General features: G+C 46.8%; 51 protein-coding genes, 1 tRNA gene and 1 pseudogene (1 of these 53 cut by a window edge). 15 read left to right on the top strand and 38 right to left on the bottom strand.

Translation table 11 applies throughout. The features are described from left to right. The 8 genes from AC0YNT_RS14415 to AC0YNT_RS14450 form a co-directional block, all read right to left on the bottom strand. Window positions 1-1,392, bottom strand: partial view of an alpha-mannosidase gene (locus AC0YNT_RS14415; protein WP_475805222.1) — the 5' end (the start) only. It extends 1,752 nt beyond the left edge of the window; the window shows 1,392 of its 3,144 coding nt (coding positions 1-1,392); its start codon is at window positions 1,390-1,392; its stop codon lies beyond the left edge, outside the window. Then, window positions 1,310-3,706 (bottom strand): glycoside hydrolase family 3 N-terminal domain-containing protein, encoded by a 2,397-nt coding sequence (locus AC0YNT_RS14420; protein WP_475805323.1) that lies wholly within the window; start codon window positions 3,704-3,706, stop codon window positions 1,310-1,312. Before AC0YNT_RS14420 ends, AC0YNT_RS14415 begins: the two co-directional genes overlap by 83 nt. An 80-nt stretch (window positions 3,707-3,786) precedes the next feature. Continuing rightward, complete coding sequence (locus AC0YNT_RS14425; RefSeq protein ID WP_475805223.1) at window positions 3,787-5,451, bottom strand: type 2 periplasmic-binding domain-containing protein; 1,665 nt, start codon at window positions 5,449-5,451, stop codon at window positions 3,787-3,789. A gap of 149 nt (window positions 5,452-5,600) precedes the next feature. Continuing rightward, window positions 5,601-6,500, bottom strand: a complete 900-nt coding sequence (locus tag AC0YNT_RS14430) for a carbohydrate ABC transporter permease (protein ID WP_475805224.1) — start codon at window positions 6,498-6,500, stop codon at window positions 5,601-5,603. 14 nt (window positions 6,501-6,514) lie between these two features. Then, window positions 6,515-7,423: an ABC transporter permease gene (locus tag AC0YNT_RS14435; protein ID WP_243865413.1), complete on the bottom strand. Its 909-nt coding sequence runs from the start codon at window positions 7,421-7,423 to the stop codon at window positions 6,515-6,517. A gap of 302 nt (window positions 7,424-7,725) precedes the next feature. Further along, complete coding sequence (locus AC0YNT_RS14440; RefSeq protein WP_475805225.1) at window positions 7,726-9,939, bottom strand: helix-turn-helix domain-containing protein; 2,214 nt, start codon at window positions 9,937-9,939, stop codon at window positions 7,726-7,728. Window positions 9,940-10,047: 108 nt separating this feature from the next. After that, window positions 10,048-11,439, bottom strand: coding sequence for an alpha-L-fucosidase (locus AC0YNT_RS14445; RefSeq protein ID WP_475805226.1), 1,392 nt, complete (start codon window positions 11,437-11,439; stop codon window positions 10,048-10,050). Window positions 11,440-11,441: 2 nt separating this feature from the next. Next, window positions 11,442-13,226, bottom strand: coding sequence for a glycoside hydrolase family 35 protein (locus AC0YNT_RS14450; RefSeq protein ID WP_475805227.1), 1,785 nt, complete (start codon window positions 13,224-13,226; stop codon window positions 11,442-11,444). 464 nt (window positions 13,227-13,690) lie between these two features. Between AC0YNT_RS14450 and AC0YNT_RS14455 the strand changes: the two genes are divergently transcribed. Both AC0YNT_RS14455 and AC0YNT_RS14460 read left to right on the top strand, forming a co-directional pair. Beyond that, window positions 13,691-14,275, top strand: a complete 585-nt coding sequence (locus AC0YNT_RS14455; RefSeq protein ID WP_475805228.1) for a YjgB family protein — start codon at window positions 13,691-13,693, stop codon at window positions 14,273-14,275. Window positions 14,276-14,641: 366 nt separating this feature from the next. Then, window positions 14,642-15,310: an S-layer homology domain-containing protein gene (locus AC0YNT_RS14460; RefSeq protein WP_475805229.1), complete on the top strand. Its 669-nt coding sequence runs from the start codon at window positions 14,642-14,644 to the stop codon at window positions 15,308-15,310. A gap of 575 nt (window positions 15,311-15,885) precedes the next feature. Here the strand turns inward: AC0YNT_RS14460 and AC0YNT_RS14465 are convergent. Next, entirely contained in the window at window positions 15,886-16,719 is an 834-nt protein-coding gene (locus AC0YNT_RS14465; RefSeq protein ID WP_475805230.1) for an SDR family oxidoreductase, read from the bottom strand. 96 nt (window positions 16,720-16,815) lie between these two features. Here AC0YNT_RS14465 and AC0YNT_RS14470 point away from each other — a divergent pair, with 96 nt between their 5' ends. Next, window positions 16,816-17,229, top strand: coding sequence for a MerR family transcriptional regulator (locus AC0YNT_RS14470; RefSeq protein WP_167279712.1), 414 nt, complete (start codon window positions 16,816-16,818; stop codon window positions 17,227-17,229). Between the two features lie 35 nt (window positions 17,230-17,264). Here AC0YNT_RS14470 and AC0YNT_RS14475 read toward each other — a convergent pair whose 3' ends face one another. Further along, a complete protein-coding gene (locus AC0YNT_RS14475) occupies window positions 17,265-17,849 on the bottom strand; it encodes a TMEM175 family protein (protein WP_475805324.1) in 585 nt (194 codons plus the stop codon). Between the two features lie 304 nt (window positions 17,850-18,153). Continuing rightward, window positions 18,154-18,537: a cupredoxin domain-containing protein gene (locus AC0YNT_RS14480; protein ID WP_475805231.1), complete on the bottom strand. Its 384-nt coding sequence runs from the start codon at window positions 18,535-18,537 to the stop codon at window positions 18,154-18,156. Between the two features lie 253 nt (window positions 18,538-18,790). On the opposite strand from AC0YNT_RS14480, the gene katA reads away from it, so the two are divergent. Next, entirely contained in the window at window positions 18,791-20,242 is a 1,452-nt protein-coding gene (gene katA / locus AC0YNT_RS14485) for a catalase KatA (protein WP_475805325.1), read from the top strand. A 92-nt stretch (window positions 20,243-20,334) separates the two neighbouring features. Here katA and AC0YNT_RS14490 read toward each other — a convergent pair whose 3' ends face one another. The 3 genes from AC0YNT_RS14490 to AC0YNT_RS14500 all read right to left on the bottom strand — a co-directional run bounded on the left by AC0YNT_RS14490 (window position 20,335) and on the right by AC0YNT_RS14500 (window position 22,910). Then, window positions 20,335-21,333 (bottom strand): type I glyceraldehyde-3-phosphate dehydrogenase, encoded by a 999-nt coding sequence (locus AC0YNT_RS14490; RefSeq protein WP_475805232.1) that lies wholly within the window; start codon window positions 21,331-21,333, stop codon window positions 20,335-20,337. A 36-nt stretch (window positions 21,334-21,369) separates the two neighbouring features. Beyond that, entirely contained in the window at window positions 21,370-22,326 is a 957-nt protein-coding gene (locus AC0YNT_RS14495) for a ring-cleaving dioxygenase (protein WP_475805233.1), read from the bottom strand. A 146-nt stretch (window positions 22,327-22,472) separates the two neighbouring features. Then, window positions 22,473-22,910: a Dps family protein gene (locus tag AC0YNT_RS14500; RefSeq protein ID WP_475805234.1), complete on the bottom strand. Its 438-nt coding sequence runs from the start codon at window positions 22,908-22,910 to the stop codon at window positions 22,473-22,475. 183 nt (window positions 22,911-23,093) lie between these two features. Between AC0YNT_RS14500 and AC0YNT_RS14505 the strand changes: the two genes are divergently transcribed. From AC0YNT_RS14505 to purF, 5 genes are all read left to right on the top strand, one after another. Beyond that, a complete protein-coding gene (locus AC0YNT_RS14505; protein WP_475805235.1) occupies window positions 23,094-23,519 on the top strand; it encodes a hypothetical protein in 426 nt (141 codons plus the stop codon). After that, on the top strand, window positions 23,516-24,742 hold the full coding sequence (locus AC0YNT_RS14510; protein ID WP_475805236.1) for an MFS transporter: 1,227 nt from the start codon (window positions 23,516-23,518) through the stop codon (window positions 24,740-24,742). The genes AC0YNT_RS14505 and AC0YNT_RS14510 overlap by 4 nt, the downstream gene beginning before the upstream one ends. Window positions 24,743-25,206: 464 nt before the next feature. Then, a complete protein-coding gene (locus tag AC0YNT_RS14515) occupies window positions 25,207-26,154 on the top strand; it encodes a ring-cleaving dioxygenase (RefSeq protein WP_475805237.1) in 948 nt (315 codons plus the stop codon). Further along, complete coding sequence (locus AC0YNT_RS14520; RefSeq protein ID WP_475805326.1) at window positions 26,151-26,765, top strand: alpha/beta hydrolase; 615 nt, start codon at window positions 26,151-26,153, stop codon at window positions 26,763-26,765. The genes AC0YNT_RS14515 and AC0YNT_RS14520 overlap by 4 nt, the downstream gene beginning before the upstream one ends. Window positions 26,766-26,886: 121 nt before the next feature. Beyond that, window positions 26,887-28,365: an amidophosphoribosyltransferase gene (purF, locus tag AC0YNT_RS14525; protein ID WP_475805238.1), complete on the top strand. Its 1,479-nt coding sequence runs from the start codon at window positions 26,887-26,889 to the stop codon at window positions 28,363-28,365. Between the two features lie 104 nt (window positions 28,366-28,469). Here the strand turns inward: purF and AC0YNT_RS14530 are convergent, their stop codons facing one another. The 3 genes from AC0YNT_RS14530 to AC0YNT_RS14540 are packed head-to-tail and all read right to left on the bottom strand — an operon-like array spanning window position 28,470 to window position 30,733. Then, window positions 28,470-28,664 carry a CDGSH iron-sulfur domain-containing protein gene (locus AC0YNT_RS14530; RefSeq protein ID WP_475805239.1) on the bottom strand — a complete coding sequence of 65 codons (195 nt, stop codon included), beginning with the start codon at window positions 28,662-28,664 and terminating at the stop codon, window positions 28,470-28,472. A 26-nt stretch (window positions 28,665-28,690) separates the two neighbouring features. Further along, window positions 28,691-30,520 carry an amidohydrolase gene (locus AC0YNT_RS14535; RefSeq protein WP_475805240.1) on the bottom strand — a complete coding sequence of 610 codons (1,830 nt, stop codon included), beginning with the start codon at window positions 30,518-30,520 and terminating at the stop codon, window positions 28,691-28,693. A gap of 24 nt (window positions 30,521-30,544) precedes the next feature. Continuing rightward, window positions 30,545-30,733 (bottom strand): XapX domain-containing protein, encoded by a 189-nt coding sequence (locus tag AC0YNT_RS14540; protein ID WP_475805241.1) that lies wholly within the window; start codon window positions 30,731-30,733, stop codon window positions 30,545-30,547. A gap of 288 nt (window positions 30,734-31,021) precedes the next feature. Here AC0YNT_RS14540 and AC0YNT_RS14545 point away from each other — a divergent pair, with 288 nt between their 5' ends. Together AC0YNT_RS14545 and AC0YNT_RS14550 are read left to right on the top strand one after the other, a co-directional pair. Continuing rightward, on the top strand, window positions 31,022-31,660 hold the full coding sequence (locus AC0YNT_RS14545) for a hydrolase (RefSeq protein ID WP_475805242.1): 639 nt from the start codon (window positions 31,022-31,024) through the stop codon (window positions 31,658-31,660). A gap of 75 nt (window positions 31,661-31,735) precedes the next feature. Next, entirely contained in the window at window positions 31,736-32,575 is an 840-nt protein-coding gene (locus AC0YNT_RS14550; RefSeq protein WP_475805243.1) for an alpha/beta fold hydrolase, read from the top strand. Between the two features lie 143 nt (window positions 32,576-32,718). On the opposite strand, the gene AC0YNT_RS14555 is transcribed toward AC0YNT_RS14550, so the two are convergent. The 12 genes from AC0YNT_RS14555 to AC0YNT_RS14610 form a co-directional block, all read right to left on the bottom strand. Continuing rightward, complete coding sequence (locus tag AC0YNT_RS14555; protein ID WP_475805244.1) at window positions 32,719-34,275, bottom strand: response regulator; 1,557 nt, start codon at window positions 34,273-34,275, stop codon at window positions 32,719-32,721. 9 nt (window positions 34,276-34,284) lie between these two features. Then, complete coding sequence (locus AC0YNT_RS14560) at window positions 34,285-36,186, bottom strand: sensor histidine kinase (protein ID WP_475805245.1); 1,902 nt, start codon at window positions 36,184-36,186, stop codon at window positions 34,285-34,287. 23 nt (window positions 36,187-36,209) lie between these two features. Beyond that, a complete protein-coding gene (locus AC0YNT_RS14565; protein WP_475805246.1) occupies window positions 36,210-37,880 on the bottom strand; it encodes a type 2 periplasmic-binding domain-containing protein in 1,671 nt (556 codons plus the stop codon). 276 nt (window positions 37,881-38,156) lie between these two features. After that, on the bottom strand, window positions 38,157-39,017 hold the full coding sequence (locus AC0YNT_RS14570; protein WP_475805247.1) for a LysR family transcriptional regulator: 861 nt from the start codon (window positions 39,015-39,017) through the stop codon (window positions 38,157-38,159). After that, the gene (locus AC0YNT_RS14575) at window positions 39,002-39,901 is read right to left on the bottom strand and encodes a LysR family transcriptional regulator (protein WP_475805248.1); all 900 of its coding nucleotides are present in this window, start codon (window positions 39,899-39,901) and stop codon (window positions 39,002-39,004) included. Before AC0YNT_RS14575 ends, AC0YNT_RS14570 begins: the two co-directional genes overlap by 16 nt. Before the next feature lie 212 nt (window positions 39,902-40,113). Then, window positions 40,114-40,293 carry a hypothetical protein gene (locus AC0YNT_RS14580; protein WP_475805249.1) on the bottom strand — a complete coding sequence of 60 codons (180 nt, stop codon included), beginning with the start codon at window positions 40,291-40,293 and terminating at the stop codon, window positions 40,114-40,116. A gap of 3 nt (window positions 40,294-40,296) precedes the next feature. After that, the gene (locus AC0YNT_RS14585) at window positions 40,297-40,482 is read right to left on the bottom strand and encodes a hypothetical protein (protein WP_475805250.1); all 186 of its coding nucleotides are present in this window, start codon (window positions 40,480-40,482) and stop codon (window positions 40,297-40,299) included. 396 nt (window positions 40,483-40,878) lie between these two features. Beyond that, window positions 40,879-41,073 carry a hypothetical protein gene (locus tag AC0YNT_RS14590; protein WP_475805251.1) on the bottom strand — a complete coding sequence of 65 codons (195 nt, stop codon included), beginning with the start codon at window positions 41,071-41,073 and terminating at the stop codon, window positions 40,879-40,881. Between the two features lie 73 nt (window positions 41,074-41,146). Next, window positions 41,147-41,737: a hydrolase gene (locus AC0YNT_RS14595; protein ID WP_475805327.1), complete on the bottom strand. Its 591-nt coding sequence runs from the start codon at window positions 41,735-41,737 to the stop codon at window positions 41,147-41,149. A gap of 636 nt (window positions 41,738-42,373) precedes the next feature. Then, window positions 42,374-42,772 carry a DoxX family protein gene (locus AC0YNT_RS14600; protein WP_475805252.1) on the bottom strand — a complete coding sequence of 133 codons (399 nt, stop codon included), beginning with the start codon at window positions 42,770-42,772 and terminating at the stop codon, window positions 42,374-42,376. An 82-nt stretch (window positions 42,773-42,854) separates the two neighbouring features. Further along, the gene (locus AC0YNT_RS14605) at window positions 42,855-43,088 is read right to left on the bottom strand and encodes a DUF896 domain-containing protein (protein ID WP_475805253.1); all 234 of its coding nucleotides are present in this window, start codon (window positions 43,086-43,088) and stop codon (window positions 42,855-42,857) included. A gap of 318 nt (window positions 43,089-43,406) precedes the next feature. Then, window positions 43,407-44,525, bottom strand: coding sequence for a GNAT family N-acetyltransferase (locus AC0YNT_RS14610; RefSeq protein ID WP_475805254.1), 1,119 nt, complete (start codon window positions 44,523-44,525; stop codon window positions 43,407-43,409). Between the two features lie 214 nt (window positions 44,526-44,739). On the opposite strand from AC0YNT_RS14610, the gene AC0YNT_RS14615 reads away from it, so the two are divergent. After that, entirely contained in the window at window positions 44,740-45,354 is a 615-nt protein-coding gene (locus AC0YNT_RS14615) for a hypothetical protein (RefSeq protein WP_475805255.1), read from the top strand. Between the two features lie 120 nt (window positions 45,355-45,474). Then, entirely contained in the window at window positions 45,475-48,675 is a 3,201-nt protein-coding gene (locus AC0YNT_RS14620; protein ID WP_475805256.1) for an S-layer homology domain-containing protein, read from the top strand. Between the two features lie 386 nt (window positions 48,676-49,061). Here AC0YNT_RS14620 and AC0YNT_RS14625 read toward each other — a convergent pair whose 3' ends face one another. The 3 genes and pseudogenes from AC0YNT_RS14625 to AC0YNT_RS14635 all read right to left on the bottom strand — a co-directional run bounded on the left by AC0YNT_RS14625 (window position 49,062) and on the right by AC0YNT_RS14635 (window position 50,954). Further along, window positions 49,062-49,607: an OsmC family protein gene (locus AC0YNT_RS14625; RefSeq protein ID WP_475805257.1), complete on the bottom strand. Its 546-nt coding sequence runs from the start codon at window positions 49,605-49,607 to the stop codon at window positions 49,062-49,064. A gap of 127 nt (window positions 49,608-49,734) precedes the next feature. Next, a pseudogene (locus tag AC0YNT_RS14630) lies at window positions 49,735-50,610 on the bottom strand (MetQ/NlpA family ABC transporter substrate-binding protein). Further along, window positions 50,577-50,954 carry an ATP-binding cassette domain-containing protein gene (locus AC0YNT_RS14635; protein WP_475805328.1) on the bottom strand — a complete coding sequence of 126 codons (378 nt, stop codon included), beginning with the start codon at window positions 50,952-50,954 and terminating at the stop codon, window positions 50,577-50,579. The pseudogene AC0YNT_RS14630 and the gene AC0YNT_RS14635 overlap by 34 nt, the downstream one beginning before the upstream one ends. 240 nt (window positions 50,955-51,194) lie before the next feature. Here AC0YNT_RS14635 and AC0YNT_RS14640 point away from each other — a divergent pair, with 240 nt between their 5' ends. Beyond that, a complete protein-coding gene (locus AC0YNT_RS14640) occupies window positions 51,195-52,526 on the top strand; it encodes an LLM class flavin-dependent oxidoreductase (protein WP_475805258.1) in 1,332 nt (443 codons plus the stop codon). A 769-nt stretch (window positions 52,527-53,295) separates the two neighbouring features. Here the strand turns inward: AC0YNT_RS14640 and AC0YNT_RS14645 are convergent. The 4 genes from AC0YNT_RS14645 to nrdR form a co-directional block, all read right to left on the bottom strand. Next, window positions 53,296-53,371: transfer RNA gene (locus AC0YNT_RS14645), tRNA-Ala, on the bottom strand. A 64-nt stretch (window positions 53,372-53,435) separates the two neighbouring features. Beyond that, complete coding sequence (locus AC0YNT_RS14650; protein ID WP_475805259.1) at window positions 53,436-55,178, bottom strand: SGNH/GDSL hydrolase family protein; 1,743 nt, start codon at window positions 55,176-55,178, stop codon at window positions 53,436-53,438. 99 nt (window positions 55,179-55,277) lie between these two features. Then, complete coding sequence (locus AC0YNT_RS14655) at window positions 55,278-55,559, bottom strand: VOC family protein (protein WP_475805260.1); 282 nt, start codon at window positions 55,557-55,559, stop codon at window positions 55,278-55,280. Window positions 55,560-55,599: 40 nt separating this feature from the next. Continuing rightward, the gene (gene nrdR, locus AC0YNT_RS14660) at window positions 55,600-56,079 is read right to left on the bottom strand and encodes a transcriptional regulator NrdR (RefSeq protein WP_475805261.1); all 480 of its coding nucleotides are present in this window, start codon (window positions 56,077-56,079) and stop codon (window positions 55,600-55,602) included. Between the two features lie 119 nt (window positions 56,080-56,198). Between nrdR and AC0YNT_RS14665 the strand changes: the two genes are divergently transcribed. Beyond that, complete coding sequence (locus AC0YNT_RS14665) at window positions 56,199-56,411, top strand: alpha/beta-type small acid-soluble spore protein (RefSeq protein WP_167279665.1); 213 nt, start codon at window positions 56,199-56,201, stop codon at window positions 56,409-56,411. 82 nt (window positions 56,412-56,493) lie between these two features. Here the strand turns inward: AC0YNT_RS14665 and AC0YNT_RS14670 are convergent, their stop codons facing one another. Both AC0YNT_RS14670 and coaE read right to left on the bottom strand, forming a co-directional pair. Then, the gene (locus tag AC0YNT_RS14670) at window positions 56,494-57,060 is read right to left on the bottom strand and encodes a lytic transglycosylase domain-containing protein (RefSeq protein ID WP_167280052.1); all 567 of its coding nucleotides are present in this window, start codon (window positions 57,058-57,060) and stop codon (window positions 56,494-56,496) included. Beyond that, window positions 57,057-57,653 (bottom strand): dephospho-CoA kinase, encoded by a 597-nt coding sequence (coaE, locus tag AC0YNT_RS14675; protein WP_475805262.1) that lies wholly within the window; start codon window positions 57,651-57,653, stop codon window positions 57,057-57,059. Before coaE ends, AC0YNT_RS14670 begins: the two co-directional genes overlap by 4 nt. Between the last annotated feature and the right edge of the window lie 18 nt (window positions 57,654-57,671).

Below are 57,671 nucleotides of genomic sequence, written 5' to 3' on the forward strand. Positions count from 1 at the left end.
CGGCATTAGCCTACTTCGCTGCACGAGCTCAATCATGTCGCGCGTCACGCCGCCCCCGCCGTCGCCATGTCCGTAAAGAAGCATCAGCTCATTGAGCTTGTCCTTCTGTCTGTAAGCGTTCCAGCTCTCTGCCACGTTCTTCGGCCTCGTATTCTCATTAAGCGCATGGCTTAGGTAAGAAACAATCGATGTTCCGTCGATACCGACCCAGCGGAATAATTCATGCGGGAACTTGTTCGTATCGTTCCAATTCAGCTTGGTCGTCATGAAATAATCAACGCCGGCAAGCTTCAGAATCTGCGGAAGCGAAGCGCAATAGCCGAACGTATCGGGCAGCCATTCGATCTCCGATCCTTTGCCGAATTCGTCACGGTAAAATTGTTGACCATGGAGGATTTGGCGGACGAGCGATTCGCCGCTTGGAATGTTCAAATCCGGTTCCACCCACATGCCTCCAACGAGCTCCCATCGTCCTTCGGCGACTGCCTTCTTGATTTTGGCATACAGCGCGGGATCATGCTCTTTCACAAAGGCATACAGAAGCGGCTGGCTTTGGGAGTAGACAAAATCCGGGTACTCCTCCATCAGCGATGTCATCGTGGAGAACGTACGGCTTATTTTACGGACCGTCTCCCTAACTGGCCATAGCCAAGCGATGTCGATATGAGACTGCCCGACCATATGCATCTTGCCCTGTGTCGGAAGTATCGGGAACATGGTAGTAATCCGGTCAGCCAAACGTCGTTCAATGGCCGACAGAAGCTCCTGATTACGCCACTCTTCTTCACGCAAGTCGCCGCAGGCTTGCATCGTTTCATACAGTGCATCGAGCTGACGCCCGCGGTCGCTGCTTTGCTCTGGAAGCAGAATCATCGTCTCATAAACGGCCTGTACCGTATAAAACAAGCTTTGCACCGCCTTGTTGAACCGGACGAGCTTTACTTCAAACTTCGTGACCGGCGGGTTGACCGGCGCCTGATTGTTAAGTGGATCGACTGGCTCTGGAATTGGATCAAACAGCTCAAATTCCAGCAGCGGCGTTAGGCCCACTCCTTCCAAATACAACGGAACGACGTTATGATTACGGTCGATACCTTGATAGGACGCCCCATTGACGCGAAGCAAACCCTCGCCGCCGCCACTGATTCTCAAACCAGCCGTTCCGAGCTCCCATTCCTGCGGGATGGTAATCTGCTTGGTCAGAAAATAGGTAATCCCATATTGCCCATCGAGCAGCATGTCCGTCTGTTGACTTTCCTCGCCGCCGGGGAGGGTCTCGTATTCGCCCGGAAGACCATAACGGGTTTTCTTAACTTTCCAGTCCTGAAGCGGATGCGACTCCGCCCACCGGCGCTCCGATAAATGACGAATGAATCGATTGATACGATGCATGTGTGTTACCCCTTCCCAGCACAGTCAAAGCTGTACACTTCCCTGTTTCAGCATGGCTGCCTACCGTCACCTTGAATACACCTGGCTCCACGATAGGCTTAAGCCTCGTATCCAGCATTAGCAGCTGCTCCCTGCCGACTGTAAATTGCACAGCCTTCGTCTCGCCTGGCGCGAGCGACACGCGCTCGAAGCCCTTCAATTCCTTAACCGGTCTCGTCACCGAGCTGACAACGTCAGTGATATATAATTGCACGACCTCGGTCCCTGCGGCTTCACCGGTATTTGTTACATGAACGGTGACGGTTGCTTCACCATCCGGCATAATGGCTGCCGGCGATACTTCTGGCTCACTGTAAGCAAACGTCGTGTAGCTAAGTCCGTACCCGAACGGATAGAGAGGCTTCGTATCCATTTCCAAATACCGTTTGGAACGGCTTCGCTTGGCGTTATAGTACACCGGCAGCTGGCCGACATCCTTCGGCACGGACAAGGTCAGCCTGCCCGAAGGATTGACGTCGCCGAATAGAATCTCGGCAAGCGCCGTTCCCCCTTCCTGTCCCGGATACCAAGCTTCGATAATGGCATGGGCTTGCTCCTCAAGCCAAGGTTCAGCGATCGGACGACCGTTAATATAAACAACGATCATCCGCTTGCCGAGCTTATGAATAGCCTGAGCCAGCTCCAGCTGAACGCCCATCAGATGAAGGCTAGCACGGTCGATCCCTTCCCCACACTCCATGTCGCTCCATGACAGACCCGATACAACGGATGCACCTGTACGCAAATCAATCGTACCATCACCGAAATCTCTGGCGCTGGAACCACCGAGTGCCAGCACGACGACGTCCGCCTGCTCGGCGCAGGACAGCGCGGTAGCGAACCCTTCACGGGAATCACCTTGAATCCGGCAGCCCGGTGCATAGAGCACGCGATCCGGAGCCTCCTCGCCGAGCGCCGCCTTGATTCCGTCCAGCAGCGTTACGATACGCTCTCTTGGCTGCGGCGACGTATAGTCACCGAGCTGGTTGTAGATATGGTCGGCGTTCGGGCCGATGATCGCGATTTTGCCGGCATGAGTTTTAGACAATGGAAGTGTCTTGTCCTCGTTCTTCAAGAGGATGATGCCTTGGCGGGCAATCTCACGCGCAAGCTCCACATGTTCCAGGCAGCCGATAACGCGTGCAGCCGCTTCCGGATTGACATAAGGGCGTTCGAATAGACCAAGCTTAAACTTAGCTTGCAGAATCCGGTGTACCGCGAGATCCAGATCAGCTTCGGTGACAAGGTCGTTCTGCAATGCATGATGCAAATGCCCCGCGAACATAGCGCCTGACATTTCCATATCGATGCCCGCCTTCACAGAGATCGCCGAAGCTTCTTCACCGCCTTCGGCTACATCATGGCCCGAAGCCAGCATATTGACGGCGCCACAGTCAGTAATGACGAAGCCCTCGAAACCCCAATGTTGACGCAGCACACCGTTCAGCAGTTCTTCATTCGACGTGCAAGGAATGCCGTCAATCTCGTTGTAGGCCGGCATGATGGACATCGCTCCCGCCTCGACTCCCTTACGGAAAGGTAACAAATCGACTTCGTGCAGCTCGCGTTTTCCCATATGAACAGGACCAGCGTTTCGTCCCCCTTCAGAATGGCCGTAGCCGACAAAGTGCTTCAGCGTCGCAATTAAGCTGCCCTCCCCATCAAGACGCTCGCCCTGCAAGCCCTGCACGGCGGCAACCGCCATCTCACCGGTCATGAACGGATCTTCACCGAAGCACTCCTCGGTTCTTCCCCAGCGCGGATCGCGTACAACGTCCAGCACGGGCGAATAGGTGGCAGCTCCGCCCTGACTGCGGGTTTCCAGCGCCACGGCTCGGCACATCTTGCGGTACAGATCCACGTTCCAGGTACTGCCAATGAGCAGCGGAACCGGAAACACCGTCGCACCAATCGCCATATGGCCGTGCGAGCATTCTTCGCCGAACAGAATAGGGATACCAAGCCGGGAATGCTCGATTGCATATCGCTGAATGTCATTGACAGCGCGGGCGCCTTCCTCCGGTGACAGTCCGTTCTCGAGCGTCACTTCTGTCCAAGGATCCGCACGCAGCGTGCCATATAAGGAACCAATTCCTCCCTCCTTGATCCGTGCTTGAAATTCGGCATCAAGCTCAATCGTGCCGCCTGACCGCTTATGATACATTTTCCAACCGAATGGCTGGGTCATCTGTCCGATCTTCTCTTTCGCCGTCATGCGCGCAAGCAGATCGTCCGCCCGTTCGGCTGGCGGGAGCGCAGCGTCTTTGTAACGCATCAATCGGTACACTTCCTCTCCGAAGACAAGCAGAGTGAAGTATACCCGAAGGTATACTCCCCTCTGCTGTTATTTTTGTCTTAATTTTTCTCAATCGCTAATTGATAAATCTTGATGTACTGCGGCAGGTTTAAACCATCAAACCCTTTCAAATAGGAATCCCAATCCTTATCGAGGTTCTTATCGCCGATAATGAATTGCGCCATATTGGACTGTACATAGTCTTTAATGGATGTTGCCAGCTGCGCCATTGTATCCGTATCCTCAGGACGGACGAATGCGCTGGATGGGTAAGATTCTTTTGGTGCATATGGAGCATACGTGCTTGTTGCGTCTGCAAGACGCTTCTCGTAGCCTGCGCCAGTGAGCGGATCTTGCGCAGTCGCAAACAGGTCACGGAAGCTCTTCGACAGATCCTTTGGTCCAAGCAGCGACCAGCTGTCATTACGAACGACGTTAGGGTCAGCCTTCGCCAGGTTGGCAAAGCTATATTTCGCAGACTGGCCTTCGATGTTCTTCTCATCCGCCTTCGCTTTATTCCAGCCAATGCCTTCTTTCAGACCGTATTCGCTGTACAATGCACCTTCTTCGGTAAAGGCGTAATCGGCGATTTTGATCGCTGCGATTTGCTGCTCTTCGCTAGCTTTGTTCGTAATGGCCATTGCGAATTCGCCAAAGCCCTGCGACATACCTGCAAGCTGAACACCTTCCGGTCCTTTCAGTGGCGGAACAATGACCCAATGCTTGGCCCGTGGTTTCGTGTCGTCATACGTATCGACCAGATAGCTGAGCAGCGCCGTCGTGATGGAGCCTACGACCTCGTCGCCTTCGCGATTGCCGAGCTGGCCGACCGCTTGATCGTTCTGCGTGAAGGATGCCTTGTCGATCAAGCCTTCGCTGTACAGCTTGTGCATGTACGCCAGGCCTTCCTTCCATTCCGGCTTGTTCGCGGCAAAATCAACTTTGCCGTCCGCAACGGTTAAGTACTTGTCATTATCGTTATAAATGAATGAATTCATCAGGAACGAGTCGATGTTGCCGTTCCATACGTATTTGTTCGGTGCGCCAGTCAGCGGAATTTCATCCGCTTTGCCGTTGCCGTTTGGATCTTGCGTCTTGAACGCTTTCAGCACGGTGTAGAGCTCGTCTGTTGTAGTCGGAACTTTGAGGCCGACCTTGTCAAGCCATTCTTGGTTGATCCAATATTTCTGCGAGAATGTGCAGTGGTAGCATTCGTTGAAGCGCGGAATACCGTAAATGTTGCCGTCCGGCGCCGTCATCGCTTCTTTCAAATACGGCTTCTCGTCCATCATTTTTTTCAGATTCGGCGCGTATTTGTCGATCAGATCGTTCAGCGGCACGAGTACGCCTTGCTTGCCGTACGTCATGAGATCCGAGTTCGTGAATTTGCCTTCCAGGAATACTTCCGGATAGTCGCCGCTCGCAAGCAGCAGCTGTCTGCGGTCCACCAGCGCATCCGTTGGCGCAAGATCCCACTTAATGTTAACATTGAATTTCTGTTCGATATATTTGGTATAGTCGTTATCTTCGAGCGGCGCCTTCCCTTGCGGAGCGAAGAATCCGATATTGATCGTCTTGGCCGGCTTGTCCGCTGCGTTCGTGCCGGAAGCTTCAGTATTCGCGCTATTCGACCCGTTATTGTTTTCTTGACCTCCACATGCGGAGAGCACAAAACTGCTGATGATCATGACAAGCATAAGCGATACCCAAATGGACTTTTTCATAGCATTGATTCCTCCTTGGAATGTATAAGTTCTCTTGTGCCACCCAAACGTCAGCTTGGACGACTCCCCCTGCCATGTCCCGTTAATGCGCTAAATCGCCTGCCGCCTCACCTCCACCTAGAATTCACGAGATCAACCTCCATAATAAATCAGCCTTTCAGGGAACCGATCATGACGCCTTTCACGAAATGCTTTTGCACAAACGGGTACATAATGAGCACAGGTACGCAAGCTACGACGATCAGCGCGTATTTCAGCACTTGCTCGAAGCCTTGATCCCGCAGCTTCTGAGCCGTATTCGCTAACATCTCCGGATCGGCTGAGTTCAGAATCAACATATTTCGAAGAACATATTGCAGCGGGAACAGATGCTCGGATCTCAAGTAAATGAGGGCATCGAAGTAAGCATTCCAATGTCCTACCGCGTACATCAATGTCATAACCGCGAGAATGGGCTTCGACAGCGGAAGCACAATGCTCCATAGATATCGCGTATCCCGGCAGCCGTCCATTTGCGCAGCCTCTTGCAATTCAGTCGGAATCGACGACATGAAGAAGGTTCTGGCGATAATGACCTGGAAGACCGAGAATGCGCTTGGAAGCCACAACGCCCAGCGTGTATCAAGCAGATGCAAATTTTTCACCAACAAATAGGTTGGAATAAGTCCACCGCTGAAGAACATCGTGATCATCATCAGAATCATGATGTACTTGCGGCCTGCCATCATACGCTGCGACAGCGGGAAGGCCATCAATACGGTAAACGCGACGTTGATGAAAGTACCAACAACCGTGTAAACGATACTATTATAGTAGCCGAGCATCAACTGCGAACTTTGGAAAATCGACTTATAAGCTTTGAGCGAGAACTCTACCGGATACAGCCATACTTGCCCAGATACCACAGCATTAGGAGAGCTGAGGGACGAGCTTAGAATATAAAGCAGCGGGTAAAGCACCGTCAGCGTAAGTACGCCGAGGAGAACATAAATCGTGACGAGCAAGACGCGGTCGCCGAACGGTTCCCGGATTTTTGATTTGGTCAACATAGACGGCCGCCTTTCTACCACAGACTATTTTCTGAAACTCTACGAGCAATTGCATTAACGCTGACAAGAAGCACCAAATTGATAATGGAATTGAACAATCCCACCGCAGAAGAGAAGCTGAAGTTGGCGCCGAGGAGACCAACCTTATAGACATAGGTAGAAATAACCTCTGACGTGCTCACGTTGAGCGAATTTTGCATCAAGTAGATTTTCTCAAAGCCGACCCCCATCACGCTGCCCAAACTCAGGATCAGCATGGTAATGGCAATTGGAAGCAAGGAAGGTAAATCGATATGGAGAATTTTCTTAATTCGGGACGCACCGTCCATGCGCGCCGCTTCGTAGAGCGAAGGATCGACGCCGGCTAAAGCAGCGATATAGATAATAGAAGCGTAACCCATTTCTTGCCACACACCAGACCACACGTAAATCGATTTGAACAATTTCGGCTCGCCCATGAAGTTCGTGTCCGACCAGCCGAAGAACGTGAACAACCGATCCACTACGCCAACATGTGGCGAAAGCATCAAGATAATAATCGACACCATAACGACGGTCGAAATGAAATGGGGGGCATACGTGATCATCTGTACGGATTTCTTGAAGAAGCCCGTCCGGATTTCGTTCAACGCCAGCGCCAGGAAAATCGGAATCGGGAAGCCCGCCAGCAAGGAATACAGGCTGATCAGCAATGTATTCTTAATTAACAGCGGGAAGTTCGGCGATTGGAACAGGTCGGTAAAATGTTTAAAGCCTACCCACGGGCTGCCCAAGATGCCTTTGATGATATTGAAATCTTTGAAGGCGATAATTACCCCGAACATCGGAATATACTGAAATATGATTAGATACAGCACCGGCAGAAGGACAAGGAGATACAGCTCCCAACTTCGCTTCATTCTCAACCATGTTGTTTGAACCATCCGCATTACTCCTTCTATCAGAATCAGTTTATGATCCGAAGCGATGGACCGCATTATGTTTCCTGCCAAGCCCCGCTCGGTTCGATAGCCTGATTCTAGCCCGCCGCCTCAAGAAGCGGCAATTCGTAAGATTCTGCGAGCATGCAATTTTCGTCGGAGCGCTGTCCTGGCGTATAGTGGGCGGTGAAAAATGCGGGCTCCACATTTTTCTACATTGCATAATTTTCGCTGGTCCAGTTGGGCAACAAACAAAAAAACCTTGAGTCTGCCGACAATTTCGGCAGACTCAAGGTTTAATTCATTTACCGTACCGCCTGCTGTTTGCGATAATCGCTTGGTGACATGCCTGCTACGTTCTTAAATGCCCGATTAAAGGAATTATAATTAAAATAACCGACTTCCCCGCTGATTTCCTGGAGTGACTGATCCGTCGACAGCAGTAGCAGCTTCGCTTTGTCCATCCGCAGCCCAATTAGGAAATCGACGAAGTTGCAGCCGGATTCCTCCTTAAACAGCTTACTGATGTTCTTCGCGCTGATGGCGAACTTATCGCTCAAATGATCGAGCGACAGCTCCGGATTTGGATAATTATCTTCAATGTACGACCGGATATCCCCGATTACGGCCCGCGTGCGCTGCGAATCTTTCAAGACCGTCAGCTTCGCGGCCGCCGCCTCGAAGATGAGCGTGCAGCCCTGCTTCAATTCGTCCAACGTCTCCCAATCGGCCAGCAGCTCCAGCAATTCCGTGCTAGTATCTTTCCACACATTGCGATAATCTTTGGGCAGCTCCAGAAACATCCGTTTCAGCTGCTGGTGGAGAAACTGCATAAAGCTCTCGATTTCCTTACGCGATGAGACAGCATCCGTCATCTGGCTGAACAGCTCGTCCATCGGCTTCCGCCATCCACCTTCGGCAAGCCGAATCGCCTGCGCCAGCGCTTGAATGGTGCCGAAAAAATCATGGGAGCGACTTTCCAGCTCCGCTGCGTCAAGCAGCCGCCCCATCCCGAGCACGGCTTTGTAATGCAGCAGGTCACGCGCGATTTCGTGCGATCGTCTTATTTCCTCGAGATTGCACGCCATGCCGTTCACGCCGATCGTGACGGAGAAGCTCAAATTGCCGCGCACCCACTCCACGATCTGCTCCCCGATCAACATGCTTAACGCCGCGCCCTCCGAATCGTCAGGCACCCAAACAATTGCAGACATCCTGCGATCCGCAATCCATTCCACCCACACTGAAGCGCCGCTCATCGTGGCGATTTCCTGCGTAACGCTGGAGATAACGAATTTGAGCATCGATTGATCCTGGTGCTGGTAGCGCTTGATAAACTGTGCATAACGGTCGATTTCCAGCTCCAGCATGAAGGCCAAAGTGCCCGCTGGCTGGATGTGAAAAGCGAGCAGATCCGTCTGCCACTCCGTCTCGCGAATCGGGACAGCCCCCTCGACCACCTCTTGGAACCTGTGTTTCTTCTGCAAAATAATCGTTTCCTTGTTCTTCTGCCGCGTCTTTGTCGTTTCCTCCATCAGCTGCTCCAGCGCACCTTGGATGAAGCCAAACTCGTTGCTGCTGGGCAAACCCATGTCGGTATCAGGCTTAATCAACGCACTCGTCCGGATTAATGATACGAGCTGGCTGATCGGCTTGTAATTGCGGCGCGTAATATGTACGACCCAAATGACGCCAAGCAGTACGACGGCAAACGCGATAATGACCCAAACGCTGTAAAAGTCTAGCGCAATCTCGGACAGCGTGTCGCTTGCCAGACCGCTTTCAGCTTTCCAGCCAGTATACGTGGAGACGTAATTGGCCAGAATACCTCGTTTGTTAGGCAGCTTGTCGCCATCGTTCATCAGTATGCCGCCCTGGCTGTCGTTGAACTGAACGAATGTCACATTCGGATTGTACATCGGCGCAATCGTCTGCTTCAGCTTCGCCAAGCTGACGTTGACGACGACGAACCCTTGCTTCACCGTCGAAAACTGTGGGTACCCCTGTACGTACGTGATGACATCAGATGGCACCGACGTTGTGTATGGCTTGAAGCTCCTTTTTCCCGACCATTCGCCAAGCGCCATGCGCTGCTCAATATAGGGCTGAATGAATGATTGATCCAGAAACTTCGACTGCTGCGCCGATCCGTCGCCTAGGATAAACTGATCATTCAAGCGAATCAAATAGGCCGAGTCGATAATAGTGTAATTCAGCTTCCAGTCGTCCATCAGCTTATTTGCCTGGATACTGCCGTATACATCGTTGCTGTTCGTCCCAAAGAACCGCTTCAGTTCGCTGGATGACAGCGTAGCGCGCAAAATTTGATAATCGAGCGCCTTCAGGGAATTGTCCGTAATCCTTATGGCTTGCTCCGCCAAGAACTCATTGGCTTTAACCGCTTGCTTACGATTCTGCTCGCTCAGCGATTGGAAGAACACGACGAACAGGATCGTGACGACCACAACGAACACGGGAAGATACGATAGAAGTAATTTACGAAACCAGCTGCTATTCATGTTATCCCTCCCCTCGCCCGCCATTTGTCGGAGCTACCTGTGATGATAGCTTTAAAAAATTAATTTTACACGATATGCGTCAGCCACTCTACCATCGCTGTTCCTATCTTAAGGAAGCAAGCGGAACACATGCGCAATCGGCGCTTTGCCACCTTTCAATTGACTCGCTGGAAGCCGCAGGTTCATTCCCTCGCCGCTGCGCGTGAAAGCAACAGGCTCATCAATGCCAACTAGCTCGACCTTCGAAACCTCATCCGAGTACGGAATGGAAATCGTCGCATTAACCGGTGTATCCTCGCTTGCGTACAAGTACGTGCAGTAGACCGTCTCACCTTTGCGCGTGAAGGCGCACTCACCTGTGAAGTACGGTGCGCAAATGCGAGTGCCGTACACCGCTTCGCCATGCACCTTCATCCAGGCGCCGAGCTCTTTCATGCTTCTGAGTGCGCCCTTCGGCAATCTGCCGTCCGGCTGCGGGCCAACGTTCAAGGCCAGATTGCCGCCCTTGGCGACGACCTCCATCAAGATGTTTACCAATTGCCGTGCGGATTTATAGCGGTCATCGAACCCGAAGGAGAACGAAGTTCCGAGCGTAATACAGCTCTCCCACGGTACGTTCAGTGGACGCTCTGGAATGGTCTGCTCCGGCGTGACGTAATTCTCGTACGGGCCGCCGACGGTGCGGTCGGCCGAGAGCAGCCACGGCTGCGTCTGACGTGCGCGCTCTACGACTTCGCCGAGACGGATGTCCTGGCTGACTCGGCCGCCTTCTCTTACCCAGCCGGCATCAAGCCATAAAATATCGATTCGACCGTAGTTGGTCAGCAGCTCCATAATTTGTTCATGCGTGAATGACACGAATTTCTCCCACATCTCCGGATTCTCCTTCGGATTGTACGACGGTCCACGCCACGTATGCGTGCCGCGTTCTGTGTCTGGCGCCCAATAAGCCGGCGTGTGCCAGTCCGCTTTGGAGAAGTAAGCAGAAATCGCTAGTCCCTTGTCACGGAACGCGTCGAAGAGGTTTTTGCATATGTCAGCATAACGGTGCGTATGGAAGGGTGTCTCGCTTCCGGTGATGCGGTAATCCGTCGTTTTTGTATCCCACATACAGAAGCCATCATGGTGCTTGGTCGTAAAGATTAGATATTTGAAGCCGCCTTCAGCCGCCGCTTCCGCCCATTTCTCCGGCTCGAAGCGGATCGGATTAAACGTCTTGCCCAGATCGAAATATTCACGTTTCATTTGTTCATAATCATTCGTCCAATCAACGTCGTTTCTGGCCCAGTCGCCGTCCTCGTCGCTCAGAATCCACGATTCAACCATGCCGATCTGAGAATATGGCCCCCAGTGCATCATCAAAGCCAGCTTCTGATCCTTGAACCATTCCAGCCGCTCCAGCGTCACCGGGTTCTCCGGCTTCACCCAATCGGTATCACTACTGTAATTGTGGACTCCGTTCTCTACCTCGTGTACAGTTTCTTTCATCTCTTCGCTCATTGCTAATTCCTCCTCGTATCGTTTGCAAGGGAATCCAGTATTGGCGCATCGGTCAAGACGACCGTGGACTCCCGTGTTTGGTGCAGCTCGAAAATGACGATTTCATTGTCGCCGGTGCGCAGAAGCGGCGCAGGTACGTACAATGTCCGCTGCGGCCCTCGCTCCCAATAGCGGCCAAGATTGAACCCGTTGATGAAGACGACGCCTTTCGTCCAGCCCTGCATGTCAATGAATGTATCGGCGCATGCTTCGGCGCGGAACGTTCCTCTGCAGAAGATCGGTCCCTCCTGGGAGGCCGATTGCCGGCGGTCGTAGCTAAGCCTTGCCAAATCAGCAAGCGGCAAAGGTCGGACTGTCCAGTCGAATAGAAACTGGAAGCCGAGGCGCACCCCTTCAGTGATGCCTTTCGCATCTTTAAGGTAAGGGCCGTAGTTGATCCTGCCCATGTTCTCCACTAGAATATCGAGCCTCGCGCCTCCCGGCGTTATAGCAATCGGCAGCGATTGGACCGTCTGCGACCGTTCGATCGTGCCTTTGTACTCACCGTCTACGAAGATGAGTGCCCTGTCACGAACCTCTTGAATGAACAGCCGCTCCTCCGGCCTTGGACCGGAAACTCTCGTCGAATACAAAATAAAGCCGTACTGCTGTCCGAACTTTTCCATTGGCAGCGGCGCGACTACCTGAACAGGATCAGAGAGCGCTTCTAATTGTCCAAACAAGGCCGCCTGCTCTATCAGCTCGACGCGGCCATAGGCCTGCCTAGGCACCGGCGCCGGCAGCTCTGGCAAGTTCGCCATCTCCGTGTACCGCGCGATCACATCACGCGCAGCGAAATATTTCTCCGTCGGCTGCCCTGTCTCGTCGAGCAGCGCGTCGTAGTCGTAGCTCGTAATCGTTGGCTCGTACAAATTCGGCTCCTGGCAGTTCGCGCCGTTATAGAAGCCAAAATTCGTACCGCCGTGGAACATATAGAAGTTGACCGACACGTCTAGCGACAGCATCTCCTCGAGGACAGCAGCGGCGTCCGCGGCATCGCGCGTATGATGCGGCTTACCCCAATGGTCAAACCATCCGTTCCAATACTCCATGCACATGAGCGGCCCGTCCGGCTGATACTCCTGCAACTTGGCGAAGGACGATGTAGGATGCGAGCCGAAATTGGCCGTTGCGAGTACGCCAGGGACGGAACCGCCTTGCAGCAGTGCGTCCGTCGGTCCGTCGGAGGTAAAGAGCAGCGTATCTACTCCACGCGTAATCAGCGCTTGCTTCAGATAATCAAGGTACTTCACGTCATTGCCATAGCTTCCGTATTCGTTCTCGATCTGAACGGCGATGATCGGACCACCGTTCGTGGACAACAGCGGCAATAGCCGTGGAATGAGTGTGTCATAATACGCATCGACCTTCCGCAGAAACGCCGGATGGCTGCATCTAAGCTGCATATCGGAATCGGCCAGCAGCCAAGCAGGTAATCCGCCGAATTCAAACTCCGCGCAAATATACGGACTCGGACGAACGATGACATGAAGGCCCAGGCTGCCCGCAAGCTCGATGTAGGCGCAGACGTCGGCCATCCCATCGAATCGAAACTCACCCTCCTTTGGTTCATGCACGTTCCAGGCGATATACGTTTCGACAGTATTCAGCCCGCAAGCTTTCAGCTTCAGCAGCCGATCCCGCCAATACTCGGGAATAATCCGAAAATAATGCATCGCCCCGGAGAGCAGACGGACAGGTTTTCCATTGTCCATAAACGTAGCTTTGTCTATCGAGAAAACGCCCATCTCCACACTCCTTTCATATAATGTTGGCAGAATAAGAATAAACGCGGCATCCCCCGTCCTCAACGGGATTTTTTCGGCTGCTTCACCATTTTCCACCCACCGGCAAGCACTATGCGATTTTCCCAGAAGCCGTTTTCGGCGAAAAAAGTGAAGTGCAGAAGACTTTTGACTCCACCAAACACAAAAAAACACGCCTGAAATTAGGCGTGTTTTTGTTATGATTATTTTTTGCGAATCCAAACCTTCATTTGCATCACGCTCAAGGTCACCAATCATTCTGTACATTGTCACGGATGTTCATTAGATTGCATGCTATTCTCTAGACGACCGGTCTTCAAACAGATGAGCTTCTCCAGATCTCGGATCCCATATTTTGTTACTTATCGATAAGCAACCTATTATAACGTACCTACGTCTAAAACGGAGAATCACACTTGAACCAACACCATTAGGAGGAAAATGAAATGAACGTATATGCATATGTTAAAAAAACAGCGATTGCTGCAGTAGCCGTAGGAACGCTGACCCTATCCACAGTCGGAGCTATCCCTTCTTCTCACGCGGTTGCAGCCGCTTCCGTCGACGCGCATAATGATGCTCTTCGTACATTGATGAGCTTCTATAAACCGGCTCTCCAAGGTCAATTCCCGAATTTCCACGGCTTCAAGCTTGGCACGACTTCACATGAAACGGTCATTAAAACGATCGGCAAAGCCGAGTCCCCAGCCACGGATGCCGACGGTTTCGACGTATACCATGCGGAAATGGGCCATCCCGGCTACGCGATAAATTACAAGCTGGGTAAAATACGTGAAATGCGCTACTTCGGCACGAACGTTGAGCGTCAGACCAATTTGGGCGGCATTACTGTCCGTATGCTGATTCAGCAATGGGGTGCTCCAAATGAATCGGTCCTCATTAAGTCCGGCAAGACTGTACAAAAGAAAATCACGTATGTCCGCGGCAAGTATCAGCTGGAGTTCATCTTCAACGGCACGAGCGGAACAGGACTGGACCATATTAACCTTGTAACTAAAACGATCAAGTAACTTCTTCAGCTAGCCCGTCTCGACGTAATTCCGAGACGGGCTTTGTTGTTTTTGCTCAACTTATTGGTAACACTACACGTACTTCGCTTAGTTAGGCAGCAAGCAAGGATGGCGGCTGAACCACAGCTTGTAGTGATCAATGCGCCGTTCTATGTTGATTTGAGTGTAAAATAAATAAAAAAAATATAACAAGGAATGACCTAAAAACCGATCCAATGGACCTTTTTTCGTCTGTTTCGGCTTCTAAATATTAATTTTTAGTAAATTTATTTAAGTTTATAAAAAAAAGTAAGTTTATCTGCAACATTAATTTGGATAACCCGTCTATGAGGAAGGAACGTTCCAAATACATGATGAGGTGATCCCATGACAAGCAAATTCAAACTCGTTACATTAGCAGCTACAGCAGTGCTTACCCTATCCATTGCTGGACAAAGCTTTGCGGCAGCAACTACATTCACGGATATTGCGAATGTGAGCGCTAAGGATAAAATTATTTCCTTGCAGGATAAAGGTTTAGTGCAAGGTGTTAGCAAAGAACGCTATTTCCCAGACGCAACGCTGACTGCAGCACAAGGTATCCAGCTAATCGTAAATGCGCTTGATTTGAACATTGATACGCTTCGCTTTTTAAAAGAACCTCATGCTACGGATTATTTCCCGAAAGCAGACGATGCTGCTTGGTATGCAAATGCACTTATTATCGCGGCGAACAATGACATTGGTCTGCCAAACGATCTAGATCCTAACCTAACATGGACAAAAGAAGAGTTTACCCATCAGTTGATCCTTGCGATTGAGAAGCACAGCAATCTGCCAATGATTAAGATCATCCCGATGGAATTTAACGACCAGGATGAGTTATCCGTCTCCTACGAAGGATCTGTCCAAAGAGCACTTGTTCTTAAAATCGCTGAGCTTGATCAGGCCGGAAACTTCAATCCTACAGATGAAATTACACGTGCAGATGCGGCTGTGCTGATCTACAATGCACTCGCCTATATTGATGAACATCAAGCACCATCAGCTGAATAAACACATTTAACAAGGGCCGTCCCAAAAGAGGTTCGCTCGCTGGAGAAACGGCTCGCATCAGTGTAATATCTATAAAAATAGTAGTGCAAGGGCTATCCCTGCACTGCTATTTTTATTTTTAGATCTCTTGCTGCTTTCTTCAGTACATTGTTTGTGGGCAAGTGAAAGCCACCCGATCTCCATGCTGACCTTTATTTCACGATCTCCTTGTGCCTTCGTGCATCGTTCTTTCCCTATGGATCAACTGTCCTTGCAAAAATTCTTTGTACAAAAGAAGCCTCTCCTTTGTTGATGGTTGGTCGCACTTCCATTTTAACAAGGAGGCATTTCATTGACAGGTTAAATGGCAACGGAGCGTTTTAATGATTCTGGAGTAGCGTCAGCCTATGCTTACGAAGTAGCCTTCTTGCAGAAAGCTTTTTAGCGTTCGCTTTTGTGAGGGGATTCCAACCTTACCAAGTTGATTCAAAGGAATCCTCGAGCAATGGCGATCGGAAGAACATTAAAATGCGCAGGTTGCTATTTTGTAACCTGCTTTATCTGCTTCAGAATATTCCTTAATCGTATTCTTAACGCTATTTTATGAAATAATGTCCTTGCTCCAGATCTGCGAGAAGTCCATGTTGGATAGGCTTCCAGCCGAGAAGCTCCTTCGTTCCTTCACTTGATCTTGCTAAGTCAAGCGACGCAACCATGCCTAGAAAACCGAAGACCGCTTGGCCCTCTTCACGCGGGATGCTGACTACCGGCACATCTAAGTGACGACCGATCACACCGGCAATGTCGCTGAACGGAATGCCTTCGTCGTCCACACCATCCAGTCGTGAGCCTGCAGGTGCAGATTCTACAGCGAGACGGAACAATACTGCTGCATCCAAGCGATGAATCGCTGGCCAACGGTTGGTGCCGTCTCCAATGTAAGCCGAAGAGCCTCTTTCCTGGGCGATCCGGATTAATTGCGGCACGAAGCCTTTATCTCCTTCTCCATGAACAGAAGGTGCAAGCGAGACGATTGATGCTCTCACGCCTTGTTCCACAAACGAAAGTGCTGCATCCTCCGATGCTTTGCCATTAGCATGAGCTGTAATAACAAGTGGTTTACCGGCGGAGCCCGCAAGCCCCTCTCCCATTGCTTCGATGGCGCGTAGATCAGTTGCTAATGATCCGGCGAAATTTGAGAAATCATGGTTAAATGCCAGATGAATAACACCGTCTGAATCGGCTGCACAGCTGCGCAGTAAATCCAGATCCTCTAAAACACCACGAGCCACCTGAGCTCCCAAGCTTTCTAATACTTGAGCACCACTCTTTGAACGGGTAAGACCAACTACCTGATGGCCTGCACTGATGAGTTCGCGGACAACTGCTGTACCAATATAACCTGCTGCACCTGTAACGAATATACGCATAATTGTTTACGCCTCCTTAAGTATTTGACGAAGATATGACTCCAGTCTAAACTATGAAGTAAACTCTAAGGCAAGCGTTTGGAAGGATGATTTTAAATGAAAATTCAGGAATTAGGAGACTTGATGGGTTTAACACCCCACACCATTCGTTTTTATGAGAAGGAAGGCTTGCTTGACAGCAGGCATATTCAGCGAGAGAAGAATAATTACCGCAACTACTCCGACGAAGCAATTGGGCGGTTAAAGCTAATTAAGAAATTTCAAGGTATCGGCTGCTCGTTAGCTGAGCTGAAGACGATTTTGCAGGATCACGATACGAATGAACGCACGAACCAAGAAGTGATAGAATGGATTCTTCAGAAGATCAATGAGATCGAGCGCAAAAAAGACGAATACGATCATATGCTTGTAACGCTGAATTGGATGCTGACATACAGGAAACTGCTGAATGAAGATCCACAACAAGCTGAGGCTATGATGGAGGAATTACGTCTTAGAATTAATATCTAGCCGTATAATCGTGAAAAAGCTCGCCCACATCTTGGTTACAATTCTCTGCTCTTAATAACACGCTCAATCCGCTGATCAGGAACGAACCAAATCGCAGCGACCAGCACGATTAAGAAGCATGATATCCATGAATGAAGGTACGCTGTCGCAATAGCGACTATGTAAAACAAGATTGAAATTTTCCCTTTGAAGTCTTTCCCCATCGCAACTGCAATAGGGGAGTTGGAGGAATGTTGTTTGAGAATCGCGTGTTGCAGCAACGAGTATGAAATAGCAGTAAAAAGCAAAACTATACCGTAAAATGCAGTTGGCGTAGACGAAAAGCTACTTTCTCCTATCCACGCTGTAGAGAACGGCACGAGAGACAACCAGAATAACAACAACAAATTCAACCACATAATCTTTCCGTATTGGATATGAACCGTATGGAGTAGATGGTGATGATTGTTCCAGTATATTCCTACATAAATAAAGCTGACCGCGTAGCTTAGGAACTTGGGAACCAAGTCAACCAAAGAACTCCAAGTGTGATCATCGGGCACTTTGAATTCGAGTACCATTATGGTAATTATGATGGCTAGCACGCCATCGCTGAAAGCTTCCATACGATTTAATTTCAACATACTAGCTCCTTTCAACGAAATCTTAAATGGTTTCAGATTTAGTGATATTAAATGCCTTGTCCTTTTATCAGCAAAGTCAAATCATACTTTTCTCCATTTCGTAAAAGTTCGGCCAATCGGATTAGCCTTTCAGATAGTTCACTCCCGGACAAGGTATTGTTTAGTTCATATTTAAAGGTATTCATCGTTTTAATAGGTTGTACGTTTGGAACTTCTGTCTGTGTCATAGCATTCTCCAATGTTATCATTTTCGAATAAACCTCACTATTGATCTATTTTCCAAGCAAGTTACAGCTCTATTTTATTCAACTATAAGTTTAGCCTTCATATTGGCGTGGCCTGAGCCGCACATTAAATTACAAGAGAATTCATATGTACCAGCCTCATTTATTGTCACAACCTTGGAATCACCAGAGCGTAGTTCTTTGATTTGAAGATCTTTAAATGCAATACCATGTACGCCAGACCCCGACTCTAAAGTTAGCTTAACGGCTTCCCCTTTTTTAATTCTATACTCAGCTTTATCAAACTCCCAGTTCTTTGCCGTGATAACGACTTCATTCGCAATTGCTTCTGACTCCTCACTAGATCCTGATTGAACTTCTTCATTTTTACTAGCTCCACATGCTGTTAGCAGTGTGACATAAGCAACAATGATGACAAAAACCCATGTTATACGAAACACGTTATCCCCTCCTTATGATGGTAATAGCTTAAATCCTTACACTTATATCTATCAATATGTCTTTGTCTATACCTGCCATAGGACAATCAAATATCTATGGATATTAACTTAATAATAAAGATATAAACGAAAGCTATGTCAGATATAGATAGACCCATATTGATGGAAGTCAAAAATGGATATTAAGATGTCTCTATAGCACCACCCTATTAGGTTGTGCTAATTCAACATTTTGGAGGCAATTAAATTGGAAATCAAAAATGGCCAATTAACGACAAGTTGGGGATCTCCAGTTGGAGATAACCAGAATTCTATGACTGCTGGTTCTCGAGGTCCAACGCTCATTCAAGACGTTCATCTTCTTGAAAAGCTTGCTCATTTCAATCGTGAACGAGTTCCTGAACGTGTTGTGCATGCCAAAGGTGCCGGTGCACACGGATATTTTGAAGTAACCCATGATGTATCTTCCTATACAAAAGCCAACTTTTTGTCTGGGGTTGGTAAACGAACACCTGTGTTTGTACGCTTCTCCACTGTTGCAGGCGAACTTGGCTCTGCAGACACCGTACGTGATCCTCGTGGCTTCGCTGTAAAATTTTACACCGAAGAAGGGAACTATGACTTGGTAGGAAATAACACTCCTGTCTTCTTCATACGGGATGCCATTAAATTTCCGGATTTCATTCATACGCAGAAACGACACCCTCAAACTCATCTTAAAAACCCTGACGCAGTATGGGACTTCTGGTCTTTGTCTCCCGAGTCCTTGCATCAAGTATCCATCTTGCTGTCTGATCGTGGTATACCCGCTACACTCCGTCACATGCATGGTTATGGAAGCCACACGTTTAAGTGGGTCAATGCAGTTGGACAAGGGGTTTGGGTGAAATATCATTTCAAGACGGAACAGGGAGTGAAAAATCTGGATGTCGAACTAGCTGCCAAACTGGCTGGTGAAAACCCGGATTATCACATTGAAGATTTGTTTCACGCCATAGAAAAAGCAAACTTCCCCGCATGGAAGTTGTATGTTCAAATTATGCCGCTGGAAGATGCGAATACCTATCGTTTCGACCCATTTGATGTAACAAAAGTTTGGTCACAGAAAGACTATCCTCTTATCGAGGTTGGACGTATGGTCCTCGACCGTAATCCAGAAAATTATTTTGCCGAGGTTGAACAATCAGCTTTTTCACCTGGAGCATTCGTACCTGGTATTGAGGCCTCTCCGGATAAAATGTTACAAGGTCGTTTATTCGCTTATGCCGATGCACATCGCTATCGAGTTGGCACAAATCATAACACGCTTCCTATTAATAAACCTGTCGCCGGAGTGAATAATAACCAGCGTGATGGTCAAATGCGTTCTGATCGCAACGGGGGAAATTCCGTTTATTATGAACCGAATAGTTACGGCGGAGCAAGTGAATCTGAAGCATACAAGACAGCCCCGTTTGAAGTATCCGGATCAGCCGACAGTGTTCCTTATGACAACAATGACCATTACACTCAGCCTGGTGACTTATACCGGTTACTTCGTGCAGAAGAACGCAGGCGTTTAGTAAATAACATTGTGAACGCTATGAAACCGGTTGAGAAGGATGAAATAAAGCTTCGTCAAATCGCCCATTTTTATAAAGCCGATCCAGAATGGGGAAATGCGGTTGCTGAGGGGCTTGGTTTAAGAGATACAGAGCTGGCTTAATTCATTTACCTCATTGAAAAAGAGCAGTTACTTAGGCAGCTAGCGCCTGAGTAACTGCTCTTTTTTTTGCGTTATCAAATACTTAAATCAAACTATTTTGATACAAGAAAAGCAGCAACTTCAGCTAGTCGTGAAGCGTAACCCCACTCATTATCATACCAAGTAGCTACTGATAACAGCTCTCCTTGCACTTGCGTCAATGGCAGATCAATAATAGATGAATGTGGATCCCCTACAATACGGGAAGAGGCCCATTCACCCTCCAATACATCTAGAGTTCCCTTAAGTTCCCCTTCATTAGCGGCAAGACGGAACATTTCATTAATCTCTTGAACGGAGCATGGCTTCTCTGTTATCAGATTAAGCTCCGCAATGCTGCCTGTGCGAGTCGGAATTCGGTATGCCTTTCCAGTAATTTGGAGATCACTCCAAATAAACTTGAGAGCTTTAGCCGCTCCTGAAGATGATGGGATGATATTTTCTGCTGCTGCCCAAGAATCCCGCCGGTCCCTCATAGGCTGATCTGTTAATGATTGTGTATTGGTATAAGAATGAACCGTTGAAAACAAGCCATATTTAATACCATAATTTTCTCTAACTAATTTCACTACTGGTGCCAGTGCGTTTGTTGTACAGCTGGCCATACTGATAATTTTATGCTTCTCGGGATCGAAGCTGCTGAGATTAATTCCTTTAAGCAAAACGGCATCGCAGTCTTCGAGACTTTTACTTGGCCCGCTGACAAGCACACGCTTGGCGCCGCGATCCAAGTGCAATTGTGCAACGGGTCTTGTTACAGCACGTCCCGTACAGTCAACCACCAACTCAACACCCAGTTCTCCCCAATTAGGCACTTCACTGGACGAATTCATATACCGAATTTCACGGCCGCCTATGATGATAGCTCCCTCTCGACCCAGGACCTCTTCAGGCCAGCGTTTATAATTCGTATCAACCTCAAAAAGCGCCGCAAGTATAGATTCATCTTTTATATCAGAGATAGAATAAGGTACAAAGAGCTTCTCTTGAAGAGCTACTCTAAGTAATTGCCGACCGATTCGTCCAAATCCAAATATTGCAATTTTACTCATGATACCCTCCCATTGTGGTAAAGAAAATATGTTTCATTAAAAGATAGGCTTCATTTCGTGCACTTGAATAGGAGGCAGGTTCTTTTCAATTTCAGCACGACTGTCTTCAAACCATGCTGGCAGCATTAATGTCTCGCCCAGATGATCTTCAGACTCATCATTTGCGAAACCTGGCGGATCTGTCGCGATTTCAAACAAAATGCCGCCATGTTCACGAAAATAGATAGCATGGAAATACTGTCGATCAATAATCGGTGTAGGATTAAAACCGCTTTTTTCCACATGGCTTCTCCAAGCATCATGGTCTTCATAATCCTTGGCTCGCCACGCGATGTGGTGAACGGTGCCTGCACCGGCAATCCCCCATTCCATGGACTCCGCATTCACGTCAATGAGGTTGCCGATGTCTCCTTCTGCCTTATAACGAATAAAGTCCCCATCCTGACCTACCTTTGTAAGACCTAAAACTTCCTCAAGTACCTTCATGGTCATTGTGGATGCCGTGCTGTATAGCACCGCACCCCCAAATCCTTTGATAGCCTTATCCGTTGGAATACCTCCGGATAACAATGTATTAAGAGCTCCTTCTTCCCGTTCAACTATCTCTAACTGCAGACCGTCAGAATCTACAAATTCGATATAGTTTTCGGAGAAACGAGCACTTTCTGTGAAGGAAATATCGAATGCTGTGAGGCGTGCTTTCCAAAAATCAATCGCGCCTACTGGTACTACGTATGTTGTTGTACCTACTTGTCCTCCACCTATGCGGCCTTTACCAGAAAATTTGTATGGGAAAAACGTAATAATAGTTCCAGGGGTGCCTTTTTCGTTGCCAAAGTACAAATGGTATACTTCAGGTGCATCAAAGTTAATTGTTTTTTTCACAAGACGAAGACCCAGAACTCCAGCATAAAAATCTACATTTCTCTGCGCATCCTTCACGAAACATGTAATATGATGGATGCCAGCTGTTTTCTTTAAGTTATCAACCATCTTTTCAAAACTCCTTTTCTTCTAGATTTATCGATCATGCCAATAACTGAACATACATCTCATTCAAATCATAGAGAAAAGAGTTCGAGCGAACCATTCCATTTTTTCTATACTTGTATAGCGGTTTTACTATATCATTGGCCAGGTTACCCTAAAAATGATTTCAACATCCATACATGCTTTTCAAGTGAGTAATGAATGGCCAAAAGCATATCACCGGTTGTCTCGTCGTCCTCACGATTAGCGATGCTCATGCCTTCCTTAAGCTCATTAACAATAATTCCAAAATCGGCTACAATCGTGCGGACCATCTCCATAGCGCTCTCGTTACCCACTGCATCTTTTACCGTTGCGGTTTCAAGAACTCCATGCATAGTCGCTACAGGGCTGCCGCCTAATGCCAACAGCCGCTCGGCAAGATTGTCTACATGAAGCGCAGCTTCCGTGTAAAGCTCTTCAAACTTCACATGCAAAGTGAAGAACTGTGGACCTTTGACATACCAATGATAGTTATGCAGTTTGGTGAACAGAAGACTCCAGTTCGCGATCTGAGTGTTTAGCATTTCCGTAAGTTTTTCAGACATAAAAAAGCCCCTTTCAAATTTAGCACTAAATTCCAGGACCCACTATAACACACCCAATAAACCCCTGTATACGCGGATTTCGTACTATAAGAAAAAGCTATATGAGACATAGAAAGATCGATATTGATCGTACGAACCAACGTTTATACGATGGTGTTACACCGAATATAAAGGAGAATTTGAATGGGAGTACGATTTTTAAAAATGGCAGTTATTTATATTGTTCTAGGTATTGGGATTGGAATCTATATGGGTGCAACATTGAACTTTGCATTGACTAGCGTTCATGCCCACGCCAATCTTTTCGGATGGGCAACTTTAGCCCTTTGCGGATTTACTTATCTGCGTTTCCCCAAAGCCGCAGAGTCCCGACTAGCTAAATGGCACTTCTGGCTGCAGGGCACGGGCTTGCCAATCATGTTGATCTCGCTATCATTTATTTCAAACGGTTATGACCAGGAATGGTTATCGACTCTAAAACGCGTAGGTGAAACCGTTGCCGGATGTGGAATTCTTGTGTTTGCTGTCAACGTATTTTTAAATGTTAAAGAAACCAATACAGCTGTAACAAAAGAGACGTATGCTGAAAATAAGGGGGGACACTTTTGATCAACCCAGTGAATCCAATTGCACCACGTTATAATCTTACGACCCTTATCCTATTCTGGTGTTCATTAATTGTCGTCTCTTCCCTATATTTAACGATCCCTCTCTTCTCCGTATTTGAGGACGTATTCCAGGTCTCATCTTCCAAAGCGGCTTGGGCAGGCAGCGCCTTTTCTTTTGCTTTTGCCGGTGGAGCACTTCTGTTCGGAGGGCTTTCTGATCGCTATGGACGAAAAAAAATGATGATAACCGGGTTAGGCCTGCTCACCGTATCAACCCCTTTTATAGGAACCGTTCATGAGTTTCAATGGCTTATTGTTCTAAGGGTTATACAAGGACTGGCAGCATCCATGTTTCCACCTTCTGTGTTAGCCTACGCTATGGAGATGTTCCCAGCTACTAAAAGGGTAACGATCCTCGGCTTTATAAGCACCGCCTTTTTAATGGCAAGTATCGTTGGACAGATCTATAGCAGCACCATCGTAATGGAACTAAGCTGGAATTATGTATTTTATATTCTTGGCATCGTGTATTTTGTCTCGCTTTTTTTGATTACATTAGGTATACCTAAAGATATAACACACAAGTCGAAGGATAACTTTTTCACTCCTCTAAAGCGCATTGGTGGTATTTTTAAGAAAAAAAGTTTACCCATCTGTTACATCATTTCCTCCACTCTCTTTATTGCACTCGTTGGTTTTTTCTCCACGATTGGAAGTTATCTAAGCAGCCCTCTCTTCGGTCTGAGCCACCAGGAAATCTTATGGGTTCGTGCAGCCGGTATCATCGGTATGTTCATTTCTCCATTTGATGGAGGGCTCGTCACCAGGTTTGGGGTAAAAAATGTTCTGTGGTGCGGTTTGATAATGGCCGGTATTGGTCTAGGTCTGGTTGGCATATCGGAAAATCTCGCCTTATTAATCCCGACAAGCATTATATTTACTGCTGGCATAGCTATGGCCCTTCCCGCCTTGTTATCATTAATAGGTACTTTAGCAGGAGAATTAAGAGCCAGCGCTCTATCTTTCCATATGTTTATGCTTTTCATTGGAGCCTCACTTGGCCCTATCATCTCCATTTATTTGATCGACACCCAAGGTCACAGGTCTACTTTCGAGGTGTTAGCCGGATTGCTGCTGATAAGTACGGTTGTCCCACTATTTATTCGCTTAGAGAGTAAGGAAACCATTACCCAGATCAATCAGCAGAATCAAACTATTTCATAAGGTTATGTTAAATTCTAATGTTGATATTTAACCATAAGAGAACCGCCTTGGTGGAAAAGGCGGTTCATTGAGCCATCGTCTCCCGTTTATAGGCAATGCCACTCTTTTCAATGTCGGGGAGGTTTTTATGAACCAGTTAAAGCTAATGCTGCAAAATAACATGTTGACAATCAAAAATCCAAGAGTTATTATTATCTCAAATTTAAGATAATTAATTTAAAGATATTTCCGGTAATCATCCAATCGAAGTTGTTTGGAAAAGTCGCTTCATTCTTGGTGGAACTTTCACGAACATCTTTTTTTTACAAATGTCTTAATTTTAAGGTGAATATAAACTAATCCTTTGAAGGTTGAAAATGATGGCGCAGCCGACTATGCAGTATTGAACTAATTTGTTTGATCACATTCGTTAGCAGGTATCAAACGCATGACTTGTCGATAATCAAAACTAGGAGGGTTTTCAAATGAACTATCATACAGCAGGCATTCACCACATCACTTCTTTCGTCCGCCATCCGCAGGACAACGTGGATTTCTACGCAGGCCTTCTCGGTTTGCGGCTCGTGAAGAAAACGATCAATTTCGACGCGCCTGACGTGTACCATCTGTACTTCGGCAATGAAATCGGCGGGCCCGGTACTGTCATGACGTTCTTCCCTTCTGAAGGGGACCTGATCGGCCAGGTGGGCGGTGGCCAAGTCGGCTACACAACGTTTGTGGTGCCGGTAGGCGCATTGTCGTTCTGGGAAGAGCGGCTGACGAAATTCGGCGTCGCCTTCGAACGGACGGCGCGTTTCGGCGAAACATACCTGCAGTTCAAAGACGGCGACGGCCTTCAGCTGGAAGTCGTCGAACGTGAAGAAGGCGCGCCAAGCCAATGGTCGTTCGGCGGCATGCCGGCAGGCAAAGCGATTAAAGGCTTCGGCGGCGCGATTCTGTACAGCACGCAGCCGGCGCAAACACAAGACACGCTCGTCAACGTAATGGGCCTGGAGATAATCGGCGAAGAAAACGGCCTCGTCCGCTACCGCGCAGCAGGCGATCTCGGCAACGTCATTGACATCAACGCCGAGCCTGTGCCTAGGGGAGCCGCCGGCGCAGGAACCGTCCATCATATTGCATGGCGTGCAGCCAACTATGATGATCATGCAAAATGGCGCGAACACGTCATAGAGAACGGCTTCCATGCGACCGACATCATCGACCGCCAATACTTCAATGCGATCTATTTCCGCGAAGCTGGCGGCATCCTGTTCGAAATCGCGACAGACGCGCCAGGATTCCAGCGCGATGAGGAATTCGACGAGCTTGGAGGCAACCTGATGCTTCCTGCGTGGTATGAGCCGCAGCGCGGCATCATCGAACAGAACCTGTTCCCGATCGAAGTTCGGGTATTGGAGGGCGATGAATAATGAAACATCTTTTTCAACCCGGCACTGATACTAATGCGCCCGTACTGCTGCTTCTGCATGGCACGGGCGGTACCGAACATGATCTGCTGCCGCTAGCGCGGCTGCTCTCCCCCACCTCTTCCGTCCTGAGCGTTCGGGGCAACGTCCTGGAGAACGGGATGCCCCGTTTCTTCCGAAGGCTTGCTGAAGGCATTTTCGATGAAGAAGATTTGAAGTTCAGAACGAAGGAATTATACGATTTCATTGCCGAAGCTTCCGAAACCTATGGCTTTAGCCGGGACAACGTCGTGGCTGCGGGCTATTCCAATGGCGCCAACATTGCGGGAAGCTTGCTTTTCCACTATGCCGATGCGCTGCGTGGCGCCGTGCTTCACCACCCGATGGTACCCCTTCGCGGCCTTGCCCTTCCGGAGTTGACAAACGTGCCCATCTTCATCGGAGCCGGCACAAACGATCCGATCTGCTCGGCCATCGAATCGGAGGAACTGACGTATCTGCTGCAAGGTGCTGGCGCTTCCGTGACGGTCCATTGGGAAGGCAACGGACATCGCTTGTCGTCTTCCGAGGTTCAGCGGGCGGCGGAGTGGTTCAAAGCCGCCTTTCCATCTTGAGCATAGGGAGGTGAATTTTCGGCAACGTACGCGGCAGCGGACCTACAATCAACATCAACGGCAAACCGGGCGTCAACGCACCGGATGAGCAATTGGAGAAGTTCTGGAAGGATGCGATTCCATGTCTGATGAAATAAAACAGCTCCCGAAGCTATGGACTGGCGATCATTATAACGAAGGGATCGGTCGTGACGATATTTTCGATAAATTGCGTGAGGAGTGCGGGGTGTTCGGCGCGTTTAATGTGCCGAATGCTTGCTCGCTCGGCTACTACGGCCTTCACGCGCTGCAGCACCGGGGCGAAGAGAGCGCTGGGATGGCATCTGTGGAGACCGCGACCGGCAAGTTTTCATACCACCGCAATATGGGCCTGGTCAAAGAAGTATTTGACCAGGCTGCGCTTGAATGCTTGCCAGGCGACCGCGTCATCGGGCATGTTCGGTATTCGACCGCGGGCGAGAGCAGGCTGGCGAACGCGCAGCCACTCCTCTTCAAATACCGCGACGGCGACCTCGGCGTAGCGACGAACGGCAACATCGTGAACGCGCCCTCCATCCGCAAGGAACTGGAGAGCCAAGGCTCTATCTTCCAGACGACGAGCGACACGGAAGTCATCGCGCATCTAATCGCCCGTTCGAACAAGGATTTCGTCAGCGCGGCGAAAGACGCGCTGCAGCGCATTATCGGCGGATTCGCGTTCCTCATCATGACGAACGACAAGCTGCTGGTCGCTTCCGATCCGCATGGCCTGCGTCCGCTCGTTATGGGCCGCATGGGCGACGGTTATGTGTTTGCGTCAGAGACCTGCGCGCTGGATACCGTCGGTGCCATCTATGAGCGCGACGTCCAGCCGGGCGAGCTGCTCATTCTCGACAAGGACAGCCTGCGCGTCGACCGTTTTGAACGGTTGGAGCGCCATGCGACCTGCGCAATGGAGTACATTTATTTTGCCCGTCCCGACAGCGACATCAATGGCATCAATCTTCATTCGGCGCGCAAACGGATGGGGCGGCAGCTGGCGCTTGAAGCGTTCATCGACGCGGACATCGTGACAGGCGTGCCGGATTCGAGTATTTCCGCGGCGATCGGGTACGCTGAGCAGACGGGGATTCCATATGAGCTTGGCCTGATTAAGAACAAATACACGGGCCGGACGTTCATCCAGCCTTCTCAGGAGCTGCGCGAGAAGGGCGTGAAGATGAAGTTGTCCGCAGTCCGCAAAGTGGTGGAAGGCAAGCGCGTCGTGATGATCGACGATTCCATCGTCCGCGGCACGACGTCCCTGCGGATTGTCAATCTGCTTCGAGAAGCGGGCGCGACAGAAGTGCATGTGTACATCACGTCGCCGCCGTTCAAGAACCCCTGCTACTATGGCATCGATACACCAGACCGCAAGGAGCTGATCGCGTCGCAGAAGAGCGTGGAGGAAATCCGTCAGGCGATCAACGCGGATTCTCTCTACTTCTTGAGCAACGAAGGCTTTATCGAGGCGGTCGGCGGAAACGACGGCGAATTCAACCGGGGCATGTGCATGGCTTGCTTCGATAATGATTATCCGACGCCGGTCGACCCGAATTCGGAGAAAAGTTGCAGCTGCTAGGAGCTGCATCACGATGAATCCGTTTTTAGAGGATTAATCCATTTATTAAAATGGGGCCGCCACAAAGTCAGTTTAATGACTTATGTGGCGGCCCCTTCCATCAATTAAGCACGTGGTGCGCTTTCAAATTTACCTTTATGAGTCAAATCACAGAAAGGCTTCTGACTTGATAATCCGCACCGACAAAGAATAAAACTCTCTTTTGTCTCAAAACGGTTACCAAGCGCATCTACCATTTCTACTTTACCCATTATTCTTAATGGTCCATTATCATTAACTTTAATCGTAACATCGGACAAGATACTCTCACCTGCCTTAATCATTTTTAGAAGACGAAGCAATCCAGGTCACAGAAACCGCTGCCATGATGGTGGTTACACTTATGATGAAGATGGACCTGATTAGGTGCATGGGCACCTGATCCGCCTCCATATTGCGGTTCCTTGTAATAGCCGCCAAAGACATTATGCGGAGACCAGTCAGGACTGGCTTTCGGAGCTGGAGGCGACAAAGACTCAAACTCGCTGGTGCCGTAGACAATCTTGCCTCCTACAACCGTGAAGACCGATTCAATTTTTTTAATGGCTTCTTCGGGAACAAGTAAGAAATTATCGGAAAGAATCGAGAAATCAGCATAATGACCCTCTTTAATTTGCCCTTTAACATCTTCCTCTTTGGAAAACCATGCATTCCCCGCCGTATACATGCGAAGTGCTTCATGCCTCTCTACGCGATTAGATTCAGGGTACAGGCTTAACCCGCCTAACGTCTTACCCGTTACTAACCAGTATAAGGCAACCCACGGATTATAACTGGCTACTCTTGTCGCATCTGTCCCTACCCCGACACGTAATCCATGCTGAAGCATTTTGGTTATCGGAGGAGCATTTTCCGCAGCTTTGGCGCCATATCTTTCGACGAAATACTCGCCTTGAAAAGCCATTCGGCTTTGAACGGCGATCGAACCGCCTAATTCCACAACCCGCTCCAAATCCTTCTCATGAATGGTTTCGGCATGATCCAGAATCCAGCGTAAGTCTTTAAATGGCACTTCTTTATTCACGCGCTCAAATACATCGAGGAAGCGTGTAATGGACTCTCCATAGGTTGCATGAAGACGAAATGGCCAGCGTTGTTCAACGAGGTGTTTAGAAACTTCAAATAGCTCATCTTCAAGTACAGCAGGGAGTTCTGGACGAGGCTCTACAAAATCTTCAAAGTCTGCTGCACTATAAACAAGCATTTCACCGGCACCGTTATGACGATAGTAGGAACTGCCCGTGTACGGCTGCGATGAAGCGGTCCATGCTTTAAAGTCACTCAATTCATTCTTGGGATGCTGCGTGAATAAATTGTACGCCGTGCGAACCGTAATTTCTTCACGTTTATCAAGTTCGTCAAACACCTGATAATCATCGGGATAGTTCTGAAAGCCCCCACCGGCGTCAATAACGCTTGTGACTCCAAATCGATTCAATTCCCTCATAAATAGTCGAGTTGAGTTTATTTGGTCCTCGTATGAAAGCTTTGGCCCTTTAGCTAAAGTAGCATACAAAATCGTAGCATTAGGCCTTGCGATGAGCATTCCTGTTGGATTACCTTTGCTATCCCTTTGGATTTCTCCGCCTGGCGGGTTCGGCGTATCTTTTGTATAGCCGATTACTCGCAAGGCAGCTTTGTTCAGAAAAGCTTGACGGTAAAGATTGAGGATAAAAACAGGTGTGTCTGGAGCAATTCGATTAATTTCATCTAGAGTTGGCATACGGCGTTCAATGAATTGGAACTCTGTCCAGCCGCCTACAACACGGACCCAGTGAGGAGCTGGAGTACGGTCAACCTGCTTTTTCAACATACGCAATGCATCCGCTACGGATGGTACTCCATCCCAACGAAGTTCAAGGTTATAGTTGAGACCACCTCGAATGAGATGAATATGGGAATCGTTCAAGCCTGGTATTAACATTCGTTTGTTTGCGTTCACAACCTGAGTGGATGATCCAACATATTTCATGATTTCGGCATCATCTCCCACAGCTAGGAATTGACCATCCTTAATTGCAACTGCTGTTGCTGTAGGATTTGAATCGTCCATCGTTACTATACCGGCATTGTGAATGACCAAATTCGCTTCAACATCTATCGTTTTCTTAGACATGACTCTACTCTCCCTTTAGATTATTTATTTGTTGTTTACCAATTGCTGTATCCAGGGTATCAACCGCTGGCCTAAAAACATACCAGCGAGACCAAGTAGTCCCAAAAAAGGCGGTGCTGGCGAAGGGATCTTAAGCGATTGAAAAATAACGCCAATTACAATACCTGCAGCAAGAGCCAGAACCATAGAACCCATAAAACCCATAGAACCCATACTTATCTCTCCTCCCTCTATCATTGTTATGTTCCTACTAGATGCCTGCTGTTCTTAAGTCTAAGAGTCAACATTTTTACTAGCAATAAGGCTTTCTCTATAACAGCCATAGGATTTACTTATGGATATCATTTATAGAACTTTTGATATATATAGCTTTTCCCTATGAAACATATAGAAAACTGAGAATTGTTTGCACGGTAACATTTCAATAGACTGAGTACATGCAGCAGGATTTCCAATTTATTGAACTGTTGTAATCATATCCGAAAAGGTAGGGATTTTAGTATGTTTAACGCAAAAACAGATTTACTTACGGCTGATAACTCTGCAATTATTCTTGTAGACCACCAGCCTCAAATGCTCTTTGGTGTTCAAAGTGCTGATCGTCAAACCATCATTAACAATACGGTTGGATTGGCCAAAACAGCCAAAGTTTTCAATGCGCCTATCATTCTTACAACTGTAGCAGCGGAATCATTTTCAGGCCCGCTTCATCCACAAATTCAAGAGGTATTTCCAGAGCAGAAGCCAATTGACCGTACAACAATGAATTCTTGGGAAGACGAAAATTTCTTAGCAGCAGTGAAGAAAACAGGCCGTAAAAAGCTGATTATGGCTGCACTTTGGACGGAAGTTTGTCTTGCTTTTCCTACCGTTTCAGCCATTAAAGATGGATATGAAGTATACATTGTAACGGACGCTTCAGGCGGGACTACCACGGAGGCACATGACATTGCCGTTCAACGCATGATACAAGCGGGAGCAATTCCCGTTACTTGGATGTCTGTTCTTCTTGAGTATCAACGCGATTGGGCACATCAAGAAACGTATGATGCAGTTTTGGAAATTGCTATGCAACATGGTGGTGCCTATGGCGCGGGTCTTGTTTATGCCCAAGCGATGTTTGGCGGTCACGGGGGATAAACCTATTCCCAAGGGGAACAGCTTAAAGTGAGTGAACGATAGAGAGACGATTATCAGAGGAGTGAAGGATGAAGCATGGCTAAATTAACAGTAGGAACAGAAAACGGGCAACCTATTGAATTGTACTTTGAGGATCTTGGCGCAGGCAAACCAGTGATATTAATCCATGGCTGGCCCCTGAGCGGGCGCTCGTGGGAGGGTCAAGTTCCAGCGCTCATCGAAGCAGGTTACCGCGTGATTACCTATGACCGCCGCGGATTCGGACAATCCTCCCAACCGTGGAATGGTTACGACTATGATACATTTGCGACGGATCTCCATAAGCTAATTAAACATCTAGACCTTAAGGATGTAACACTGGTCGGATTTTCGATGGGTGGCGGGGAGGTTGCCCGTTACATTGGCACATACGGAACAAGCCGTGTCAAAAAAGCCGTGCTCGCTGCAGCGGTTCCGCCGTTCTTTTATAAATCTGCCGAGCATCCGGAAGGCGGTCTGGATGAAGCTACCATTCAGGCCTTCCAAGACGGTTTGAAGAAGGACCGTGTCGCCTTCCTTGACGGCTTCACTCACAATTTCTTCAAAGCCGGGGATAGAACCGACCTGGTGAGCGAGTCCTTCCGTACTTACAACCTTGATATTGCTTCTTATGCATCGCCAAAGGGGACGCTGGATTGTATTGATGCCTTCGGCCGAACGGATTTCCGTGACGATTTGGCGAAATTTGATATCCCATTGCTTGTTATCCATGGCGATTCCGATGCGATTGTGACGCTTGAGGTAAGCGGTCAACTTTCCCACGAAGCTGTTGCGGGCAGTCAACTCGTTGTAATTGAAGGTGGACCACATGGTTTGAACGCGACTCACCCTGAAAAATTCAATACCGCTTTAATTCACTTCCTTAATAACAAATAAATGAATAGTCACGGAATCATCAGTTCCTTCACATAGAGCGCCTTCGAGGCTTTTCGAGAGGATTATAGAGGAAAGTTAATAAATATGTGAAGACCCATAAGAATGACACCTTAAAAAGGCGCTCTCTTATGGGTCATTTTTTGTTAGGTTTCAAACAGCCTTCGCTGGCTACGGAATTCCAGCGCTGTCATGCCTTCAGTATCCTTGAATATTCTCGTAAAATGCTTCACGTTTTCAAATCCAACCTGCTCACTAATTTCGTACACCTTCAAATCGGAGTGCACCAGCAGCTCCTTCGCCTTTTCCAGCCTTAACCGGCGAACATAGTTCGAGAAATTCTCACCGCTATATTCTTGGAAGGCATGGCTGAAGTACGAGTAATTAAGTGAGAAATGATTGGACACAACCGCCATGTTCAAATCGTCGGCATAATGCGTCTGCAAGTAGTTGAGCACTTTTTGCATCGTATTTTGTTCCGTCGGAACCTGCTCTCTCCGATCTTGGATGAACCTATCCAGACTATCGAGAAGCTGCTCGACGGCTATGTAAAAATCTTCAAATCGATCAAAGTTTCCGATATGACCAACATAGGCGTGCGTCTTTAATAGGCCAAGTATCTTATGCCCATAGATGCGGAATAACGTGTCGAACAGCTCCTCGTTGAGCAGTTGGCTTATACGTTCCAGATAACCGATCTCGCTGCTTCTAATAATACGAATATCGAGGATTTGAGCGAGAAGTTGTTTGATTTCATCTCCGCGTCCCATTCCCATGAGATTCAATATTCTTTGAATGGACTCAACAGGAACGACATGCCGCTCATTACGCTCATTTATGCTGGTATAGTCCAACACATCGAGTTCTGGAAGCACAATACTGTATTTCAAGGTTTGCTTCGCTTGGCTGTATGCCCACCTTATCTGTTCTATCCCTTGAACAGACTTGCTAATCGCGATTCGCAGCTGAGAATCATATACACTGACCCTCCACCGTTCCGATAACTGGTAGAACATAACCGGATCGCGTACGATCATAATCGTTCCGCCTTCTCCATCACGCGTGAGCATCCAATCCATATGCCCTTGTAACAGCTCAGCGATTTGATTCCGGAAAGAAGCAGCATCCGTACTACCAGGCTCTGATCCTTCACCTCGCCGCGTAAGCAAGCCCAGTGTATATCTTTCATCCAACAAGCTAAAGCCGGCCTGCTTCAGCTTATTCTGTGTTACCGCATCACCAATATCCTTCTGGGTCAAATGCTGAGTAATTAGCTCGCCAGCAACAAGGCTGGCATCTTCAGCTGCCGTTTCTGCTCGCTCTTCTCTCGTCCTTATGTCATTCATCATTCGCTCCAGGACGGCAAATAGCTCCTCTCGTATCACAGGCTTCACGAGATAATCCTTCACGGCAAAGCGAATTGCTTTCTGCGCATATACAAACTGATTATAGCCAGACAGCAGCACAATCTCGGGCCTTACGGAATGCTCTTGCAGTTGCTCCAGTAGTTCGATCCCATCCATAATTGGCATTCGGATATCTGTGAACATTATATCTGCAGGCTCCTGGCTAAGCAGCTCCAGTGCCTCTTGTCCATTCTCTGCAAATCGGTAGTTGAACAGATTAGGAAACTGCCTCTCAATTACCGATTCCAAGCCCCTTCGAATGATCTTCTCGTCGTCGACAATCAGCAAGCTAATCATAAATGTCTTCTAATCCCCCTCCATGACCCGATACGGCAAAGTCATGATTATGCGTGTATAGCTTCCTTCCTGACTCTCGATCTGAATCCCACAATCCGTCCCATAGCTCATCACTAAGCGTTGGTCCACATTACGCAGACCGATGCCGTTGCTGTCCTGGTTATTTTTACGAACGAATAATTGCCGGACATCCTGGTAAGCGGAGTCTTCCATTCTCAGCATTCGATTCAATAATCCTAGTTTCTCTTCTGGTATGCCGCATCCGCTGTCAGTAATCTCTATAACACAAGCTTGATCACGCCGGATGGCAGAGATCGTAATGACAAGGTTTCCGTCGCTGGAATGCATGCGGCTCATCCCATGTTTGATTGCATTCTCAACTACGGGCTGCAGTGACATTTTGAGCGTTTCCTGCTTGAGGCATTCCGATGCAATCGACAACCTAAGATCAAGTCTTCCATCATAACGTATATTCATAACGGATACATAATGCTGGACTTGCTGAATCTCATCACTAAGCATCACGTGATCCCGCTTCCATTCCATCGAATACCGCATCATACCGCCTAACGAGGTCATTATATCCGATATAAGGTACTGCCCTTCAATCTCCGCCAGCATCTTGACGTTCTCCAGCGTATTGTAGAGGAAATGGGAATCTATTTGGTTCTTTAGCGCCCGAAGCTCCGCTTCTTTGCCTGCCGCCTGCCTAGCTGCCTGTTCTTGAATAAGCTCATTAATCTTCAGGATGAGCTTACTATAATGTAAGCCCAGCTCTCCTACCTCATCGGTACCAGTAATTGGCGGCAGCTCGACGTTGAAGTTACCGCTTCTCACCTGTTGCATCGATTCTCTTAACACCTTAAGCCTGCGTAAAATCATAGCCTGCATCGAGTAAGACAGCAGTACAAGAAATGCCACTAGTAAGGAAATGAGTACCACATAACGAACTCTTGAATGGTTAATGCCTTCCATCGTATCCGCAAGACTAACCATATTGACCAGATGTACATCGATCGATGGAATGTAGCTCTGAAATGCCATGTAGGAATGTCCATTAATCTTTAGTTTTATCGTCTCGTAATCTGTATTATTTGTCAGCTTCACGTTGTTCATCAATTCCTCCGCGCTGTGTTTCTCGAACACAGGCGAAGCCTTCAAACTGAAAACTTGTCCACTCCTTGCTGCTACGATCAGCTGGGAGTTCATGTCCTGTACACTACTGAACGTTTGAGAGAAAAAATCCGACAGTTTCATTGATATCTCTAAGATTCCATTATGTGTTCTGTTGTCCGGATATTTGAATTCCTGCAAGTACGTCATGAAGGGCTCGTTGGGCGATTGTTCGGATGGCACCCCGGTGAGGCCAACGCTCTCCTGTATCTCCCACCAGGGCAAACCGTTCTGCTTCATCACCGCATCATGCCAAGGCCTGTCCTGTATACGTGATTCCTGTAGGATGACTGGCCAAATCTCATTCACATACTGATTGTCCGTGAACAACCGGACATTCGTAATTCGAGGATTGTTGAACAGAAAATATTGAAAGCTGTTGACCACATCTTTCTTAATGTAGAGAACACGAGCTGCATCCTGAATTTGTTCTATTTGCAGATAATTGTTCATTTCCCGATTGGATAACGCAAGTTGACCTGTCCATCCCATCAGCTCAATGTTATTCTCAATGTTTATCTTCTCGACCGCCAGCACATTCTCGCTGTTCTTCTTCAATTCTTTCATTGCCTTAGCGGACTCTTCATTAAGCGTATACCAGGAAAATAGAACAACCGGTATAAAGATAACGAACACAAATGACAGAATCAGCTTGACTTGAAGCGAAAGTTTAAATGTAAATGTACGTATCCCCAATAACCAACGTCGGATTGCTGCTAATCCCATCCCCTGTCTCACATCCTGCTGCTTCCTCTATAGAACTATTGATTAACCGACAACTTCAGCTTCTGAACATTTCTTTCATAGGCTGCTTGGCGGCTAGCTGCAATAGCTTCATACTCAGGCTCCTCGGTCATGGTGTTCATAAATTCAGCGAACAGCTTATCGAATTCGGAATCCGACCCCGACATCAGCAGCTTAGGCAGCGTCTCTGCCCAGAGCCGCGTGTTTTTGACTTCCGCAATACCTTCCTTAGTCGTCGGGTCCGGGTCCAGATTTTCGAACTCGGTCATGCTGATCGTCTTGCCCCTCGTCCAATCGGCAATTTGTTTGGCAGGCATAGCATCCATCCCCGTCATCCATGCTAGATTCATGTTCGTATCCATGAGCATCCAGTACCTATAAGAACCTCCATATTTGCTATCGAATGCTTGGCGGTCGGTGTTGAGCAGATGCATGACCTCCGGCAGGAGCTGATCTTTGCCGTCTATCGTATCGTAGGTAACACCCTTCTCTCCTAAGAACAGATCCTTATTTCCCTCTTCACTGAGCAAATAACTGAGGAAGGCAATTGCCCTCTTCTTATCCTTGACGTTCTTCGAGATGAGCGTCACCGTCCAACCGGAGACGCCATTTCCTGCAAGTGTTGGCGCATCATGCGCATCATTTGCAGGGCCATCAATCGCGATATACACCTTATTCGGATCCTTCTGATATAAAGCTTGGTTAATTTCTGTAAAATCAGACCACTGATACAGCATGGCAAAATAGCGCCCTTGCGATATTTTTTCATCCTTTTCCAGTCGTTTTTCATCAATATAGACATCCGTCGGTATCAGCCCGTCCTCATTCGCTTGGCGGAATACCTTTAGCCATTTTAGATAGGTTGGATCACTTCGACGATCGTATAGTTTGCCGTTTTTCTGCTGTGGAATAGCTAGGAAGTTCTGAAGATACTCCTCCAGTGAATAGTTGCCTGTTTCCGTAAATTCATGCAGGCCGATCGGAATGAGTGGCTGGCCGTCCACTTCCGGAAACTTCTCTTTCGCAGCCTTCAGCGCGCCGAGAAACCCTTCGGGCGTGCTCATATCCGGCTTTCCGAGTGCTTCATACATGTCTTTCCGAACAAGAAAGGTTTGATTAGATGTAAAAAGCTCACCATATTTTTGATAATCCGCAGGAGAAGAAGAGGCGTTCGGATAGCTATACACATTGCCGTCAGCCTGTGTATACCAGCTAAGCTTCGCGGGGTCAGCGACTTTAAAAAAATAAGGATCATACTGATCCGCCAGCTCATTCAATGGAAGCACCATATCTCCATTGATCATCTTCTGCACGGAATCCTCGTACCAGCCTAGCGTAATGAAATCAGGGAGCGACTTTGCGGCCATCATCGTGTTGAGCTTCTCGCCAGCGTCACCAGCAGGCACGATAAAGTTCAAGCTGACGCCCGTCTTCTTTGTTATATAATCGGAAACGATGTTTCCTCCCCACTTGCTTGTGAACCAATCGAAATTGATATACCAGTCAAACGTAATTGGTGTCGTGTCCAGCTTCCAGGCAGGCTCATCCGGAGAAGTCTTCGTTTGAGAAGCATCTGCCTCCTTAGGCTTGCCATTGCTTGATGTACCCGTGTTCCCAGAACAAGCCGATAATGTCCAACACATCATCAGTGCTAGTAACAGCATTGCTGATTTACGCATTTTATACATTCATAATTCCCCTTCGATTGCGATCGTCGAACTTAAAATCCTATTAATGTAATATATTTGTACAAAAAAAGGATTACACTGTTCAGAAGCCTCAATATACTTTTTGCTAGTATAAATATAAAGCTTCTGGCAAGTAAAGGGAAGACAACAGCTTACATTTTAGGTATGACAACTAGATTTACAGTTTCCCTACGCTGCGAACTCAAATAGGCGAGCACGACAAGGAAATATCCCTTCGTCTTGGCTCGCTTTCATTAGGTGTGATGTTCCTTTTTATTATTCCAGAAAAAAATGGATACATTTCTGAACAGAAGGATTATTGTCATGATGCTTTTTAAAAATAAGCTTGATTTCACGAACAGGCGTTGGATCTACGAGACGAATCATTTTCAATTGCTGACCAGAAAAGTTTTCAATTAAAGAAGCAGATAAAATAGCTACCCCCATCTTTTGCAGTACCATAGATAGAAGAATAGCCGTGGAAGTTGACTCAAACTTTGATTGTAAGGATTTAGCGATTTTATTGCTGAATGCAGGAAGATGCTCGATTAAACTGATATCCCCAACAAATAAGGAAGTTTCTAAATCTTCCAGCTCTTGAAAAGAAACAACGGTTCGATCTGCCCATGGATGATCCGCATAAACGACCAATGCTTGTTCTTCTTTATACAGGTGCATCGAATGAATTTCTTTGTTTGGAGTATATTTGTCAGTAATGCCAATATCGATACTACTATTCAATAATTGCTGTGATGTATTTTCTACACTGGAGAATTTTAATGTAATGTCAGGATACTGTTCATGGAACTTCAAAAAGCGGGGTATGAAAGAAAAAAAATCCATGGGCGAAATGCCTATCGAAAGCCTATTTGCTCGAGAATGACGTAACTCGTAAGTTTCTTTTTTAGATTCTTCAATGAGCCTCATCACTGAAAGGGCCTTTTCGTAAAGTATTTCCCCATCAGCTGTAATCTTTACCCCTCTACCAACTCTCTCGAACAAAGGGCTTCCCACTTCTACCTCTAGAAAGCGGATCTGTTGACTTAAAGAAGGTTGAGACATCAATAAAACTTCTGCAGCTTTAGTAAAACTTCCTTCTTTGCAAATTTGAATGAAACATTCTAATTGCCTGAACATGAAAGATTCACCTCAACCTCTCTTACATATGATTCCATCTCTTGAATGAATATTCGTGACGTTAAACTCGTTGTAACGGAATTAAGATATAAAAGAGATATATCCCAACAAGGAGTATGGCCTTCTATTTTGACAATACGCAAGGAATCGTCCCTTAGACCTTCCAGCAAAGATGTTGGTATAAGAGCTGCTCCAAGTCCTTGACGAACCCAATGAATCAATACTGATGTGGAGGACGTTTCTATTATCGACTTCAAATTAAATCCACAAGAGAAACAATACATATCAACTAATGATTTATTTTGTTCTCGGAACATGATCGATTTCATTTGCTTTAAAGATCGAAAAGGAATCGAAGATTTATCGACCAAAGGATGTTCTGGGTGAACCAATAGCACCATTTCTTGTCTATACAAATGAGTCGAAATGACCGACGGATCAGAAACTGGATATGCAGTAATTCCAATGTCTATCTTATGTTTCAAAACTTTATTCTCAGCATCCTCTGCATCGATAATTTTCAATAATATATTCGGGTATTTTTGATGAAATCTCATGAAATAAGGAGCAAGATATTCAAGCTCGGCAGGACAACATCCAATAGAAATGGTTTCTCTAGATTTATTGTTTCGGCCATTTATTTCATTTCTCGCCTCTTCAAGAAGATTCATAATAGCGTTGCCCTTATTTAAGAGAATTTTTCCTGCTTCCGTTACTTCAACCCCCCTGCTTACTCGATCGAACAATTGAATATTATATTCATCTTCCAAAACCCGAATTTGCTGACTTAGTGTAGGCTGAGTCACACCTAATTCTTCTTTGGCTTTGGTCAAACTTCCTGATTTGCAAACATGAATAAAATATTCAAGCTGGCGCAATTCCACAGTGTATCCCCCTTAGTTAATCCAGATTAGAAGCTCAGTTCGTTCATCTTTCTGAACCGCAGCGAGCGAGAGAAGTGGAAGGACGGCTGCGGTGAGCTGCGCCACCCCCGTCCCTCTTTCCCTATACCCTGCTTACTTTCCCAATCTTCCGAGAGAGCAGTTGTTTGCGAAGCGCGGCTATTTCCTTTAATCAATTCCGCCTGCTATCAGAGCTATACCGTCGAATCCCTCTTCGTAGTCGTTTCGGATATTCCCCACCAAGGAGGTGCCTTGAATGGACTCGGATTCATCACGCGTGTTTGCATTTTGAGACAAGTTTCAATTCGCATTTTCAATTCCGCGATTTCCATTGGCGTGCCTTCAATCTCGATGCCGTACATCGTCGCTTTCACTGATTAATCATCCTTTGAAGTTTCTTTTGCTTCCAGCTGCTTATTCAACCTGCGAAATTCGGCGTACAGCCGCTGTACCTCTTGATCCTGTAGACGATACGCCGCCATGAGGTTATCGTAGTCATGAATAAGCTTATTAATCGCCGGCATATCCTTCTCGTTGTGGCTCTTGATTCTCGGTCTTGGCATAGAGATCCCCCGTTTCTCAAATCAGCAAAAAATATAGACAGGAAGCACCGATGCACTATCCAGTAAACGCCTAGTAAGCTGTTACTTTTCTTGTCTTGGTGCTTCCCGTGATAGTGATGAACGTATTGTTTTAATTGCAGGGCTTTGTAAATATTATATAAAAGAACCCTTCATCTAATATATCCGCTAGATTTCAGGTGAGGGTTTCTAGATTTTAGGGTTGGTGTGTTGGGAGCTCTATTTGTGGTTTGAAACTATGAAGGAGCCGCTTCTCTATCGCGGAAACTGGTCGACTGCAATACGAGGCCTATTTCATCCGCTAATTCGGCAATAGTGAATATAGTAGTGGCAATGGCAAAATGGGGGAAGACAAAATCGCATTGGCGGTTAACTCAACTATCGTTCTAATTGAACCTTGCCTCCTAGCGCATGTTTGAATTTTTTAAGAATTAGCATTCTATCAACATATCTTTCCAGACTCTTCATTATTTCTTCTCCTTCATTTAAATAGTTTTGATCACCGAACATTTTATAAAGCAGCATATAGTCATTGTATTCGTCCAGCCATTCGTTTACTTGGAATAGTGTCACTATCCTACTTCCTTTCTAGTTATAAAAAAATTCACGAAGTATTGCTACTTCGTGAATTTTTTCTGCTAATGGATTAGTGTCCCTCACTGCCGCCGAACATTTCTTGCGAGTAAATAACACCTAGACCGTATGCGCCGCCGTGTTCTTTAGCAATATCAGTTGTCGATTTGTACGTTTCAGAACGTGCCCAGTCGCGTTGCAGTTCCAGTAGGTACTGTTCCCAAGTGATTGGTGCCGCACCTGCTTGAATCATTCGCTCAATGGCCATATCGTGCGCTTCTTTTGAGACACCTCCCGATGTATCGGTTACAATGTATACTTCATATCCTTGATCGATCGCGGAAAGCACAGCAGATAAGTCGCAAACCTCTGTCCACAGACCAGAAACGACAAGCTTTTTCTTACCATAGCTGTTTACTTTATCAACAACTCGTTTATCTTCCCAAGCATTCATCGTTGTGCGGTCAATTGGCTTCTGCTCAGGGAATACTGCTTGAATTTCCGGGAAAATCGGTCCGCTGAACGACTCTGAAGCAACAGTAGTCAGAACGGTAGGCACCTTGAAAGATTTAGCTGCTTTGGCAAGGCCGGTCACGTTATTGCGCAATTCCTGAATATCAATAGATGATGTAGCAAATGCCATTTGCGGTTGGTGGTCGATCATGAGCAAGGTATGATTCGTTGGCGTCAACAATCTGGGAGACGGAACCGCCTTGGCTTGAATGGCAGTTGAACTAGCGTCAACTCTCTCTGTTTTGGCAACAAGAATTGATCCGAATGCGCTAGCCGATACGATAGCAGTTAAAAGTGCAAGAGTTGTTACGCGGCTTGTTAGTAATTTTTTCATGATTATTAGCTCCCTTTATATTTATAATTGTAGAACAGTGTGTCTCGGCCGAAGCGTCTATCACCATGTAAACTTCGTAACCGTTCCTGACATCAAAACTTATTGCGTGACTGCTGCCTAAAATTTTTTGTCTTCCAATAATGGATAAGGAAGAACTTCTTTAAAATCCCTACTTTCTTTTATAAGTTTTACGAAGTAATCGAACTAACTAGTTAATAATTTCGCCGTATGTCGAAGTTCATCGCATGCCTTTATAATATTGAAACCGAAGTATATCAACAATTCTATATTTTCTATACTTTCTATAGTTTGAAACTATAAGATCATTCCACTAAATAATAGGTGATGAGCTATTATCAATAATCGGGGCAAACTGTGGCAAACAAAAGGCTTTAATAAAAAAGGAGCAGCTGCCGTAGCAATCTACCCCTTGTTAATTCAAGTCATCAACGATTAGAACAACAGCGCATCCAGTGAGTAAGTTCCTGCTCCTGTCAGTGCAACGCCGATGGCTACAGCCACGAGGACCAGCGGATATTCATACCCATTTGCCGTTGCCCACAGGCCATTAGGCCGATGTACTTTAACTATAGCGCCTGCCATGGTGATTACAATCATCACTCCTGCTGCTACTGTGAACAGTCCCGTGGTGAACAATGCCCCACCCAGCAGTTCCAATACTCCAGCAAATACAGCCATAACAACACCAGGACGAATGCCAACCGATTCCATCCAGCCTCCTGTCCCTTTTGGGCCATATCCCCCGAACAAGCCGAACAGTTTCTGTGCTCCATGACCAACAAACAACAATCCTACCACTACCCGAATAATAAGAAGTCCCAAATCCATCATTTCATTCATCTCCCAAATTTTTATAGTGTTAATCTAAATTTACCTAGCGAATCTGCCCTGTCATACTATTGAGATAATCCCTCTAGCGGTCATCCCTTAGCAAAATCATTTTATCGGCTGCCAGCTTCGCCGGAGTTACGTCCTCCCCATTGTCATCGATTACCGAGACACCCAGCAGCATGTCGTGAACTTGACCGCGAATCTGCTGCAAATACTCAGTACGAAGCTCTGTCTGTTCTTTTTTCTCCTTCTCGTTTAGTCCTTCAGCATGCTGTTTTCTGCTCAATTCGTTAATACGTCCGAGAATAGCAATCATAATCTGCACCTCATTCCAAAGTTTTTGTCTTTAATTTAATAATCTTTAAATTAAGATATATGAGATAAAAAAATTTCTCCTCTACAACACGATGCTCAATTCCCATTGTATTTCGCATGTCACAATCGATTCGGTTTGTGATCCATCGTATTACTTTGTGGGTTCGTTTATCTTTAATTTAAATATCTTGAATTAAAGATAACCCATATTCATAATGTTGTCAACAGGTAAAATAAAAGAAGGGGCAGCTATATAATGATAGCTATCCCTTGTTTTGAACATTTTTAACGAGATACGAATCCTTAACGATTCCAAGTATTAAAAGCAATCGACTAAATACCAGAAGATCGGGAGTGGAAACCAGTCTTTTGGAGCAGCTACGTCCATATATCGGCCAAAAGGCGTAAGAATCAGCTTTTGTGCTTCCATTTTATCAAGAACAACAGCCTCTGACCAAGCCTCCCGCTCGACATGTACACCTGATTGATCCACTCGAATGGTAACCGGCTGATCATCCATTATAGCTGAAAAAACGCCTGGAGAAAGTCCAATTGTATGGAATTTCAGTGTTAAAAAAGCTTCTAGTACATTCGCAAAATCAAATATATTATACATATTGGATGCTTCTATTTTATAATTTTCCGCGAAAGCACTAAGCTCCGCATTATTCTCCGTCTCATATTCCGGTATTGAAATTCTCACTTGATCTATAGCATATTTATCAAAATAAGCTTTCATTATTTTTCGAATATCTTTCGCGCTTGTTACCGACAGTTCACTTATTACGGTACCGCTATGATCCCTGACCAAATACCCGATAAGGGTATCCTCGCATACAATGCCAATAGGAGCTTGTCCAAAGGAGGCGAAAATCTTCTGAATAAGACGTGGTTCCCGCGAAACGTAAGCAAGACGCGACGTGTTTATTGTGCTGGCAAATGCTTCAGCATTCTCAAATTCAAATAGTGGCAAGAATGAGATCCCTTTGCTGTCTATATTCTCCATTACGTGCCTGACATTTGCTCTGGTAATCGTATACTCACACTTAATTCCGCCAGCCGTATACCCGAAATACTCATATCTCTGCCGCTGACCACTCAATATACTGAGATCAGAAGACCCTCTCATTTCATCCAGCCAGCTCGTCATCAAAACCTTCATATGTCCTTCTCCCCGAGCCCGTGGATGAACAGCAACTCCTCCTAGGAATTTTGCGCGGAGCTCAAGAGTGCCCACATACAAAGTTTGCGGCAACAACGCTATTTGCGATACCAGCTTGCCTTCCTTATTTTCGGCAACCATAGTTATCTCATAAGATTGATCATTCTCATGGTATACCTTAGGGAGTATTTTTTCAAAATCGATACCAAATGCATAGTTTGCTAAATCAACAATCAAATCTCGTTCTTCTGGTTTGGCCATTCTATATTGAGTCATTTCCTATCCATTCCTTTCGCTGCGCTCAAGGCGGTAAATGGTTACTTCTTTCATTATTCTAGAATCTTAAGCGTTCTCAGACAAGAGTATAATTCGGATATGAATAATCTCGGGAAATCATATACACAAAGTCTTTTTATCATATAAAATATGGTAAATACATAATGAATCTAAATGATTCCTCTTATTTCAATGTAGAAAGTAGGTTATAACGGTGAAGGCTAGCAAATTAATTGAATTTCTGGTGGTGGTTGGGGTAATCGTTGCCATTACCCTTTGCGTCAGATATATGGCCGGCCTCCCTTCTAATAGCGGTACAGTAACTGAGGCAGTTGCAAATACGAACCAAGCGGACATTAGCTATGAATCTTCAGAACCTATTATGGAAGCTAGCGAAGAAGCAATAGAGGACCTAAGTGTGGAAAATTCTGAGAATAACCAGTCTATCTTTGATATTAGCGAACTATACACCGTCATAAACGAACTACATGTCGCATTAAACGGGATGGTAGGTTGGGATGGATATGAAGATTTAAACTTTGCCAATATCGATGAAGATCTGATTGGATTGGCGGAAAAGTTGGGGGACTTAGATCGGATAGGCAATAATGATCTTCGTAATGATTTAATTACTGTAAGCAACCTTCTTTATATCGCTGATAGAGATAGTGATATTGCGGCGTTAATGTACAGTCATCGAATCCTTCACGATCTAGATCACGGGATCAATGGCTATCCTACGGACGAGGTATTTAATTACTCCTTAGCTGGCGCCGGTGATGGAAGCATGGCTGATGATGCTGTTAGTTATGTCGAACAACGGCAGTGATTTGCCCTTACTCCAACCACTGCGTAGCCGTAAGTATAAAACTACTACTATATTCATGTTTTTATATGCTATAATCTTTTTCGTAATTTTCTATTTTTATCCATAAGGAGGCTATTAAAGTTGCAATCGAAGATTCACACGAAATGGCTTTTAGGTATGCTGGCAGCTGTTCTGATGCTTGCGATCAGCATTCCGGTAAGCCAGGCAGCAGGAGCGGTTAATAAAGCTGACGCACCGCATTATTCGGATGTGCCGGATAAGGCTTGGTACGCAGAGGCGATAAACGATTGGATTACGCGGGGCATATTGAACCCGAAACAAGGGGATAAATTCGAGCCTGGGTTTGTTATGACACGCGGCGATTTTGCTTTCTTGTTCGCATACTCGCTAGGTCTATCCCCATCAGAGGAGCCTTCGACGTTTAAGGATGTCAAGAATGACGGACTGGCCGGATACATAACGGCTCTCCAAGAAGCAGGTCTGGCGCATGGTTTCCCCGACGGAACGTTCCGTTCGAATTTGCCGGTTACAAGGGCCGAGGCGGCAAGCTGGATCGCCGCAGCCAAAAAACTGACGATTAAACCTCAAAGCAGCAGCCCATTTCGCGATGTAACGCCGAAGAGCTGGTATGCCGGCGCAGTCAACGCATTAGCAGGCACGAGTATCATTTCCGGTAAAGCCAAAGACAGATTTGCCCCGAATGAAACCATTACACGGGCAGAAACAATTACCTTCTTATACCGCTCCTTCTATAAGTCCTATCTCATAGAGGACATTGGAAGCGACGGTACAATCAAAATTGATGGTCATTCCTATCATGCGGATGAATCAGTAAAAGGCCTATTTCAACCGTCGAATAAAACGATTTTACATCACGCAGCGATTCAGTTTACCCATCAGGGTAATACGATTGTTTCTGTGGAAACGCTGATTATTGGCTATAAAGGTGCATTAGCCGGTCAGGATACAAATTTCATATTAAATGCGCAAGGTAATGCAATTAACGGTACGGTTATCGTGGACGCAGATAAGGTCACGCTTTCCAACTTGGTCGTGAAGGGCGATTTGTATCTTGCCCCCTCTTTCCAAACGAATTTTACTGCGCAAAACTTGTTTGTGAAGGGCGAGACAGTTTATCTCGAAGATGTCGGCCGTCCTAATTCGCAGTTAGCGAATATTTCCTTTCAGACGAGCGACCTGGGCAAACTAATTCTCGAGAACAGCGCCAATGTGAAGCAGATCAATCTCGCTCCGAATCAACTGTCCAAATCGTACCTGTATGCCAAAAACGAAGTGCATAGTCTAGCGGTGTCATCCCCTCCTACACCATCAGGCTTAGCGCCAGGTCTTTATGTTCAAGTGATTGATGGTGCAATTAATCTACAGAATTCTGGAGGCTCAACGAATTTCTCGGCAGGTCAGTTTGGCTTTGTACCAAACTTTCAAACACCGCCAATCATTCTGCCTCAAAATCCTGGAGTGCAATTCCTGCCTCCGCCTATTTCCCCAAGCCCGCCAAACCCGACACCGCCAAGCAGTGGTCCTAAAACGATCATATGCGAAAACGCGAGATGCGACGTGGATGCGTTTGTACCTTCGCAAGTGGGCACCGGAAGTACCGGCTCAATTGGGACAATTACCGTTCACTCCGGTACTAGCTTGAACTATACAGGCAGCACGCAGATCGATACGCTTATTATTGGCGATTCGAACGCAGCAAGTGATATTCGCACGTCTTTCACCGGAACGGCGAACATCAATCATGTTATCGTAAACGGCAACAACGGCAAGAACACCTTAACTCTGCAAGGAAAGATTGGAACGCTTGAAATATCGGATACTTCATCCCGATTGTCTTTGCCGGGGAATACAAGAATAGATAATCTCATTGTCCCAATTGGGGTTGAACCGAAATCACTATTCGCAAATCCGGACGACTTATCCAAAGTGTCGGCGATTAATGGACAACCGACGGTACCGACCAATACGACCTCCCCATCTACGCCATCAGATAACACGCCGCCTAACGGTTTGAGCATGCCGCCGACGGCAATCCAAAAGATTGGCAGCACGACTCAAGCGACTCTGTCGATTACGGATACAGATGCGACTGAGCAAGGCGTAGATCACTACCGGGTGTTCGTAGCAGCGGGTGCGGAGGCAACAACTTCTGATCCATATTGGCAAGTCCATGCTGCAGGCGATACGGATATCGACCTGACCGCTTTAGAAGGCGACGTTATCACACCAAGCGATAGTCAAACCGTTCAATTCACGGTCGTCGCTTACGATAGTTCGGGTAATCCTTCGGTACCAACGAATAATGACAAGACATCTGTAAAGTGGGACAAATCCGGACCATCGAGCGAAGGGTTGTCCGTATCCTTCAACGATACGGATATCAGAGCCAATTATATCGGCGGGACGATTCAAATAGCCAGCAGTCAGTCCGATGTTGCGAGCTTCCTTGTTAAAATTGTTGAGCTTACGAACGATGTAAGTTCCGAATTGGATAGCTTTACACAAGGTCTTGAAGACACAACCCTGCTCGATAGCACGTATGTATCCGATATGTCCAATATTCAAATTGCTGCAGCTCCCGTAGATCTATATGGCAACGTAGGAACTACGGTCATTTATGAGGTTACGGACTGGTCAGTGCCGGTACCAACGGAACTCGCTCAAGACGTAACTTTCACGGATACGGACCAATCTTCCAACATTTCCGGAACACTCTCATGGGCAGCTGCGCAAGACGAGACGGCTATTGAAAGTTACGAAGTGTACCTATTGGATAGTTCCAACGCCAAAATTGGCAATCGCCTTGAAAGCATCAATAAAGGCTCAGAATACGCAGTGTTTATTCCAGACTCTACCGTTATTCCTAGTAATGCAGTAAAATTCGGTGTGTACTCCAAAAACGCCGGAGGAGAGAGTGAATTAGCAGCGACAGTTGAGATTGTAAATGATGTGATCGTGATTCCAAACGGGGTAACCTCATTAAATGTTATACAAAACAACTTAGCCACCGTGAATCTGACGATTACGGATACGGATGCAGAAGAGCAAGGTGTCTCCTACTATAGAGTGTTTATAGCCGTTAACGAAGAGGCAACGGAAGATTCGTTTATGGTGAATAGGGAGCGTGGAATGAATACAGAGAATACATTTGAGATTGATTTAAGTGAATTGATCGAGAATGATATTCTACATCCTGGAGACATGGTTCATTTCACTGTAAAAGCTGTAAATGACATTGGTACAGGATCGAACCCGGCAAGCGCAGACAAGACTTCATTGGAATGGGTTGCAGCTGATTAATCGGGGTTTAGATGTAATAGCGAAAAAACACGCCAATTTTGGCGTGTTTTTTTCTGTCACACTACATTCTTCTTAACTGATAGCTACCTTTTGGAATCGTCTCACATGTCATACCGATTTGAATAATGTCCGTGATTTGTTATATATCGGTACTAGTCTTGATGATGTATAGGCATATAAATCCATTCGCTCCGTCTGCGTGGACTGAACCCGGGTAATTGAAATTCTTGTCTCTAAAACATTAGCGGTAAATTTAAATGCCGTGCTCCTCCACTTCGCTCCGTGTGCGCGGTCTGCCGATCGGCCACCAAATAAGGCGTGCTGTAAAACGCCGTAAGAGGCGTAGAAAGCCGAAGCGCCACTTCATATTTCCCTGCAAAATGGCTCTACAACACTGTTTCTGAGCTTAGACGACTGACAACCAATTGTCCTTCAATTTGCTGGGGGTTGCGAAGCAGGTTGAAGATCGGGCAAACCTGTTCGATCGCTTGATGGAGCGCCTGCAATGTTTCCTCTGATTCTTCGGATTCTATGATCAATTTGTAGTGAATGTTATGAGGGTAAATCGGGATATGCTCATAGCCCGGACGACCGGCTAGCGGGTGCATCTCCCCTGTTACTTCAACTTCAAGCGAGTGAAGGGAGACTTGTCTTTCAGCAGCTTGGATTAATGCGATGTGCGTCAAGCAACTTCCCAGCACCCCAAGCTGAAGCTCAGGCGAAGAGGGGCCAAGATTATAGCCCGCGAAATCAGGTGGACTATCGCTTATGAGTTGGAAATCACGAATACGAATTTCCCGAACACCGCTTCTTCCTGACGCTCTAACCTTAGCACTGATAGAGTTAACTTGATCCGGATGTTTTTCGGCTTGAACTCTACGAGCTAGAAGTGCTTCCCTTTTCTGTTTCAAGTATTCATTTAAGGTTCCCATGCTTCTACTATCCCCTTTCCTATATAACGAACCACTTTGAATAGAAGCTTAGCCTTATGAAGTTTCAGTCCGGCCATGTACTAAAAGCAAACCAAAACAGATAATTCACCTAAAAAATCATAGGAGCTTAGAACGCAGGAACAACCGCTACTCCGTATTTCTCTTCAATAAATTTCTTCACTTCCGGTGCTGTTAACACGTCGTTCAACTCCTTAATCTCATCGCGGTTCTCGTCCCCACTTCTTACGACGATGACATTCGCGTAGGGCGAATTTGAGTCTTCCCTGAACAGTGCGCTCTGCGGATCGATCTTGGCCTCCAGAACTAAGTTTGTATTAATGATCGCTCCGTCCAGATCCGGCAGAGATCTTGGCAATGTAGCGGAATCAGCTTCTATGAATTTGAGTTTTTTCGGATTGTCAATGATATCCTTTGGAGTTGCTTCGTAAGTCGTCAGCCCGTCTTTGAGCTTGATCAGACCCTGCTGCTGCAGGAGAACTAGAGCACGATATTCATTGGATGGATTGTTCGGAATGCCGATTTTGGCTCCTTATTTGATTTCGTCCTTGGATTTGAGCTTGCTCGAGTAGAAGCCGATCGGCTCCACATGCACTTTCGTCGTTACGACAAAGTCGTAGCCCTTCTCGTCTTTGACAGAATCCAGATAAGGAACGTGTTGGAAGTATTTGGCATCGATCTGCTTTTCCTGCAAAGCCGGATTCAATTGCCCTTCATCGTCGAGTACTTCGATCTCCAGATTAATGCCTTCCTCTTTAAGCTTTGGCTTGATGAACTCCAAAATTTCGGCATGAGGCACGGCTGCCGCTCCGACTTTTAACGTGACTTCTTTAACCGGCTCGGAGGCGGACGGAGACGGGCTGTCGCTTGGACTTTGAGTAGCCGAGGCTTGCGGAGAACTATTGCCGGAGTACCCGTTGTTATTCGAACCGCAAGCAGCGGCAATCAAGCTCACAACAAACAATAAGGCAACAAGGACGACCATTCTTTTCGCTCCCTGGGATGACCTGCGACCACGAGCGGAAACGCAACATTCTGATACACGGTTTTACCATCTAGCAGATTAAAATGTTGAAAGATCATACCAATCTTCTGCCGAGCCTTGCGAAGTCTACGACCTCTCAATTGCGTGATATCATCGCCTCCGATCCAAATACGCCCCGAATCCGGTTCTTCTAGTCGGTTCATACATCGGATCAGCGTGGATTTACCAGCTCCGCTAACTCCGATAACGCCGAAGATTTCCCCTTTGGCTATCTGTAAATCGATGCGGTCCAGCGCTGAGACACTTCCTTTTGTCGTCAGATAGGTTTTGCTCAGTTGCTCCACGAGAATCAAATCGTCACCTCCTCATACAAATAAAAAAACTAAGTCCTTCCCCCTTCATCGAAGGACGAGTACTTAGTTTCCAGACATCTGGTCAACTTAATGATTCCGTATTAAATTCACATTATTCCGATATTCTTTTATTAATTTAATCCATTTTTAATAAGGTGTCAATATCTTCCCAAAAAGGAAGATTTTAATTATACTATTCACATAAAAATACTTATATTTGGGAGGCTTATCATGAGTACTGCAACACGCCAAATAAAATTATCGGCTTATCTGGTCGGTACAGGAATGCATGTCGCCTCATGGAGACTACCGCAGGCCCTCGCCGGTGCCAGCATTGACATCGACTACTACAAGAAGCTTGTAAGAACAGCCGAAAAAGGAAAATTCGATTTCGCATTTCTTGCAGATAGTCTAGCGATCAATGAAGTCTCTCATCCCAACATTCTAAACCGTTACGAGCCGATCACACTGATCGCCGCGTTGGCAGGCCACACGGAGCAAATCGGCATTGTCGCCACAGCATCTACCTCCTACATTGAGCCTTTCAACCTCGCTCGTCTGTTGATGTCCGTCGATCATATTAGCAAGGGTCGGGCTGGCTGGAACATCGTCACGACACGAGATTTATCAGGCAACACTGCGAGAAATTTCGGTGCCGAAGATCATCTTGAGCATGGATTCCGCTATCGAAGGGCAAATGAGTTCTTGGAAGTGGTGCTGGGACTGTGGGATAGCTGGGAGGACAACGCTTTTATTCACGACAAAGAGAGCGGAGTGTTCTTTGATCGCAACAAGCTTCATCGGCTCCAGCACAAGGGAGAGTTCTTCTCGGTAGAAGGTCCTCTGAATATCGGCCGTTCCCCCCAAGGACGCCCCGTGCTCGTTCAAGCCGGTGTCTCTGATTCCGGTCAAGAACTCTCTTCCCGGATAGGAGAAGTCATCTTCTCGATCAAGTACGATTTTGATGATGCAAAGGCTTACTATGATACCTTCAAGAACAAAGTGGCCTCGGCCGGACGGAATCCAGATCATGTTTATATTCTACAAGGCATCTCTCCTATTATAGGGTCTACAGAAGAAGAAGCGAGAGAGAAGAGAAGCCAGCTAGAGTCCCTCATTCCCAAAGAGACTGGCATCGGTTTTCTATCCGATTATTTCCAAGGCTTCGTCGATTTCACCGGCTTTACACTAGACGACCGGGCCAAGGATGCCGGACTAGATCGCCTCCCGATGACCAAAACCGATTACTTGAAGCATCAGCCGATTATTTCCCGAATAAATCCAACACTTCGCGAGGTTTACTCCCTGCTCACCGGATCTTTCAGCAGCGACCATCTGGTCGGTACCCCGGAGAAGATTGCCGACACTTTGGAGTATTGGTTCCGAAACCGCGCTGCTGACGGCTTTATGCTTATGGCGCCTTCGTTACCTGACGGATTGGAGAATTTCGTTGAGCAGGTCGTCCCCATTTTGCAAAAGCGAGGCTTGTTCCGATTGGAGTACACTGGCTCTACCTTGAGGGAACATCTTGGCCTTCCGTTTCCGGCAAACCGTTACACTTGAACTCGCACTATCAGAGCAGACATTAAGTTAACTGTTGACTGAAAAATTAACATCAAAGCCATAGATTAGATGTATACCTTTGAAGTCTTTTCAGTTCATTACATCCGCGCGGACTGAACCCAGGTTATCGAAATTTCTCAATTCATTTAAAGGTAAATTTCGATGCCTCGCGAGGTCTGCCCCCTTAGGGCTCCACCAAACAATAAAAAAACCACTTCGGATGAAGTGGTTTATATTTATTGTTTGGTGGAGCCAAGGGGATCCGACTTCGCTTGGCTCCTCTCCTCATCATGGGATGTCCAAATCTTTTATTTGAATGGCTGACGAAGCTTACTCGAAGAGGACTTTTAGCGGTAGATTCAGACGCCGTGCTCCTGCATTAGTAGAGGTTTCTCCGAAGTATACTCACATCATTACGTCCGCGCGGACTGAACCCGGGTTCGCCCCCTTAGGGCTCCACCAACAATAAAAAACCACTTCGGATGAAGTGGTTTATATTTATTGTTTGGTGGAGCCAAGGGGGATCCGACCTCGCTTAGCTCGTCTCCTCATCATGGGATGTCTGAATCTTTTATTGTATAGACTGACGAAGCTTATTCGACGAGGACTTTTAGCGGTAGATTCAGACGCCGTGCTCCTCCATTAGAAGTATTCCTTCGAAGACTTTTCACTACATTACGTCCGCGCGGACTGAACCCGGGTTCGCCCCCTTTGGGCTCCACCAAACAATAAAAAAACCACTTCGAATGAAGTGGTTGAATTTATTGTTTGGTGGAGCCAAGGGGGATCGAACCCCTGACCTCTTGCATGCCATGCAAGCGCTCTCCCAGCTGAGCTATGGCCCCGGACTAGAAAATGATAGCACAGTCATTTCCAAACTGTCAATCTTTTTACTAGACTCTATCAACCTTACTTTACATATCCAAATCCGAGGATTGTAAACCTCTTATCTTCTTGGCCGGAGAGCATCTTAATCTCAACTGTATGCTCCTTGGATTCTTGTTCGCTATACAAAATAACCGCATTACAATGAGTCCAGTTGATGATATGAGGATCTGCGGCTTTCACATGCTGCCCGTCAACCAAAATTTCCGCACTTCCAAAGTCCTGACTGCCAGAATCCTTGAACACCAGAATAAGCCGCTTGCTGTGAATGGTCAGCTTAAAGCTTCCATCACCAAATTCAGCCGTATGCATCCAGTTGAAAGGAAACTGCGGTGTTCCGAATGAATCGAAATCCAACTCCACCAAATGAAGATCAGTATCCGTTTCAATAAAGCTCCCGGCTTCAATCACAGCAATGCCTTCGAAATTACTCCTATCCAACAAACGTATCTCCACAAAATCATTCCCGATAACCGGCAGCTTATTAATCATAATATCTGCGCCATCGGCTTCAGAATAATCCGTCTTTTCAAACAAGTGACCAAGACAATCCGCCATCACGGTATGACCCGCATTCGTCGGATGGTAGATATCATAGAAGAACTGCCTTTTCGAAATGATATTTCCCTCAGCCTTTGATAATCGGAACTGCTCCACAACCGCATCTTTCACACTGACCATGGGCAACTCATAATGCCAGCCTACAGGCGATAGCCGATCTTGAAGATTCCAGTCATTCTGGAACACGCTGAACAACAGAATAACGGCTGGAGCATTTGCTGCATTTAATGCCTTCAGTACTAGACTCTCATAACAGTTCCCTTTGGTTTCGTCCCCTGCATCATTCACGGCAAATTCGATAATTACGATATCCGGCTCCACCGTACCATCTCGAAGAACATCCCTGTCATAACGAACAATGCCAAGCTCGGAAGGCGTTCCTCCAACCCCTGCTTTGATCAAATGTATATGGTCAGCATCAGGACGGCCGAACAGCTGCTTAAATCGCTCATAAGCTTGATAAGCATAGCTGGTGTTATGAATCGGCTTGGCTCCTGCACCTTGCGTAATGGAGCCCCCGATGTAAGCGATCGTTACATCCTCGCCTCTTTTCGCTTTTTCAATTGCTGTTTTCAGTCTATAATTATTGCCTTTGCTAACTAATGACTTAGCAATCATCCCGCGATAAGCTTCAGACCCGAACTCGACAGGTGGTTCTGGCGTAATCTCCGGAACTTCAAACCCATCATTCAGGTACAAAATAATGCTCGCCGTCGCAAGCGCACCTGCCTGCTCAAATTCAAAAGTAAATTTTCCAGGTACATCATCATCCGATGACCACTCATACTCATCCAGGATCAATAAAGTTTCCGAACCATCTGCCACACAAGGAATTCTGATCCTGGTTCCTGACTCGTATTTGTTTGTCTTCCCCCAGTTTTCGAGGCTAAAGTAGATCTCCGTGCCTTCTCGCTCGTCATGCGCCTTCACAGAAATTCCGATACTATGTACCAGCTTGCGGAACCCGTTGCAGCTCGCCAGGTGTGCGAGTATTTCCTCGTCCTCAACCCCACCTGTGAAATTCGCTTTGTCACTCAGCCGTCCTTCCAGATAAATCTCTTGCGAGAACTTACCGTCTGGGCGGGTACTTGCTTCAATAATGGATTCGAACATAATAAAAAATCCGCTTCGCTTCCGGGTCGGATCTTTAGGAGCCGTTGGACCTTTATGATCATCAGCCTTCACTTCTATCGTTTTATTATCCATCTGAAGATATCACCTTTTCCTATATGACGTATCTCCATTGATTATATAGAACGATCCGGTCCTGCCGCATGTTAGAAATTAAAGGCTTTATATAAAAAATTAAGTGATTTTCACCCTATAATTTGATATCTCGACCAGATTCTGATCCGGGTCGCGTACATACACAGATACAATCTTACCGACAGCTCCAGTCCGGGCAACTGGTCCTTCCTCCACCTGCACATCACAAGATGCCAGGTGCCGGAGCACCTCCTCCATCGAAGTCTTTGTAATTAAACAGAAATCAGCCGAACCAGCCTGAGGCTTCCTTGCCTTCGGATCGAATTCTTTGCCCGTCTCCTTCTCGATACTCGCTACGGTTAACACAAGATATTGAGGCAAAAATAGCCCTCCCGCTTAAGGGAAGGGCTATCTCATGCAGCTACAAGCCGCCTGGATTGTTAATCGGATGCTTGGACAACAGACTGTTCAGCTCTTTCATGAACATATCGATATCCTTGAACTGTCTGTATACGGATGCGAACCGCACATAAGCTACTTCATCAACCGGATATAGCTGGCTCATCACAATCTCGCCAATATCACGGCTCTCAACTTCTGCAAGAGCAGTCGTGCGAAGCTCCTTCTCCACTTCCGAGACGATAACCTCAAGACGTTCAACAGATACCGGACGCTTCTCGCAAGCACGAATGAGGCCGCGAAGAATTTTATCACGGCTGAATTCTTCCCGGCTGCCGCCTTTCTTAATGACGATAAGCGGGGTTTCTTCAATCATCTCAAAGGTCGTGAACCTTCTGCTGCATTTCTCACATTCACGACGTCTGCGAATGGATTTATTCTCATTGGCTGGCCTTGAATCGAGTACTTTTGTACCCGCGTAATCGCAATAAGGGCATTTCATCAATTTCACTCCTTCCGAATCCTATTTTTGTGGTTATAAAAAATTTACCAATCGTTACCTGAATGAAGTTGCGAATTCCGCACATAATACATTTACCAACCGCAAGGAGGTGAACATCAATGAGCTCGAACAACAGCAGCACACTACTGGTACCGCAAGCTACTGCAGCACTAGACCAAATGAAATATGAGGTCGCTCAAGAGCTGGGTATTACGTTGTCGCAAGACGGTTATTACGGCAACCTGCTTACAAAAGACGCAGGCTACATCGGGGGTAACATTACTCGCCGTTTGGTGCAAATTGCCGAACAATCTCTTGCAGGTCGTCAATAATCATTTCATCAGTCATGTATAACAGATGCTTTGGCTGTTCCGTCCTGAAGCGGCGGACGGCCAAGGCTTCTTCTTGTCTACGTCAGAGAATCGGATAAAGATCTTTGTACTTATTATAATAATAAATAACACGTTGTACATAGTGGCGAGTTTCTCCATATGGAATTTGATCCGCTGTATCCAGTTTCCCGTCCCATTTTCCGGAATCAAGCCATTTTCTCACGTTACCAGGACCCGCATTATAGGCTGCAATGACAGCTACCGTATTCTGATCAAATTGCTTATGCAAGGACTGCAAATACCATGCTCCAACTTCGATACTGACATCCGGTCGATTCTGCAGCATATCTTCTGTTACATTCTTGAAATCCGCCTTCTGGAAAATCCAGTCCGCTGTATCAGGCATAATCTGCATGAGGCCTAGTGCCCCTTTTTTCGAAACTTGTCCGGTCGAATAATTGGTTTCTGTTCGAATAATCGCCGCAATAAGATGTGGATCAACACCATAATTAGATGCGCTAGCACGTATGTCTTCCTTGAACTCGATTGGATACATCATACGGGCAAGCCAATTAGAATTCAGGAATAACACACCAATGAGGCCGATGAGCAGAAGAAGCAGCACTCTTTTTCGAATTAACCATCTCATGGCAAATCCTGACTTTTCCAAAACTCGTCCACCTGACGTTTAGTTTCTTCAAGTGAACTACTATTATCAATCACCCAGTCCGCACGGCTTCTCTTCTGCTCAATATCCATTTGAAGTCCAATACGGCGTAGTGCTTCTTCCTGTACCAAACCGTTCCGCTCCATCAGCCGTGTAAGCTGAAGCTGCTGCGGAACATAGACAACCATAATACCTTCATATAACTCTTCCTGGCCTGTCTCATATAATAAAGGGATGTCCGCTACAACAAGCTGCCTCGGGTCTTGTTCTTCATATTGCCTGATCCGCTGCTGCATGCGATTTCGTATCGCAGGGTGCAGAATACTCTCAAGCTGCATGAGCCGATCGCGATTGTTGAACACGATCTCTCCAAGCGCTTTCCTATTGAGCGTTCCGTCTGTATGTATAACAGCTTGTCCGAATGTAGAGGCGACCGCCTCTAAAGCCGGTTCGCCGGGCATAACAACCTCTCTCGCAACCTGATCGGCATCGACCAGCAATGCGCCCCGTTCTACCAACATGGCAGCAACGGTGCTCTTGCCGGTAGCGATTCCGCCGGTTAAACCGATCTTCATTAGCTTTCACCCCGTTCT

It is taken from the genome of Paenibacillus sp. J22R56 (genome assembly GCF_056269375.1).

Excerpts from the sequence above, each read along its gene's own strand:
- AC0YNT_RS14420 (WP_475805323.1), bottom strand. The coding sequence starts at position 3,706 with ATGCGTTACAAAGACGCTGCGCTCCCGCCAGCCGAACGGGCGGACGAT.
- AC0YNT_RS14425 (WP_475805223.1), bottom strand. The coding sequence starts at position 5,451 with ATGAAAAAGTCCATTTGGGTATCGCTTATGCTTGTCATGATCATCAGC.
- AC0YNT_RS14430 (WP_475805224.1), bottom strand. The coding sequence starts at position 6,500 with ATGTTGACCAAATCAAAAATCCGGGAACCGTTCGGCGACCGCGTCTTG.
- AC0YNT_RS14435 (WP_243865413.1), bottom strand. The coding sequence starts at position 7,423 with ATGGTTCAAACAACATGGTTGAGAATGAAGCGAAGTTGGGAGCTGTAT.
- AC0YNT_RS14440 (WP_475805225.1), bottom strand. The coding sequence starts at position 9,939 with ATGAATAGCAGCTGGTTTCGTAAATTACTTCTATCGTATCTTCCCGTG.
- AC0YNT_RS14445 (WP_475805226.1), bottom strand. The coding sequence starts at position 11,439 with ATGAGCGAAGAGATGAAAGAAACTGTACACGAGGTAGAGAACGGAGTC.
- AC0YNT_RS14450 (WP_475805227.1), bottom strand. The coding sequence starts at position 13,226 with ATGGGCGTTTTCTCGATAGACAAAGCTACGTTTATGGACAATGGAAAA.
- AC0YNT_RS14455 (WP_475805228.1), top strand. The coding sequence starts at position 13,691 with ATGAACGTATATGCATATGTTAAAAAAACAGCGATTGCTGCAGTAGCC.
- AC0YNT_RS14460 (WP_475805229.1), top strand. The coding sequence starts at position 14,642 with ATGACAAGCAAATTCAAACTCGTTACATTAGCAGCTACAGCAGTGCTT.
- AC0YNT_RS14465 (WP_475805230.1), bottom strand. The coding sequence starts at position 16,719 with ATGCGTATATTCGTTACAGGTGCAGCAGGTTATATTGGTACAGCAGTT.
- AC0YNT_RS14470 (WP_167279712.1), top strand. The coding sequence starts at position 16,816 with ATGAAAATTCAGGAATTAGGAGACTTGATGGGTTTAACACCCCACACC.
- AC0YNT_RS14490 (WP_475805232.1), bottom strand. The coding sequence starts at position 21,333 with ATGAGTAAAATTGCAATATTTGGATTTGGACGAATCGGTCGGCAATTA.
- AC0YNT_RS14495 (WP_475805233.1), bottom strand. The coding sequence starts at position 22,326 with ATGGTTGATAACTTAAAGAAAACAGCTGGCATCCATCATATTACATGT.
- AC0YNT_RS14500 (WP_475805234.1), bottom strand. The coding sequence starts at position 22,910 with ATGTCTGAAAAACTTACGGAAATGCTAAACACTCAGATCGCGAACTGG.
- AC0YNT_RS14505 (WP_475805235.1), top strand. The coding sequence starts at position 23,094 with ATGGGAGTACGATTTTTAAAAATGGCAGTTATTTATATTGTTCTAGGT.
- AC0YNT_RS14515 (WP_475805237.1), top strand. The coding sequence starts at position 25,207 with ATGAACTATCATACAGCAGGCATTCACCACATCACTTCTTTCGTCCGC.
- purF (WP_475805238.1), top strand. The coding sequence starts at position 26,887 with ATGTCTGATGAAATAAAACAGCTCCCGAAGCTATGGACTGGCGATCAT.
- AC0YNT_RS14535 (WP_475805240.1), bottom strand. The coding sequence starts at position 30,520 with ATGTCTAAGAAAACGATAGATGTTGAAGCGAATTTGGTCATTCACAAT.
- AC0YNT_RS14540 (WP_475805241.1), bottom strand. The coding sequence starts at position 30,733 with ATGGGTTCTATGGGTTTTATGGGTTCTATGGTTCTGGCTCTTGCTGCA.
- AC0YNT_RS14545 (WP_475805242.1), top strand. The coding sequence starts at position 31,022 with ATGTTTAACGCAAAAACAGATTTACTTACGGCTGATAACTCTGCAATT.
- AC0YNT_RS14550 (WP_475805243.1), top strand. The coding sequence starts at position 31,736 with ATGGCTAAATTAACAGTAGGAACAGAAAACGGGCAACCTATTGAATTG.
- AC0YNT_RS14555 (WP_475805244.1), bottom strand. The coding sequence starts at position 34,275 with ATGATTAGCTTGCTGATTGTCGACGACGAGAAGATCATTCGAAGGGGC.
- AC0YNT_RS14565 (WP_475805246.1), bottom strand. The coding sequence starts at position 37,880 with ATGTATAAAATGCGTAAATCAGCAATGCTGTTACTAGCACTGATGATG.
- AC0YNT_RS14570 (WP_475805247.1), bottom strand. The coding sequence starts at position 39,017 with ATGTTCAGGCAATTAGAATGTTTCATTCAAATTTGCAAAGAAGGAAGT.
- AC0YNT_RS14585 (WP_475805250.1), bottom strand. The coding sequence starts at position 40,482 with ATGCCAAGACCGAGAATCAAGAGCCACAACGAGAAGGATATGCCGGCG.
- AC0YNT_RS14595 (WP_475805327.1), bottom strand. The coding sequence starts at position 41,737 with ATGATCGACCACCAACCGCAAATGGCATTTGCTACATCATCTATTGAT.
- AC0YNT_RS14600 (WP_475805252.1), bottom strand. The coding sequence starts at position 42,772 with ATGATGGATTTGGGACTTCTTATTATTCGGGTAGTGGTAGGATTGTTG.
- AC0YNT_RS14605 (WP_475805253.1), bottom strand. The coding sequence starts at position 43,088 with ATGATTGCTATTCTCGGACGTATTAACGAATTGAGCAGAAAACAGCAT.
- AC0YNT_RS14610 (WP_475805254.1), bottom strand. The coding sequence starts at position 44,525 with ATGACTCAATATAGAATGGCCAAACCAGAAGAACGAGATTTGATTGTT.
- AC0YNT_RS14625 (WP_475805257.1), bottom strand. The coding sequence starts at position 49,607 with ATGGGAACCTTAAATGAATACTTGAAACAGAAAAGGGAAGCACTTCTA.
- AC0YNT_RS14640 (WP_475805258.1), top strand. The coding sequence starts at position 51,195 with ATGAGTACTGCAACACGCCAAATAAAATTATCGGCTTATCTGGTCGGT.
- AC0YNT_RS14650 (WP_475805259.1), bottom strand. The coding sequence starts at position 55,178 with ATGGATAATAAAACGATAGAAGTGAAGGCTGATGATCATAAAGGTCCA.
- nrdR (WP_475805261.1), bottom strand. The coding sequence starts at position 56,079 with ATGAAATGCCCTTATTGCGATTACGCGGGTACAAAAGTACTCGATTCA.
- AC0YNT_RS14665 (WP_167279665.1), top strand. The coding sequence starts at position 56,199 with ATGAGCTCGAACAACAGCAGCACACTACTGGTACCGCAAGCTACTGCA.
- AC0YNT_RS14670 (WP_167280052.1), bottom strand. The coding sequence starts at position 57,060 with ATGAGATGGTTAATTCGAAAAAGAGTGCTGCTTCTTCTGCTCATCGGC.
- coaE (WP_475805262.1), bottom strand. The coding sequence starts at position 57,653 with ATGAAGATCGGTTTAACCGGCGGAATCGCTACCGGCAAGAGCACCGTT.